Origin of the sequence: Endozoicomonas acroporae, from assembly GCF_002864045.1 — a bacterium.
Lineage (GTDB): Bacteria > Pseudomonadota > Gammaproteobacteria > Pseudomonadales > Endozoicomonadaceae > Endozoicomonas > Endozoicomonas acroporae.
The window spans coordinates 1-46,625 of sequence record NZ_PJPV01000057.1; the positions used below are offsets into that span (position 1 = coordinate 1).

The window sequence follows — 46,625 nt, forward strand, 5'->3', positions numbered from 1 at the left end:
CCACTCAAAATACTGATATAAACGATAAATAAGACTTCTGGAAGCGGGTACGTAACGTGTATATCGCTACGAGGCTCAGTTAGCGTTTGAATTCTGACGACCATTGGTGTGTAGTTGGCCATTGCCGTGCCTCTGGTTATACCGGAGGTATCTTAATAGTACATATGTACGCTTCGTGCTACCGCCCTGACCTTCCCCTTCCCTGAAACAGGAAGCATTCATGCGGGAAGGCAAAAGGCTCCTAGCCCAGAGATGGCACTCTCCAGATCAGGGAGGCCATCCTTCCCGACGCATTTCCATCGCGACGGTAAGAATAGAAAAGATCAGACTGGTCATAACTACAGAACTCACCACCGTACACCTTGTTAATGCCAAGTCTGCTCAGCCGCCTGCGCGCCAGCAAATAAAGATCGGCAAACCAGCGATCACCACGGCCGGGAATAAATGCTTCAGAGCAGCCAGCATCTTCCGCCAGAAACTGCTCTCTGACTTCCGGTCCAACCTCAAAATTATGCTGACCGATGGCAGGCCCCAGCCAGGCCATAACGGTTTGGGGGGGCACTGCCATGGAATGAACCGTCGCTTCAAGAACCCCGGCCACTAACCCTTTCCAGCCAGCATGAGCTGCCGCGACCACCGTTCCTTCCAGGTTACAGAACAGAACCGGTAAACAGTCTGCCGTCAGCACAGCACAGGCGGCTCCCGGTTGGCGGGAAACCGAAGCATCTGCTTCCGTTTCCTGGTGATCAGCATTGGCATCGGCAACGGCAACACCATGTACCTGTTTTAACCACAGCGGGGATGTTGTCAGGTCAAGATCCTGTTCAAGTAGCTGCCGGTTTGCCCGGACTGTGTCCTGGTCATCACCACAGTAGAGCCCGAGGTTGAAGCTGGAAAAACCAGCGTCACTCAGCCCACCCTTTCGTGTAGTAACTAACGCTTTAACACCCTCCGGCGCAGGCCAGTCGGCCCACAGGAAGCGCTCACTGCTCACTCACATTCTCCTCTGTGTCAATCCGAGAGGGGCTCATTGGCAGCCAGACTGTCCAATAACATCTGGAAATCAGCGGTCAGGGGCACCTCCCATTCCATATACTCTCCCGTCGCCGGATGTATCAGACCAAGCTGACGGGCATGAAGGGCCTGTCGTCTGAATGCTCTCAGCACGGTTTCCAGCGCAGCCGGGCATGACTTTGGCAACTTAAGCCCCCCACCGTAGAGGTCATCACCCACCAGGGGGAAGTGCTGGTGACTCATATGCACACGGATCTGATGAGTTCTGCCCGTTTGCAGGTTAAGCCGGATATGAGTGTGCGCCTTAAAACGTTTCACTACCCGGTAATGGGTAACAGACGGTTTGCCACCGCGCACAACGGCCATCTTCAAGCGGTTTTGCGGGTGTCTGCCGATCGGCGCATCAACTATACCCCCTCCCGTCATTACGCCACGTACAACGGCCTCATATTCACGATGAACCGTACGATCCTGCAACTGTGCAACAAGGTCGGTGTGCGCCGCCAGGGAACGGGCAACCACCATCAGGCCGGTGGTATCCTTATCCAGCCGATGCACAATGCCAGCCCGAGGCAACGCTGCATTATCCGGATAGTGATACAACAGGGCGTTGAGCAGCGTCCCGGTATAGTTTCCCGCAGCGGGATGAACCACCAGACCAGCAGGCTTATTGATCACCATGATATGGTTATCCTGATAAACAATGTCCAACGGGATATTTTCCGCGACCCATTGCCCTTCGGGCTGAACCTCAACGGACAGAGATAACTGTTCCCCGCCATAGAGCTTCTCTTTTGGTTTTCGGGCATCGCCATCCACCACCAGAAAGCCCTCACGAATCCACTCCTGAAGTCGGGCCCTGGAAAACTCCGGAAAACAGGCCGCCGCTATCTGATCAAATCGACGACCACCCTGATCATCAGGCACCGTGACACTCTCTTTGATGACATGTTTAGTAACTTCGCCCATTCAGCAATACTCAGTTCATAAATCTACTTTCAGTACCGACAACGCAAACCGCACATGGCTATAACCAGAACGCCGTAAAATCTTGTCTTTTCGTTTTCCGGCAGACTATGTTTAAATGCAGGTTTAGTAAGTCTTTTTATCGGTTTGAAGAGTTTATCACAAGAAGACTCTCAAGCCTGAGCGGTTGTCGAAAGCGACAGAAAGTGATGTGTAAAGAGCACGGGACAAGTACGGAAACCAATCAACACCATGACCATCTTGACTGCAAAATTGCCCAGGGTACTGCCCCCGTTTCTCACCAGATCCATTTTGATGGTGTTTGCCACTATTCTTCTGGCGGGTTGTGCATCCACCAAAAATAAAGAGCAACTCCCGGAAGCCCTGTCTGAGCCCGAGCTTTACCAACTGTCCAGCAAAGCGCTTGAGGACGGTCGCTATTCCGAAGCCATTAAATCTCTGAGAACCCTGGAGTCCCGCTATCCTTTTGGTGCATTCGCTGAACAGGCACAACTGGATATCATTTACGCCTATTTCAAAAATGCCGAGCCGGAAGCCTCCAGGGCTGCCGCTGACCGTTTTATCCGCCTGCACCCGCAACACCCTGATGCAGACTACGCCTATTACATCAAAGGGCTGGCGTCCAACACTGCGTCCATGGGTCTGCTGGAGCGATACCTGCCAATGGATCTGACCCGCCGTGACCCTGGCCAGGCCCGGGTATCATTTAACGAGTTTTCTGAATTGCTGAGCCGTTACCCCGAGAGCAAATACGTGCCGGATGCCCGCCAGCGCATGGTTGCCCTCCGTAACCGGTTGGCCGAGTATGAAATTCATGCCGCTAACTATTATCTGAAACGTAAGGCCTATGTTGCTGCGGTCAACCGTGGGCGCTATGTTGTCGAGAATATGCAACAGACACCTGCTGTTCCCGAAGCCCTGGCCATTATGGTCGAAGGCTATCAACATCTGGAACTGCCAGAACCCGCCGGTGAGGCCCTGGAGGTGTTGAGGCTGAACTACCCGAACCACCCGGCACTGGACAAGAATGGCAATTTTGTAGGATACAAGGTGTTTGAAGACGTGGATCCATCCATCTGGAGCACGCTAACCTTCGGCCTGATTGGCAGCTCCAAACCCAAAATTCAGGACGCACCTCCGCCACAGCCACCTGTGGTGAATTGAGGTGATATACCTTTTCCAAGTCTATCTGGCCAGGGCCTGTTGAGGTTTTGTTGCGAGCTCAGCGGGACGCGCAGTCTGGCTCAGAAAAGCGTCATATGCGCGAAAGACTTGTGCAGCGCGTAGTTATTCTACGTCAAGCAAGTCTGACAAAGCAGATGGCGCTTTTCTGAGCCACCCTTCGGGCGTACCAGGGCACCCCTATGACTTCGTTGCGGCATTTTGAAAGGCAACCAGCCTTCCTGCAATGCCGTGCCTCGTCATAGGAGCGCCCTGATACGCTGAGCACGCAACAAAACCTCAACAGGCCCTGGCAATGACCAAAACCGTTAAATGCCCACAGTGCGGAAAAGCCGTGAAGTGGATTCCCGAAAGCAAGTACCGTCCCTTTTGCTCAGAACGCTGCAAGCTGATTGACTTTGGTGCCTGGGCAAAAGAAGAACATACCATCCCGGGTGATCCGGCCTTTGATGACCTGATGTCCCAGGAACTTGATGAGGTGCCCACCCGGCATTAAGTAGTCATGTTCAGGGCCTGTTGACGCTCAAGACGACATGCAAGCCAATAAAAAAACCGGGGATATCCCCGGTTTATGGCACTACTTTTCAAGCCTCGCTGCCATGGGCAAACTATGGCTTGAGATCAGGTGAGTCTCGAAGATTTATTCCCCCTCTCCACCATTATTAGCCTTCACAGATTCCGAATCTTGCTTATCAACAGAAACCTCTGCGTCAGGTTGGTTTCCAGTGGCATTTTGACCCGGCGGAGGCAAGAGACTCTCAGCAGATTGTTCCTGTTGCAAAGACGGGTCATAACCATCAAACGACAAAGGCTGATCACCATCAACGCTACCATGAACACTTACAGCTTCATCTGCATTATAATCGCCGAAGCCTCTAGAACCCAAGTCATAATCTGATGCTTCAGCATGCGTCTTCAGAGCGTAAATGCCAGTACGAACACGTGCACCAAAATCCATCAATTCATCATCAAATTGCTCCATGCGATTCAACAAAGTGTTCAACTGAATTAAATTGATACTAACAACTCTTTTAACAGCCCCTGGCGCTATAACGGTAAGGTTAAAGATTGGTTGCTTCCCATCATCATTCATTTCAACCTTAACAACAGAGTTTTCATCTAAATTATCCAACTCTTCACAACTTACCAAATTTTCCTCAGCCAGCAAAACTTTCAAATCTTGCTTAACACTGAAATCTTTAAAAAGGTCATTCAGATATTTCTCTTGCCAGGTTTTTTGCCTTTCCTTCACCAACTCTTCTGCCATAAAACAGGTTGCTTGCTTTTCCTTTTCCAACTTCATTCCCGTAGAAATAGACTTTGTTGTTGCCCTGCAAGCATTTAGTAAATTATCAGCTGCGACTTTCTTGAAACTTTCAGCTTTATTCTTGTGATGAATAGCAACAGCCTTGAAGTTTTCCAGATCCGTCTCCAGTGCTGCCTGGTTCTGATCCCGAACTTTCAGTTTCCATTCCTGAAATTTCAGTTTTATTGCCTGCTTTTCTAATTCCGCGTCCTTGGTTTTAAGTTCACCATGCTGCCTGCGGATACAACGAACTTTAGATTCGCGCTCTTTATTGAACTTATTCTGTGCATTCTTTAAGAGCTCTTGCTTTTCTTCATGAGCAATACGAACCAGAGCGTCAGCTTGACTTTCAGCACGAGCATTAAGGTCCTCATTTTCAAGCTTTGCTCGCCTGGCATCCGCTTCTGCCGCAGAAACCCTCTTAAGCAGAGCTTCTTTATCCGTTTTCAGGGCTTCTTTTTCCGCTTTCAGGGCTTCTTTTTCCGCTTTCAGAGCCGCAAATTCCTCCATGGTCGGAATTTTCTTTTCAACTGCCTGTGTGGTTTCAACACGCCTGTCAGAAAGGTCTTTACCTCTAATACCGTGGATGGCATCACCAACCAGGGAAGGCAAGATTCCAAAAGGCACAAAGACTGCAGCAACTGCACGTCCAAGCCATTTACCGAGTGTGCTTCCTGCATCAAATTTACTGGAAACACTATCGGCAACTTTGTGGCACCATCTCACGATGGTCCAATCTCTTTTGTGGGGTTCCACAACGGTTACTTGAGGTGCAGGTGCACCGACTGAACTAGGCATAATAACTTCCTCTATTGGTTGTTTGTGATTTTTTTAAGTGATACTGGTGTTTTAGAGAGGAAAATTATGAGTTGGTTCAATAGTCAATTATAATTTTTAGGAATTAAATAATTTCTATTTATTTAAAAATAATAATAAAAGCGAAACTGGCCAATAATTGACAGGCTAAGTGGCTTTGAGCAGGCGTTCCGAAGCCAGAGAAAATCAGTCCCGAAAAGCCCGAATGGCGGCAATTCCCCTGGCACCCCGCTGTCGGGCAAGATGCGTATCTTCTGGATTCATCCCCCCAAGCCAGAACACAGGTACTTTTGCTATGCCAGTCAGTATTTCCGCCCGCTCCAACCCCAGAGGGCTGGCCTCAGGATGGGAAGCGGTTGCCTTGACCGGTGACAGGGTAATAAAGTCCACCGCCATTGCCTCGGCCGCTTTGATCTGCGCCTTATCGTGACATGAGGCGACCAGGAGCTGACCGCTATGGCGCTTCTCAGGTTTAACCGGCAAACCCAGCTGACGGGAGGTCAAATGCAGCCCATGGCACCATGACTCTGACAAAAGGGAGAAATCCCCTTTGATGATCAGCGTCCCACCAGCGGCCTGAACGAAACTCGACAGTTCCCGTGCCAGCCGCAGATAGTCACCCCCCTCAAGCCAATGAGCCCGAAATTGAATCAGGCGAATACCGTTATCCAGCGCTGCCAAAACGCTGTTGAAGAGTGCTTCTTTTTCCGCAAAATGCCCGGTAATCATATAAAGGTCGGGGAGTTGCAGCGCCCGGAGAATCACCTTATTGGCTTCAGGAAACTCATAGTCATTTAGACAATCCTTCTCAACCCACTGAATCAACTGACCTTCATTGCCTTTCGGCTCGCCCTGAATACCACTGACCACCCAGGTATCCAGCAATACAGACTTATCAGGGTAGTCATGGCGAATTTTGATTAATGGTGAAAAAGTGGCAACGCCGATAGCCAGCTCTTCGCGAAGTTCCCGGCTCAGGGCGACCCTGATATCTTCCCCGGGCTCGACTTTACCGCCGGGAAACTCCCATAATCCGCCCATGTGTTTATCTTCAGGACGTTTGGCCAGTAAAACCCAGCCATCGTCCCCAAGAATCACAGCAACTGCCACATGAACCACGTTTCTATTGTCAATAATCATTGGGGCAATGGATTCAGGTGCGATACTCGGCATTGATCTTTACATACTCATGGGATAAATCGGTCGTCCAGATCTCTTCGGCGCAATGGCCTGCGCCCAGGGAAATCCTGATCAGGATGTCCTCCTGATCCATCACTTTCTGGCCGGCTTCTTCGGTATAACCCACTGCGGGCTGGCCACAGTCAACAATAGCAGTATCCCCCAGCCAGATGGATACACGGTCAATCTCAAGCGTAGGAATATCGGCCCGGCCCACCGCTGCCAGAATTCGCCCCCAGTTTGGGTCACTGGCAAACAGGGCGGTTTTAACCAGTGGCGAATGGGCGACGGTATAAGCCACTTCCAGGGCGTCCTGATGGGAGGCCGCCTCTGCCACTTTTACAGTGACAAATTTGGTGGCTCCCTCGCCATCCCTGACAATTGCCTGGGCAAGCTCAACAGCCACCTCGCGAAGGCTCGCCGCTAACTTCCCGGCCAACCCGGAATCTCGGGAAGTGATTGCATCATTACCAGCCGCCCCTGTGGCAACCACCATAAAGCTGTCATTGGTCGATGTATCACCATCGATGGTGATCCGGTTAAAGGATTGGTTGGTAATGTCCAACAGCAGGTTTTGCAAAAACGTTTGTTCAACCGCCGCATCCGTTGCGATATAAGCCAGCATGGTGCCCATATTGGGCTTGATCATTCCGGCACCCTTACTGATTCCGGAGACTGTATAGGTGGTTCCCTCATGTTGAAATTGACGGCTGCTGCCTTTAGGTCGCGTATCGGTGGTCATGATGCCTTCAGCGGCATGTAACCAGTTATCTTCTTGCAGATCAGACAGCGCCGCTGGTAGCGCTGCACAGAGCGTATTGACCGGAAGCTGCTCACCAATCACGCCGGTTGAAAACGGCAGGACCTGACACTCATTAACGCCAGACAACGTCGCCAGCTCGGATGACGTCTGCCTGGCTGCCGCCATTCCCTGTTCACCGGTGCCTGCATTGGCATTGCCGGTGTTAATCAGAAAATAACGGGGATCACTGGTTAAGCGCTCCCGGCTTAAATGAACCGGAGCTGCACAGAAACGGTTAAGGGTAAAAACCCCGGCCACGGAGCTGCCCTTATCCCAGTTCATAACCACAAGATCCCGGCGGCCGGGTTTTCTGATACCCGCCATAGCCGTTCCCAGGCGAAAGCCCCTGACCGGTTTCACTACAGCCCATTCCCCAGAACCCGTTGCCATGATTGACTCCATTGGTGATATCGTTGCTTATTCTTGACTGATTTTGTTGTTACGCCTTGAGCAGATGCTGATGCACCAACAAAAACGGGTCAGCCTGTTAAGACCGACCCGCAGTTTAAGTTACCTGCCCTGATCAGGCAATTTTACCGTGGCACTGTTTGAACTTCTTACCGGATCCACATGGACACGGATCGTTCCGCCCCACTTTACGCCCTTCCCGGACAAATGGCTGGTGAGTTTCCTCTTCAGGTGCTTCCTGCCTGGCTGCTTCTGCTTCTACACCCTGGGCTCTGGCATGCTCAAACTGCATTCTCCGGGCCATTTCCTCACGACGCTGATGTTCCATCTCAGCGGTTCGATCATCTTCCTGCACCTGCACATGGGAGATAATACGAATCGTGTCGTACTTGATATCCTCAAGCATCTGCTGGAATAGCTCAAACGCCTCACGCTTGTATTCCTGCTTGGGGTTCTTCTGGGCATAACCACGAAGATGAATACCCTGTCTCAGGTGGTCCATGGTGGCCAGATGCTCTTTCCACTTGTCATCCAGAATCCGCAGCAGTATATGCTTTTCAAAGTTGCGCAGAACTTCAGCACCGGCCAACTCTTCCTTCTTGCGGTAGGAATCGATTACCCCCTGGAGAATACGCTCACGAAGCGCCTCTTCATCCAGACGATCATCTTCATCCAGCCACTGCTGAACCGGCATACGCTCATTGAGCTCGCTGGCCAGTTTCTCTTCCAGACCTTTCACATCCCACTGCTCTTCCAGGCTCTGGGGTGGAATGTGCTGACTGATCAGACCACTGACCACGTCTTCACGGAGTGCTTCAATACTGGAAGAAACATCCTCTGCACTGAGCAATTCATCCCGTTGATGATAAATGACCTTACGCTGGTCATTGGCAACATCATCATATTCCAGCAGCTGCTTACGAATATCAAAGTTGCGACCTTCCACTTTACGCTGGGCTTTTTCGATGGCATTGGTCACCATGCGGTGTTCAATGGCTTCACCTTTTTCCATGCCCAGGGCTTTCATAAAGTTCTTGACCCGCTCGGAAGCGAAAATCCGCATCAGGCTGTCTTCCAGAGACAGATAAAAACGGGAAGAACCCGGGTCGCCCTGACGACCGGAACGGCCTCTTAACTGGTTATCAATACGTCGTGACTCATGACGCTCGGTACCGATAATATGCAGACCACCGGCTTCAAGCACCGCCATGTGGCGTTTCTGCCAATCCGCTTTGATCTGATCAATTTGCTCCTGGGCCGGGCTATCCAGCTCGGCAACTTCTGCCTTCCAGTTACCGCCCAGCATGATATCGGTACCACGGCCCGCCATATTGGTGGCGATGGTGACCGCACCGGGGCGACCAGCCTGGGCGATGATATCCGCTTCTTTCTCATGGAATTTGGCATTCAGAACTTGGTGAGCAATACCCGCTTTATCAAGAGCTTTGGACAGATGCTCAGAAGAGTCGATAGACGCCGTACCCACCAGAACCGGACGCTCGGCTTTCACCGTTTCCTTGATATCTTCAATAATGGCGTCGTATTTTTCCGCGATCGTCAGATAGACGAGATCATTACCATCCTGACGAACCATCTCTTTGTGGGTAGGAATAACAATGACGTCCAGGCCATAAATCTGACGAAACTCGAACGCTTCGGTATCGGCAGTCCCGGTCATGCCAGACAGCTTGTCATAATTCCGGAAATAATTCTGGAACGTTGTGGAAGCCAGAGTCTGGCTCTCCGCCTGAATACGCAGCCCCTCTTTCGCTTCAATCGCCTGATGCAGACCTTCCGAGAGACGACGGCCCGGCATGGTCCGGCCGGTATGCTCATCCACCAGCAGAACTTCATTATTCTGCACAATGTATTCCACATTGCGGTTAAACAGCACATGGGCTTTCAGGGCTGAGTTCGCATGGTGCAGCAGGTTCAGGTTGTTGGAGGCGTAAAGGCTTTCCCCTTCCGGCAACAAACCTTCCTGTTGCAGCAGCTCTTCAATAAACTGATGGCCCAGTTCATTCAACTCAACCTGGCGGGTCTTCTCATCGACTGAGTAATGGCCGGTAAGCTCAACGGTATTGGGATCCTGGTCTTCAGGAATGGGTTCCTGCCGTTGCAGCCTGGGAACCAGTTGATTCATCTTTTTATAAAGTTCAGAGGAGTCTTCAGCCGGACCGGAAATGATCAGCGGCGTTCTGGCCTCATCAATCAGAATCGAGTCAACTTCATCGACAATAGAGAAGAAGAGATCACGCTGGAAGCGATCTTCCTTCCGGAAGGCCATGTTGTCACGAAGGTAGTCAAAACCAAACTCGTTGTTGGTTCCGTAAGTGATATCCGCCTGGTAAGCCTGACGCTTCTCTTCCGGATCCTGCTGCGGGACAACTATGCCCACGCTCATCCCCAGAAACTCATAGAGCGGGCGCATCCAGTTCGCATCACGACGGGCCAGGTAATCATTCACGGTAACTACATGAACGCCCTGACCGGGAATCGCATTCAAATAAGCAGGCAGGGTGGCCACCAGTGTCTTACCTTCACCAGTGCGCATCTCGGCAATGCGCCCTTCATGGAGGGTCATACCACCAATAAGCTGGACATCAAAATGACGCATGCCCATCACCCGCTTGCCCGCCTCACGAACCACAGCAAACGCCTCAGGCAACAGGTCATCAAGGGTTTCGCCTTTGTTGAAGCGCTCGCGAAACTCTCCGGTTTTAGCCTTCAGCTCATCGTCGCTCAAAGCCGCCAGGCTTTCTTCCAGGGCATTGATTGATTTGACAATCTTGCCCATCCGTTTCAGCTGGCGGTCATTCCGGCTACCAATAACTTTCTTAATTAACGAAGCAAACATAAGTTGTTAACAGTCTCACACTCTGTTTCCGGAGCTGTCCTCCTACCAACAAATCCGGGCCGGAGCAGACAAGCGCACAATAGTCCAACATTCTATGACAATCACGGCAAAGTCTCACCTATATTAGCTGTATTTCTGTGCTGTCCATTAAGCTGAGTCGGTAAAAAATATTCAATGCTTTCAAGCTGGTTTAGATTTTTGCACTGGTATTGAACTGTCGGCATACTGGTGTGCCTGACAATCTGATCACCCCTTTGGCAACAGAGCTCAGAAAAATATCAACCGGGGCGGCAGCAAGAGACATACCCATATGATTTACAATTCAATTTTAGAAACGATCGGCCAGACTCCCATCGTTAAAATCAATCGCCTGGCACCGGCACACGTCAACTTCTACGTGAAGGCCGAGTACTTTAACCCTATGGCTTCCGTCAAGGACCGATTGGCATTTGCCATCATCAACGACGCCCGGCAAAAAGGTGAACTTGAAGAAGGCCAAACCGTCGTAGAAGCGACCTCCGGTAATACAGGTATCGCCATGGCCATGGTGTGTGCGGCATTGAACCATCCTTTTGTGGCGGTTATGACCGAAACGTTCTCTGTTGAGCGACGCAAAATCATGCGGGCCCTGGGTGCCAAAGTTGTACTGACGCCGGCTGCCGAACGTGGTACCGGTATGGTGCGGATTGCCAAAGAGTTGTCCGAGAAAAACGGCTGGTTCCTGGCTCGACAGTTTGAAAACGAAGCCAATCCTGAATATCACCGGAACACCACCGCCCCTGAAATTTTGCAGGATTTTGCCGGCAAGCGGCTGGATTATTTTGTCAGTGGTTACGGCACTGGCGGTACCATCACCGGTGTCGGTGAAGTACTGAAGGCTGCCCGTCCAAACATTAAAATCATCTGCACCGAACCTGCCGGTGCGGCATTGCTCAGTGGCAAAGAGTGGGCACCGCACAAGATTCAGGGTTGGACGCCGGATTTTATCGCCTCGGTCCTTAACCGCGACGTCATTGATGAAGTATTGCCGGTTGACGATGTGGTTGCCCGTGATACCGCGCTTGAACTGGCCCGCAAAGAAGGCATCTTCTGTGGTATCTCTGCCGGTGCAACGGTTGCGACAGCTCTTGAAGTGGCTGAAACTGCACCTGAAGGCTCTACCATTCTGGCCATGTTGCCGGATACCGGTGAACGTTACATGTCTACCTTCCTGTTTGATGATATAGCCGAAGGCTCAGACGACGAAGTACTGGAAACCTTAAAGTAATACTGTCTTGAGTTATTCGATACAGCACCTCGAAGACGGCTCCAGCCTGTTTACAAGTACAGAGCCGTTCACCCTAGCCAATGGCCGGGTATTGGAACACTGGCAGTTGTGTTACGAAACGTTCGGCCATGTGAATAAGCAAAGGGATAATGTTGTTCTGATTCATCATGCCTTGAGTGTCGGCCCCCATGTCGCTGCCACTGAAGCCAATCCAAAAAAGGGTTGGTGGCAGGCCATGGTGGGGCCGGGCAAAGCGATTGATACCGACAGATATCATGTTATTTGCATCAACAATTTGGGCAGTTGTTTTGGTTCAACCAGTCCGGTGACCATTAATCAGGTGACCGGCAAGCCCTGGAGAGGGGACTTTCCGGAGGTGGTGATGGAAGACATGGTGCACAGTCAGAAGTTATTGCTGGACCACCTCGGCATTGAGAGTCTGTATGCCATGATCGGTAACTCAATGGGCGCTATGGTTTCACTGACCTGGGCAATTGCTTATCCCGATTCGGTGCAAAGGTTACTGTTGACCAGTTCGTCCTATAAGGCATATCCGGCCAATATCGCCAACCGTCGGATCCAGCAGGAATCGATTCGGCTGGATCCAGCTTTTCAAGATGGCAATTATGAACCGGATGCCCTGCTGAACGGGTTTCGATTGGCACGAAAGCTTGGGCTTTATACTTATCGTAACGCCGCCGAATGGAACCGACGCTTCAATAGTTTCGATAAAATTGGTATGCGTGATGATGAAATCAACAGCTATATGGATTATAACGCCGATCTGTTTTGCCGCAGCTTCGATGCCAATTGCTATTTGGTACTGACCGCCGCAATGGACCGATATGATGTGACGCAACCATACGGATCGCTCGCAACCACTTTCGGCAGAATTACCGCTAAAACCACAGTGATTTCGGTAGAGAGTGATATTCTGTTCACTCCGCAACAACAGCAAGAGCTGTACCAGGGTCTGCTAAAGGGACGGGTGGACTGTCACTATATCAATCACCCCTCCCAATATGGCCATGATGCCTTCCTGGTAGAAACCGAAGCCTTCGATCGCTACCTGCGGGCATTTCTCTACTGAAAGCTGAAGTTAAAAAATACCCGCTCTGAGGAAGAAAAAAATCAGCCCTTAAATCCTACTTACTTGCTCTGTAGATATATCTCGAAGGGTCCTGAGGCTTACCATTTTTCAAAACCTCAAAGTGGACATGTGGTCCGGTTGACCGCCCCGAACTGCCCATTTTGGCAATGGCCTGCCCTCTGGTGACAATATCACCGACCTTGACCAGACTTTCATCATTATGGGCATAACGTGTCAGATAGCCATTGCCATGATTGACCTCCACCAGAAGCCCAAAGCCTGAGCGGGTGCCAGACCAGACCACAACACCTGCCGCCACGGAAATAATATCCGAGCCGCGCTTACCGGCAAAATCCACACCATTATGCCAGGCACCCTTACCGGTAAACGGGTCGGTACGGCGACCATAACGGGAAGAGAGCCAGCCTTTTCTGACGGGCAACCCCGCTAGAAATGCATCGTCGTGAAGGGTTCTGTTGGCAATAAGATTATCCAGAAGGTCCAGCTGTTCTTCACGGTTATCGATCTGATCCGCCAATTGATCAATAGCCTCAATCAGACTTACCTTGCTGTAGGCTGCTTCTGCTTCAGCAAACTCCTGAGGGCCACCCAGCGCAGGCGCTTCACTGAAGTCAAACTCACCGTCATCCAGTTTTGCCTTGCTGGTAAGGCGTTCGCCAAGGGCATCAAGTCGGGTCATACGCCCTTGAAGTTCAGACAGCCTGAGCATCAGGGCATCCAGCTGGTTTTGTGCCTGCTGACGAACCAGACCAAGATCCTGTTGCTGTGTATCCAAAACCTGTTTCCAGTTTTTTACGCCTTCACTGGTTAACATGAGCTCCTGGTTATTGGTCAACCAGGCATACATTGCGCCACCACCAACGGCCATGGAGAGCAAAAAAGCACAGCAAAACAGAACCCCTACCCGTTTTCCACTTCCGGAATAAGTTCGGGTTCGAGAATGATCCTGGTTAACAACAATAATTTTCATCAGCAGCCCTTAATGCCAAACCCGCAGCATATCTCCACTATTGTATTTCAGGAGCATGCAAAATACAGAACCAGAGGACGGATTTCCCCACTTCTACAGCTACGCTCGTCTACATCCCACCCTGCCTAGGAGCCACCTGATACTGATGTTATCGTTGTAAAACGGTATTTTTTAATGCGGTCAACGACAGTTCAAGGTCAAAAAAACAGTACTATTGAACAACATGCACTTATCAGAACCCGGTTCGGGGCAGTTTATGAAATATCCGGGCTAGAAAAAAGGCCACTATCATTGTGGCCTGATTCAAAACTAAAATTTTCCAGCCTCGCAAAAAATCACGTAACAGATCAGCATTAACTCAAAAGCACTCATCAAGCCGTTACAGCAACGGGCTTCTGATAGGAGATCGGAGAAACCTCAGCCTCTTCGAAAGTCACTATCTCCCATAATTTCTCATTGGCAAGCAACGTTCTAACCAGTTTATTGTTAAGTTCATGGCCAGATTTATGACCAATAAACTGACCGATCAAACTATGCCCCAGCAAATAAAGGTCGCCGATCGCGTCCAGCATCTTGTGCTTGACAAACTCGTCGTGATAGCGGAGACCATCTTCATTGAGAATTCGATACTCATCGACAACAACCACATTATCCACGCTGCCGCCAAGGGCCAGATTCTGGGAACGCAGGTACTCGACATCACGCATAAAACCGAAAGTACGGGCCCTGCTGACTTCCTTCACAAAAGAGGTACTGGAGAAGTCAATCGACGCTGTCTGGGAGCGGCTTTTGAAAACAGGATGATCAAAGTCAATGGTGAAACTTACTTTGAAACCGTCGTATGGTTTGAAGGTTGCCGTTTTATCCCCATCCGTCACCGTCACATCTTCTTTGATGCGAATGAACTTCTTGGGCGCATTCTGCTCCTGAATACCTGCGGACTGGAGCAAGAATACGAATGGACCAGCGCTGCCGTCCATAATGGGAACTTCGTGGGCACTGACCTCTACGTAGGCGTTATCAATACCCAGCCCGGCCAGGGCGGAGAGAAGGTGTTCAACAGTGTCAATTCGGGTGCCGTCTTTATGCAAAGACGTGCACAGTGTCGTCTGCCCGACATTCAGGGCATGTGCCGGAATTTCAATGACCGGGTCAAGGTCTGTACGACAGAAAATGATGCCGGTATCTACGGGAGCAGGCTTAAGAGTAAGGTAAACCTTTTCACCGGAGTGAAGGCCCACGCCCGTAGCACGAATAATATTTTTCAGTGTACGCTGTCTGATCATGATAACGCTGTTCCGCGACCTGAAAGGTCCCTGTTATTTGGATGCAACGTCACATTGTAACAAAAGTAACAATTGAGACAAGTTCGCATTTATACGCCCTGATTAATCCGCCTGACGCCTCAGAAATGCCGGTATATCGAGGTAATCGACACTATCTCCGGTCGCCACCGCTGCCCGTTTACCTTCTTCCCGCGGACCCACTTCCTCTTCCTCCTTCTTTTTGTCACGCAACAGAGGAGAAATGTCCAGCCTGCCATAGTCAGGTGTGCCGTCTTTGTTTTTTGGCGGTGCTTTATCAACCACTTTCAACTGTTCCCTGGCAACGCCGCCAGCACCGATACCGGTTGCCACAACAGTTACCCGCAGCTCGTCCGTTAATTCCGAGTCAATAACAGTACCGATAACAACGGTTGCATCGTTAGACGCAAACTGACTTACAACGTCGCCTACCTGGTTGTACTCACCAACGGTAAAGTCAAGGCCGGCAGTAATGTTAACCAGAACACCTTTGGCTCCCTGGAGATCCACATCTTCCAGCAGCGGACTGCGGATGGCTTTCTCAGCTGCTTCTGCTGCACGGCCGCTACCCGTGGCAACTCCGGTACCCATCATCGCCATACCCATTTCTGACATCACTGTGCGAACATCGGCAAAGTCAACGTTGATGAGACCATCACGGGTAATCAGTTCAGAAATACCCTGCACCGCACCCAGCAGAACATCATTGGCAGCACCAAAGGCATTGAGCAGACTGACATCACTGCCAAGCACTGGCAGTAACTTTTCATTGGGAATGGTAATCAGCGAATCCACATGTTCCTGAAGCTCTTTCAGACCTTCTTCGGCAACCGCCATTCTGCGCTTGCCTTCAAAACCGAATGGCTTCGTGACCACGGCCACGGTCAGTGCGCCAAGCTCCCGGGCTATCTCGGCAACCACCGGAGCTGCGCCGGTCCCTGTACCACCGCCCATGCCAGCGGCAATAAAGACCATATCCGCACCTTTGAGGAGCTCGGCGATACGCTCCCGGTCTTCCATCGCCGCCTCGCGACCGACATTCGGGTTCGCGCCTGCACCAAGCCCTCGCGTGATCGAGGCTCCCAGCTGCAGGTGAGTATGGGCCTGCAAATGCTGCTTTTTCAGCGCCTGGGCGTCGGTGTTTGCACAGGCAAACTCAACACCTTCGAGCTGACTATTCAGCATGTGGCAGACTGCATTACCACCACCACCACCGACACCGATAACTTTTATGACCGCTTCCTGCGGTACGTTATCCACCAATTCAAACATGGTCATCTCCTTTTTATCACCCTTAATCTAACAAATACTTACCAATACCGTTACTGAAAACCTGCGCTGCTACACACTTAAAAGTTCTGAAACCAGCGCTTCATCTTATCCATCAGCCCAGCATCCTGAGGTTTGCTGGCGATCGACTTTTTCAAACCGTCTTTCTGCATTTTCTGGCCATAGTGCAACAGCCCGACACCCGTTGAATAAATGGGATTACTGACCACATCACTCAGCCCTTTCACTAACTGCGGCACACCCAGCCGGACCGGCATGTGGAAAATCTCTTCTGCCAGCTCAATAGCCCCCTCAATCTTGGAAGTACCACCGGTCAGAACGATGCCTGCGGGGATCAGGTCTTCGAAACCACTGCGCCTGATCTCTGCATTAATTAACGTAAACAGCTCGTCGTAACGAGGTTCTACCACCTCTGCCAGTGCCTGCCGGGAAAGCTCCCTGGACGGTCGCTCACCGACACTGGGAACTTTAATGGTTTCATCGGCTCCAGCCAGCTGGGCCAGGGCACAGGCATATTTAATCTTTATGTCTTCGGCATTTTGCGTCGGTGTCCGCAAGGCCATGGCAATGTCATTGGTCACCTGATCACCGGCAATGGGAATCACTGCCGTATGCCGAATGGCACCGTCGGTAAAGATGGCAATATCTGTCGTGCCACCACCGATATCCACCATACAGACGCCCAGCTCTTTCTCATCTTCTGAAAGCACCGAATAACTTGAAGCCAGCTGCTCCAAAATAATATCGTCCACTTCCAGACCACAGCGACGGATGCAGTTCTCAATATTCTGGGCCGCATTAACAGCGCAGGTCACCAGATGAACCTTGGCTTCCAGCCGGACACCGGACATCCCGTGAGGCTCCTTGATCCCCTCCTGGTTATCAATGGCATACTCCTGTGGAAGAATATGCAGAATCCGCTGATCCGCCGGGATCGCCACCGCCTGGGCGGCGTCAATCACCCGGTCAATATCGGCACCATTCACTTCACGCTCACGTATCGCAACGATACCATGGGAGTTAAGACTCTTGATGTGATTGCCGGCAATACCGGCATAGACCGAGTGTATCTGACACCCGGCCATCAGCTCAGCTTCTTCAACGGCTCTCTTAATGGCATGGACCGTAGAGTCAATATTAACCACAACGCCACGCTTAAGCCCGCGGGAAATATGCGAGCCGATGCCGATGACTTCAATGTCACCCTCAGCGTTGAGCTCTCCGACAATAGCCACGACTTTCGAGGTGCCTATATCCAACCCAACGATCAATCTTCCATTATCTGCCGCTGTCATGGCATCAATCTTCCCAAACTTCTCTAACGATCATAAATCTGAGCCTGGCTGATTTATTTTGACCCCGTTTTAACCAGCGTCTCACTCCAGGCAACCGAAGCACCGTTCAAATATCGCAAATCTACCCGCTTTACCTGATCCCAGCGAGGCTCCAGCCTGGCATGATAAAGACGGACAAAACGCTGCAGTCTTTCCATCCTTCGGTCACGACCAATATTGACCTCAACATGTCCTATGGTAAATCGCCATGAGCCACTATTGCTACGTTTCAGCATGGTCAGCCTGAGCCCCATAGGCCGGAGCAACTGGCTGATGGCCAGATATTGCTGCATCACCTCCACCGCCAGCTCTTCCGGGCCATCGAGAACCGGCATGGCAGAAAAACCGGCAATATCCTCTGGTGCAAACACCTCACCTTCATTGCTGATCAGGGCGCTGTTGCCCCACCTCGCCACCGGCTGCTGTTCGGTCAGGCTCACCTGGACACTGTCAGGCCACTGTCGTCGAACCGAGGCAGTCTTAATCCAGGGCATTGCCATCAGAACCTGCTGCATCTGCCGCAAATCAAGGGCAAAAAAACGGTCCTGTAAGTGAGGCTGCAAAACACCCTCGACCTGCTCTCTGGATAAATACTCAAAGCCTGCATGCACTTCCACCCGTGCTATCGGCTGATTCAACCAGTTCACCAACCATGGCATTGAGCCCAGCAAGCCTGCCAGCAGAACAAGAGACACCAGAACCTGAAGCACTCTTTTCCACGGCAGTGTTTTTTTCCCTCTGCCAGCAACCTGTTGACCGTCCCTTCGGGATGCACCCCGTACTTCCCCCGACCAGTCGGCTGAAACAGACCAACCTGCTCGATCAGACATCCGCTGTTTTCAATATTTCAATCACCAGTTCATCGAAAGATAAACCGGCATCCGCTGCGGCCATCGGCAGCAGACTATGATCTGTCATCCCCGGAATAGTATTGACCTCAAGCAACCAGAATCGTCCCTGCTGATCCTGCATAAAGTCAACACGCCCCCAGCCTGAACACCCAAGGGCTTCAAATGCCGTCAGGGCAACCGCCTGCAGCTCCTGCTCCTTAACAGAAGTCAGGCCACAGGGAATGGTGTAGCGGGTATTATCCGACAGATACTTGGCCTGGTAATCATAAAATTCACCCTCTGCCTCAATTCTGATAACAGGCAGCGGCTGACCATTAAGAATACCCACCGTAAACTCAGGCCCATCGATAAACGACTCCACCAGAACAGCCCCTTTGTGCTCCGCTGCATGCTCGCAGGCAGCTTCAAGGTCTTCCCTTCGATCAACCCGTGCCACACCAACACTGGAGCCCTCCATGCTGGGTTTGACAAAGGCGGGCAACAGCGACTCGGCATGGCCAAGATTGTCAACTCCCATGACCAGGGCAAATTCCGGTGTTGGCAGCCCAATGGATTGCCAGAGCAACTTACAGCGGTATTTATCCATCGCCAGGGCCGATGCCATAACACCACTGCCGGGATAGGGAATACCCATGGTTTCCAGCATTCCCTGTATCGTTCCATCTTCTCCCCCACCGCCATGCAAGGCAATGAAGGCGTAGTCAGGTGCATATTGCTGAAGCTGCTCAACAACATTCTCACAGGTATCAATCAGCTGGCATGTCACACCCCGGCGATGCAACGCGGCATAAATACGCTCACCACTGGTCAGGCTCACGTCCCTTTCTGCGGAGTTTCCACCGAAAAGTACAGCAACCTTGCCAAAAGCTTTTGGATCGAAGTGATCACAACTCCGGTCGTACTTCATGCACTGTTTTCCTTTACTATTCAATTCGTAGCTTTACTGTTCTGTCTTCGGCAGAGCCAACTCAGCACTGGCCAGCCTGAGAGCCAGTGCACCAATATCCCCGGCTCCCTGAGCCAACAGCAAGTCACCATCCTGAAGTACATCAGCCAATACTGACTCAACGTCTTCAGGACGGGCAATAAATATCGGATCAACCAGTCCACGCTGGCGAATACTCCGGCATAGTGAGCGGCTGTCCGCCCCTGCAATCGGTTCTTCTCCGGCAGGGTACACTTCCATTAACAGAAGAACATCAACCCTGGACAGCACATCGACAAAATCCTCATACAGGTCACGGGTACGAGAGAAACGATGAGGCTGGTAAATCATCACCAGTCGTTTGTCATCCCAGCCATCACGAACCGCTTTAATGGTCGCATCCACTTCCGTCGGGTGGTGGCCATAATCATCCACCAGCATCACGTCGCCAACCCGGGTAGTAAACTCTCCCAGCACCTGGAAACGTCGACCAACACCATCAAAACGACTCAACCCTTCAGCAATCACCTGATCCGGAAGGCCTTCATCAGCCGCCGTGGCAAACGTGGCCAGAGCATTCAACACGTTATGGCGTCCGGGAATACCCAGTTCAATGGTCACAGGGGCTTCTTCTTCGACATCACTGCGACGAACCAGGTCAAACGAGGTTCTCATGCCCTGCTGGCGAACATTCACTGCCCGGTAATCCGCGTCTTCACTGAAACCATAGGTAATCACCTGTCGTTTGATTTCCAACAACAGTTCCCGAACAACCGGACAGTCGATACAGACAATCGCCACACCGTAAAAAGGCAGATTGTGCAAGAAATCAATAAATGCCTTTTTCAGTTTGCCAAAGTCACCGTCGTAGGTAGACATATGGTCAGCATCAATATTGGTGATAATGGACACCATCGGCTGCAAATGCAGAAAAGAGGCATCAGACTCATCCGCCTCGGCCACCAGGTAACGACTGCCGCCCAGTTTTGCATTGGTACCGGCCGAGTTGAGCCTGCCCCCAATCACAAAAGTCGGGTCCATACCACTGAACCCGAGAACCGAAGCCAGCAGACTGGTGGTAGTGGTCTTGCCATGGGTACCCGCTACCGCAATGCCGTGGCGATAACGCATTAATTCCGCCAGCATCTGAGCCCGGGGAACAATGGGCAGCCGACGTCTTTTCCCCTCAACCACTTCCGGATTATCTCCGGCAACCGCGGTTGAGGTGACAATCACATCTGCGTTGATCACATTGTCGGCACGGTGGCCAATAAACACCTCAATCCCGAGCCCTTCAAGGCGCTCAGTCACTGATGATGCACGAATATCCGAGCCAGAGATTTCATACCCCTGATTCAGCAGGACCTCGGCAATGCCACACATGCCGGAACCACCAATACCGACAAAATGGATTTTGCGGATACGCCTCATCTCTGGCACCGCCACAACGGGAATCCGACTTTTTACATCAGGCATAAGAGACCTCCTTACCAGCCGCTTCAAGACAGAGCCTGACCACGTCATCAGTCGCCTGTGGCAAACTGGCCGTTCTTGCTGATGAGGCCATTCGTTCAAGCTGTTCAGGATTATCTGCCAGCTTCAAAATCATGTTTGTCAAACTGTCCACATGCAAATCTTTTTGCTGAACCATCAGGGCTGCACCTCGATCGACCAGGTAACGCCCATTCACTGTCTGATGATCATCCACCGCAAACGGGAAAGGCACCAGAATTCCGGGTTTTCCTGCCGCTGCCAGTTCTGCGATGGTTAATGCGCCAGAGCGGCAGATGACCAGATCCGCCCACTCATAAGCCTGAGCCATATCATCAATAAACGGCTCTACCCGACCGGAAACGCCGAGCTGCTGATAATCTGCCAGGCACTGCTCAAAGGTTCCCTTACCGGTCTGGTGCCAGACGTCAATCTGAGCACCACAGTTTTGTAAAACCCGGGGAATCATCTGGTTGATTGCCAGGGCTCCCCGACTTCCCCCAACGACCAGCAGCCTTAAGGGAGTGCGTGGTAAATGGGCAGGAACGGCGACAATCTCCGAACGCACCGGATTCCCGGTCAGCATAACTTTCCGGGCAATGCGTGAAGAGAGCCCCGCAAAGGTTCCCGGAAACGCTTCAAGCACCCGGGTAGCGATCCTGGCCAGCAGTTTATTGGTCAGGCCTGCCACGGCATTTTGTTCATGAACCACCAGGGGAATTCCCAACAACCGCGCAGCCACACCACCGGGCCCTGTGACATAGCCCCCCATACCAACAACACAAACCGGCCGGTGTTCTCTCAGAACCCGAACGGCTTTAAATAATGAAACAGCCAGACGCCAGGGAGCTTTCAACAGAAAACTCAACCCTTTGCCCCGCAGGCCAGTGACCGGAATAAAACTGATATCAATACCATGCCCGGGCACAAGCTCGGCTTCCATGCTTCCGGGAGTCCCCAGCCAATGCACCCGGTATCCCTGATTAATCAGCTCCCTGGCTGTAGCCAGCCCCGGGAAAATATGTCCTCCGGTACCCCCTGCCATGATAATCACTTTGGGTGCTTCCGGAGGCGTTTGAGAAACTGCCTGCTCAGCCATTTGTATTACCTCCAGCGGCTTCACTCGTCTTTCGCTCCTGAGCCTTCCGCCCCGCAACCGGCTTAACCTCTGTGGCTTTAGTCAGACGACGTTCAAAATCGATGCGTAACAAAATACCAAATGCCAGACAGTTGACAATTAAACTGCTGCCTCCATAGCTGATCATGGGTAAGGCCAGCCCTTTGGTGGGCAGCAGTCCGGTATTCACAGAAATGTTAATCAACGCCTGACAGGCAAAAAGCAGGGCAATACCATAAGCGACGAAGCCATGGAATAACATCCCCCCGGCTTCCGCTCTTGAGCCCAGCTGCAATGACCGCCAGGCAACAAACAGAAACAGCCCAAGCAGCAGCAACGAACCAATCAGGCCAAATTCTTCTGCCAATACAGCAAAAACAAAATCCGTGTGCGCCTCCGGCAGGTAAAACAGTTTCTGGATGCTATTGCCCAGCCCTTCACCCAGCCAGGCACCCCGACCAAACGCGATCAGAGCCTGGGTTAACTGATAACCACTGCCAAAAGCATGGGCCCACGGATCCATGTAGGAGGTGATACGAGCCATACGATAAGGCTCCATCCAGATCAACAGGACAATCAGGATAATCACGCCGGCAATCATGACCAGAAACTGGTGGAACCGTGCGCCCGCCATAAAGATCATCCCCATCACCGCCACGGTCAGCACCACCAGCGCGCCAAGATCCGGCTCCGCAAGCAGCAGCAAAGCCAACCCGGAGAGCACCAGCATGGGTTTGATAAAGCCACTCCAGCGCGTACGCACTTCATCAAGATGTCGCACCAGATAGCCTGCCAGATAAATCACCACACACAGCTTGGCAACCTCTGAGGCTTGCAGGTTAAAAAAGCCAAGGGGAATCCAGCGGACACTACCATTAATTTCCCGACCCACAATCAGCACCAGCACCAGCAGAAAGAACGCAACCAGCAAGCCAACCCAGCTCAACTGCTGAATCCGGCTGACAGGCACCAGCATCATGACGCCCATGGCACCCAGCCCCACCACCATAAACAGAAACTGCTTAAAGACGACTCTGAATGGATCACCAAAGGTCGCACTGGAAACATCCATGGAGGCAGAACCCACCATCACCAGACCAATGGCCAGCAAGGCAAGCACAGCCCCGAACAGGGTCATGTCAACATTCGTGGACCTTGCCCCTGCCTGTTCTATGGACTCTTTCTCCGTGAGAAAGCTGTGTCGAACCCGCTTCAGCATACAATCAAACCATTGACCAGCTCTGCAAATCGGTCACCCCGATGCTCAAAGCTGTTGAACATATCAAAACTGGCGCATGCCGGTGCCAACAGCACGGCATCACCGGGTTTGGCCAACTGTGCAGCAAGACTGACGGCATCATCCAGACTGGCAACCTTATGAATCTCGGCACTGCCCTGCACGGCCTGCTCAATGGCGGGCCCGTCACGCCCAATCAGGATCAGATGACTGACATAACGCGCAACCGCTGGCTGCAAATCGGAGAAATCCGCACCTTTACCATCACCACCGGCAATCAGAATAATCTGGCCTGCCAGCCCTTCGCCCAGGCCTTCAATAGCCGCGACGGAGGCTCCGACATTGGTGGCTTTGGAGTCGTTAAACCAGGCAACGCCATCCTGCTCACCCAACCATTGGCAACGATGCTTCAACCCGGGAAAGGCCATCAGCGCTTCGAACATGGCATTGGCATCAAGACCTATCGCCTCGCCCAGGGCCAAAGCAGCAAGGGCATTCAAATAATTGTGACGGCCTTTGAGTTTCATCTGGCGGGTATTGATCTGCTTTTCCAGCCCCTTGCTCAGCCAGATGCCGTCATCGTCAGCAAGAAGCCCCATCTGGCCAAGATCCGGAGCCCCGCTGGTAAAGGTCACCGCTCCCGCAGTCACTGGAAGCAATGGGGAAGTAAGAGGATCGTCCCGGTTAAATACAGCGGTTTTGCACCCTTTGTAAATGCGCTGCTTGGCCTGGTGGTATTCAACCAGCGTCGGGTAACGATCCATATGGTCCGGACTGATGTTCAGAACCGTCGCTGCCGTTGCACGGAGGCTATGGGTGGTCTCCAGCTGAAAACTGGAAAGCTCCAGAACGTAAACATCAATATTGTCATCATCCAGCAAATCAAGCACCGGAGTTCCGATATTGCCCCCTACGCCGGGCTTAAGCCCTGAACAGCTGACCATTTCACCAACCAGCGTGGTCACCGTGCTTTTGCCATTGGAGCCGGTAATGGCGACGAGCGGCTTCTTTGTTGAAACAGCCGAGGCAGCATTGACCGCTCGACAAAACAGCTCAATATCACCAATGGCAATAGCGCCATTGTCCATCGCCCGGGCAATGGCCGGTTCCGACAGAGCGATACCCGGACTAACCACCAACTCATCAGCAGCCATTAACCACTGCTCGTTGAAACCACCGGTATGCAGGGGTACATCAGGAAATAGCTGACGACATTCCGCTTCACCCGGAGGCGTTTCCCGGGTATCAATAATTTTGAATGGCAACCCCTGGCTATGAAGATAACGGGCACAGGACAACCCGGTCTTGCCAAGACCGACAATCACACGATGACAGCTCGAGCCAATCAGCCCTGATGGCTCGTTATCTGCTGCTGTTTTCTTAACAAGAGTACTTCTTGTCACAATCCCGTTACCCTTAAACCCGTTAGCGAATTTTCAACGATGCCAGTCCAATCAGAACCAGCACAATAGTAATAATCCAAAAGCGCACGATGACCCGGGGTTCAGGCCACCCTTTCAACTCAAAGTGGTGGTGCAGCGGTGCCATGCGAAATATACGACGACCGGTTAACTTGTAGGAGCCCACCTGCAAAATGACAGAGACCGTCTCCATAACAAAAACACCGCCCATAATAATCAGCACGATTTCCTGGCGGACGATAACCGCAACAACCCCGAGGGCAGCACCCAGCGCAAGAGCACCCACATCACCCATAAAGACCTGGGCCGGGTAGGTGTTAAACCAGAGAAAACCAAGGCCTGCCCCGGCGATGGCTGCACAAAATACCATCAGCTCTCCAGCTCCCGGCACCGCAGGAATCAGCAGGTACTGGGCAAAGGTTGCATGTCCACTCAGATAGGCAAATACCGCCAGAGCTGAAGCCACCATCACAGTGGGCAAAATGGCCAGACCATCCAGGCCATCCGTCAGGTTGACGGCATTACTGGAACCGACAATGGTCAGGTAGGCCAGCACCACAAAAAATGGCCCCAGCTGCAACGTGGCATTTTTGAAAAAGGGAATAATCAGGGTTGTTTCTGTCGCAGATGGCGCGGTAAAAAACAGGAACAAAGCGGCACCCAGGCCAGCAACCGATTGCCAGAACATCTTCCAGCGCGCCGGCAAACCACGGGAGTTCTTTTCAACCACTTTGCGGTAATCATCCACCCAGCCAACCGCACCGAAAATACCGGTAACGAACAGCACAACCCAGACGTAGCGGTTACTCAGATCGGCCCATAGCAAGGTGCTGATGGCAATACAGATAAGAATCAGGGCACCACCCATGGTCGGGGTGCCAGCCTTGCTTAAATGGCTTTGTGGACCATCATCACGGACCGCCTGGCCAATCTGGTAAAAACTCAGTTTGCGAATAAAGTGAGGCCCAAGCCATAAGCTCATGGCCAGAGCCGTGAGGACCCCGAAAATACCTCGCAACGTGAGGTACTTGAACACCAGAAATCCATGGTAATACTGGGCTAAATAATCTGCCAGCCAGACCAGCATCAGGCATCTCCCTTGTAATCAGACCCAATCAGAGCCTGGATAATGTCCAACATCTTCATCCCTTTTGATCCTTTCACCATGACAGCCATACTGTCGCTGTTAGTAATGCTCTGAAGCTGTGCTTTCAGAAAGGCAATCAACTCGCTTTTATCGTCGAAGTGCTGTCCGCTGCCAAAGGCTTCACTGGCCAGGCGCGCAGAAGGCCCGAAACTCAAAAACTGCTGAATACCCAGTTTTTGCGCATAGCGGCCAATGTCCCGATGGCGTTCATCGGATATCTCACCCAGGTCCAGCATGTCGCCCAGAACCATAATGGTCCGGCCACCACAGTCCGCCAGCTGTTCCAGTGCCGCCAGCGTCGCTTTCGGGTTGGCATTGTAAGTTTCATCAATCAGGACTGCACCGGACGAGTGAACAAAGCGTTGTCCACGCCGCTGATAAGGTCGGGCATTTTCCAGTCCACGGGCAATAATGTCCAGCGACAACCCACAGGCAAGTGCAACCGCCGCCGCGCAACAGGCATTGGTCACCTGGTAACGACCCCAGAAGGAAAGCTGCAGCGTTTGTTGCTCTGGCTGCTGCCCCTTTCGGCGAATATGCAACGTGAATCGGGTGCCTTCCTGATTGGGCGTGATATCACTGGCAAAACAGTTCGCCTCAGGACTCTGGGCACTGAAACTGATCATGTGTCGACCCGGCTTTTGCAGAACCCGGTCACACCACTGACCGTAGAACCGGTCATCCATATTCAGAACTGCTGTACCATCGTCCGGCAGAGCATCCAGAATAAACCCTTTTTCCCAGGCAACCCCTTCAACACTCTTCAAATCCGCCAGATGGGTTTCAGCGGCATTGACGATCACGGATACGTCAGGGCTGCCCATATTGGCAATGTATGCAATTTCACCGGGAGCACTGGTGCCCATCTCAACCACGGCAAACTGATGGGCTTCGTTGATTCTTAACAACGTTAAGGGTGTGCCCAGCGCATTATTGAGGTTGCCTTGCGTTGCCAGCGTTGGGCCAGCTTCAGAGAACATCGCCAGCAACATCTCTTTGACCGATGTTTTGCCGCAGGAGCCGGTAACACCCACCAGACACCCGGCAAAGCGATTGCGATTGGCAGCACCCAACAGCCCAAGTGCCTGTTCACAATTGGCCACCACAATCTGTGGCAAAGTGGCACCAGTGACATAGTGTTCGGTCAGGGCAGCAACAGCGCCTGCCGCCTGCGCCTGGTCCAGGTAATCGTGGCCATCAAAGCGGGGACCTTTAATAGCAATAAAAAGATCACCCGGTTGCAATGTTCGGGTATCAATACTGACACCGGTAACTGACAGCTCATCATTTGGCAGATCATGCAACTGACCGTTAACAATCCCGGCAACTTCGACAAGGCGCATCGATTCAATCATGCCTGCACATCCTCTTGAACATTTCGCGATCGGGCGCCTGTGCATTGCGATTGCAATACCCGCTGCACCTGCTCTGCATCATCGAAGTGATGTCGAACACCATCAATTTCCTGATAGTTTTCATGCCCCTTGCCCGCGATCACGATAATGTCACCGGCACTGGCGGAAGTAATTGTGGCACGGATGGCTTCAGAGCGATCAGCAATCACCTGAATGCGCTGACGGTCATGCTCTGTAATACCGTCCAGCGCATCAGTGATGATCTGGCGTGGATCTTCAGTTCTGGGATTATCACTGGTCAGCACTGCTTTATCCGCACCGTTCAAAGCGGCGAACGTCATCAAAGGTCGCTTACCTCTGTCCCGGTCACCACCACACCCATATATACAGACAATTTTCCCGGCGTCTTGTTCGCAATCTTTTGTGGAAGGCGTCATTCTCTCTATTTGTGCACGGTGCTCACGCAATGAAGAAAGCACACTGTCAATGGCATCCGGCGTATGGGCATAATCAACCAGCACCAGCGGCTGAGTGCCACCACCAAACTGCTGCATCCTGCCGGGAGGGGCAGAAATCGCCGGAATAGCCGCCAGAAGGCGATCAAGTGCATACCCCTGGACACCCAACGCAGCGATAACCGCCAACAGATTTTCCAGGTTAAAACGTCCCAGTAATGAAGTCGCCAATGTACCCACACCCCAGGGCGTATGAAGGGTTGCCCTGAAACCTTGTGGTAACGTCTCAATGTTACTGAGATACACATCTGCCGAAGCATCTTCCAGGGACCAAGTGGTGATATTGGCACTCTGTGGGCAGGAGGAAAGCATCAGCGGTGCAAACTCATCGTCCTTGCCAATAACCGCATACCGGTATGTACACTCGGAAAACAGCCGGGCCTTGGCCGCTGCGTAGTTCTCCAGGGAACCGTGATAATCCAGATGATCACGACTGATATGGGTAAACAGCGCCACCTCAAAAGAGACCCCGGACACCCGTCCCTGATCAAGCCCGTGGGATGACACCTCCATGGCCAGCGCCTCTACGCCATCCGCTACCAGTTGCCCCAGGTACTGCTGCAGGGAAATCACATCACTGGTGGTATTTAAGGAAGCCTCCATCTGCCCCGGCAACCCGCGCCCCACTGTGCCCATTAATGCACAGGGCTTGCCCAGCTGCCCGAGGATTTCAGAGATAAACCAGCAACAGGAGGTTTTGCCATTGGTGCCGGTAACACCAATAACGCTCAACTGTTCAGAAGGTTGCCGATAAAAACGATCAGCCAGCAATCCAACCTTGCCACTGAGGTCCGGAACAAAAAAAACGGACTCATTGCCTGCCGCAGCAGACAGATCAAACCCTTCGCTATCATCCACCAGCACCGCTGCGGCACCTTTTTCCAGGGCATCAGCAATGTAATTGCGGCCATCGGACTGAATACCGGGAATCGCAATAAACAACTCACCCCCGGTAATCTTGCGACTATCGAGGGTCATATGATTCAGCTTCCTGTCTACCGCTACCACCGGTAGCTGCAGTTCGGCAAGCACGCCATTGAGAGTATTCTCTTGCTCAGCTGTCATTGCTTTTCGCTTTAACCTTCTTCCAATGGTGTAGAAATTTGCTCATCCCGATCATGGGGATTAAATGCCATACGCCGATCTGCCCCCGGATTACCCAACTCACCAGGCTCAACCCCCAGCATTCGCAGCGCCCCGGCTGCCACCTTGGAGAATACCGGCGCGGCAATCAGGCCACCGTAATAGTTCTTGCCAGAGGGATCATCAATAATGACCACCATGGCAAACCGGGGATTATCAATAGGTGCCAAACCGGCAAACATACCTATGTAGCGATCCTTGATATAACCGTTTGGCCCCACCTTTCTGGCTGTTCCGGTTTTCCCGCCAACCTCAAAGGCATCGATCATCGCCCGGCCACCGGTTCCGCCATGAACCACCTCACGAAGCATTTTCCTCAGATCATCCGCCACCTGCTGATCCATTACCCGAACACCGTCGGGCACCACATCTCTCTTGATCAGCGAGACAGGGCGCATCATGCCACCGGAGCCAAGTACGGTATAGGCCTGAGCCAGTTGTAACGGTGTCACGGTCAAACCGTAGCCAAAGGATAAGGTGGCAATCTCGATATCACTCCAGCGATCCCGATAGGGCAAATAGCCCGGATTTTCACCGGGAAAACCGGTGCCGGTGCTTTGACCAAGGCCAACCCTCTGGAGCAAATCCAGCATCTTATCCGGACCAATGGCCAGCACCATTTTTGACACCCCGACGTTACTGGACTGTCTCAGCACAGTGGTCACATCAATAGCACCGTGATTCCGGTTATCCTTTACCTGATCCCTGCCCAGTCGCAGGTAACCGGGTGCGGTATTAATCACTGAGTCTTTGTGAAACTGACCAGACTCCAGGGCAGCCGCTACCGCAAAAGGTTTCATTGTTGACCCCGGCTCGACCATATCGGTCACCACCCGGTTGCGCATCTTATGGGCCTGCATATCCGCCCGGTTATTCGGGTTGTAGGCAGGCTGGTTGACCATTGCCAGGACTTCCCCGGTCTTGACATCCAGCATGATCAAAGAACCCGCCTTGGCTTTGTGCTGCTCAACCGCCTTTTTCAACTCCCGGTAAGCCATATACTGAAGCCTCAGATCAATACTGAGCATCAGTTCCTTGCCGGGGCTGGCACTTTTCATCAGCTCAGCCTGTCGGGCAAGCTGGCCTTTACGGTCTTTCAGCACCCTTCGCTGACCAGGCTCACCGGACAGCCAATCATTGTAGGCTAACTCCAGACCTTCCTGACCAGACTCATCGATATTGGTAAAACCCACCAGATGGGCGGTCACCTCGGCAGCCGGGTAGTAGCGCCGGTGCTCATTGATCGCCCCGACACCCGGCACTCTCAAGGCCATGACCGTTGCCCCCTGCTCCGGAGTCAGCTGCCGTTTGAGGTAGATAAAATCCCGGGTTTTAGCCGCCTGCACACGATCCGACAACCACTTATGGGAAACGCCCAAGGCCTTTGCCAGGTCCTGCCAGCGGTCACTGGCCTGGTACAGCACTTCAGGGTCAGCCCAGATCGTGACAACCGGCGTACTGACCGCCAGCGGGTCACCATTGCGGTCAAAAATTACGCCTCTGTGCGCAGCCACTGACTCATAGCGAACAGAACGTTTATCACCTTCATTTTGCAGAAAGTGCCGATCCAGCAATTGCAAATCGACAATTCGGTAACCAATGGCCAGCCCTGCCACCAACAGGACCGATTGCAGCATTTTCAGCCGCCACTTTCGGGTCAGGCTATTCACCACACGGCCAATCCAGGCAGTCCCCTTGCCAGCTTTGCTCTCGGCCGCTGACCGGTTTCGCGGTGATACTTTCTGTCCCTGAGCTCGCCCCTGAGTCATGGCAGAACCATCTCTATCTGGCTGCTCTTTGGCACATCCATGTCCAGTTTCTCCCTGGCAACCTGTTCAATTTTTCCCGGTGATGTCAGTGTGCTGTGCTCCAGCAACAACTTACCCCACTCAACCTGTGCACTGTTCCGGTTCTCAAGCTCCTGCTGAATCCGGTTATTCAGAAGACGGTTCTCGTAGGAAACGTAACCCACAGACAATCCCGACAATATCACCAGCAACAACAGCAAAAGCGCAGCACCATAAGATCGAAGAAGATGCAGACACGCCAGAAGACCACTATCCATCATCAGGCCCATCGTCAAGACAGCTTTTCTGCCACACGCATAACCGCACTTCGTGCCCTGGGATTTTCCTGCACTTCCTGCCGGGAAGGTTTGATCGCCTTGCCCAGACTTTTCATCCGTCGATTCAACTGATCTTCTGTCACCGGCAGCCAGCTTGGCAGCTCATCCCCCTTTTGATGCTTGCGGATAAAGCGTTTGACAATCCTGTCTTCCAATGAGTGAAAGCTGATAACCACCAGTCGGCCACCGGGCTTCAATTTTTCCAGGGCCCGATCCAGACACAGCACCAGATCCTCCAGCTCCCGGTTGATATGGATCCTGATGGCCTGAAACGCACGGGTCGCCGGATGCTTACCCTTCTCCCTGGTGGGGCAGGCCGCAGCAATGATATCGGCAAGCCGTCGTGTGGTCAGAATCGGTTCAATATCCCTTTCCCTGACAATGGCCCTGGCCATCCTGCGGGAAAAACGGTCTTCGCCATATTCCCAGATTACCCGGCTTATCTCCTGTTCTTCTGCCCGAGCCAGCCAGCCTGCAGCAGTCTCGCCATCCTGGTGATTCATCCGCATATCCAGAGGTCCCTCCTGCATAAAGCTGAAACCTCTTTCCGGATCATCCAGCTGGGGCGAAGAAACCCCAAGATCCAGCAAAATCCCATCCACCAACTGGTCACTGTGCACGGAATCCACATCGGTAAAAGAACCGTGATGAATTGCAAAGCGTGGGTCCTCACTGGCCAGCTGGACACCGGTGGCAATAGCCAATGGATCTTTATCAATACCCACCAGCCGTCCCTGCTCTGACAGGGTGCTCAAAATCAAACGACTGTGCCCGCCTCGGCCAAAAGTACCGTCGACATAGATTCCGGCAGGATCCGTCAGCAACGCATCGACAGCCTCATTCAGCAGCACTGTTTTATGCACATGGTCAGCCACCTCATTTTGGGTCGCTACCATTTCCTTGCCACCTTTGCTGACATCTGCCTGACTACCAACACGATTTAACGATTTCATAAACTTTTCACAAAGCTTTCTTAACTCAAAAACAGCAAAAAAGTGATTTACAAAGAGAGCGACTGCAATTCCATCGGAATCTCTTCTGATTCACTGGCTTCTTTCAGGTATTGGTCGCGGCGCTCATTCCAGCAACGTTCATCCCAAAGCTCGAATTTCTTGCCCTGACCCAGCAAAATACTGCGCTTTTCAAGACCTGCGTAGTCACGCAACAGTGGAGGGATAAGAATACGCCCATTGCCGTCCAGCTCTACATCGGTGGCGTGCCCAATCAAGAGCCTCTGAATCCGGCGAGTCATTGGATGAAAACTGGGAAGTGCTTCAATTTTCTGCTGAATAAGCTCCCACTCATCCAATGGATAAATCAGCAAGCAAGGTTCGTCGGTGTCAATCGTTGCCACCAGGGCACCACCGCAGCGATCCCGCAACACCTGCCGATAACGGGCTGGTATGGCAAGACGCCCTTTGGCATCCAGATTAATGGCATTTACACCGCGAAACACATTACCTTCTCCCTGGTCCCCGAACCCCTGAAAACCTTAAAGTGACCATCACTTATAAAAAGCACTAATGAGAGCCAACTCCATTCGGCCACCCATTTCGCTCCACCTGTTTCGTTCCACCAATTGGCCCCGCCAATTCGCCCCACAATAATCCACTTTACACCACTAAAGCACACTATAGGAATCTGAAAAACCCACGTCAAGCAGGGGTTCTACCTCTTCCCCGTCATTATTGGACAACCCAATAAAAGAACAGTTTGAAAAATGAATAGCGAAAGCCTTTAAACAAAGGGCAAAACAGAATCTATGGAGGAATTAAAGAACTATGGTTCTATTTTTTTAAAGACAGCAACAGCGGGTACAAAACACTTTTATTGCGATAAAGACTTTGGATTTAAAGACAGTGAGACAAAGGCAGAGTCGCGTCCGAGGCAACAGACACCCTGAAAACGATCAGGAAAAGCAAACTTGAAGCGGAAAAAAGAGTCGCGAGCCGGCCTGTAAGCCGGGTTCTGTCCAGCCTGCCAAAGCAGGCCTGGGCAATCATTCATCTGGGATGTCTGTCACCAGACACCTCAAGCAACCTACCCGAATCCAGTGCGGGTCACACCTATAGGATTCCTATTTGGTCTTGCTCCAGGCGGGGTTTACCGTGCCATGGACTGTTACCAGCCATGCGGTGCGCTCTTACCGCACCCTTTCACCCTTACCGGCCAACTTCTTTACAACAAACGTTGAAAAGAACACTGGCTTAGGCGGTCTACTCTCTGCTGCACTTTCCGTAGGCTTTCGCCCCCCAGGCATTACCTGGCGCCCTACCCTCTGGAGCCCGGACTTTCCTCCCTTCACTCTGATCAAACAACCAGAATAAACAGCGACTGCCCGGCCAGCTCGCGGCGGCGAATATTACTTGTGAAATCTGCAATAATCAACAGTAACAACAAACCACCCGATTTCGGGGTTGGCAAAAACCGTCATTCATATCCCCACTTGCAGCAAAAACCCGTTTATGATTTGTCCCGGAATACCTTCATCACTTTACCTGGTCTGTTAAAAAGCGCTGCCCACAAAAGCACATTTCGGGTAGCGGGAAGCGTCTATTTCAGGACAACTCCCGTGATCAGCAGCTACTCCCCCTTCTTCATGTCCAAACCCAATTCATAAAGGTCTTTCTTTCTCAACCCGGTCAGATCAGCGACCACGGCAGCCGCTTTTTTAATAGGCAAATCCTGTAACAGACGTTGCAGCATTTTTGCAATATCGGGGCTGATTTCAGAATCTTCTTCCTCTTTATAGCCCTCGATCAACACCACAAACTCGCCACGCTGCTGATTGGCATCGGATTGCAAAACGGCCTGAATCTCCGATACCGTTCCGGTCATCACGGTTTCAAAGGTTTTGGTGATTTCCCGGGCAAGAGCAATGTACCGGTCACCACCGAGCACCGTTGCCAGATCTTCCAGAAGTTCCATAATACGGTGTGGCGACTCATAAACCCCCCAGGTACTGGCAAAAGCCGCCAACGATTCTATTCGCTTGCGACGCCCCGCCCCTTTCGCGGGCAGAAAACCTGCAAAATAAAAACGATCAGTAGGCAAACCACTGACTGACAGCGCGGCGATAAATGCGCAGGCCCCGGGAATGGGAACCACCCGAAATCCAGCCTCTCTCACCGACCGGACCAGGTAAAAGCCAGGGTCAGAAATTAACGGCGTACCGGCATCACTGATCAGGGCAATAGTCTCCCCCGCCTGCATACGTCGCACAATCATCCCGGCCTGATGTCGTTCATTGTGGTCATGACAGGGAATCAGCGGAGTATCAATACCGAAGTGATTCATCAAACGCTTACTGTGCCGGGTATCCTCTGCGGCAATAACGTCAACCTGACGAAGCACCTCTATGGCCCTGGGCGTCATATCACCCAGATTACCCATTGGCGTAGAAACTATATAAAGAAGCGGGTCAGACATGACAATAAAGAACCGATATGAATTTTCAGGCAATAGCTTACCATTTTGATCACTTCACATCCGAAAAAAATCCAGACAGGATCAAAACCCTGACTGCCATTGCGGCAGAAGACTTTAGCCCCGGCAAAGAACATGACCACCCGCAATACGTCACCAGACGCCATTGTGAACTCACGACCCCAGGTTAGTGTACTGAACTTTTTTTTAATCAATAGGTCAATGAATGGTGAATACTTTTTTTCCACACAATGTGTTTTTCCTGCAATTACAGAGATAATCTATGATCACTGGCACTTCTACTTCCACCTGTTTAAATACTGATGCTCCCCCCACTTACCAGGAAGCCATCGATGACAGTCTTTATTCAATTGATCAGCTGGCAGGAAAATTTATTGTCAACGCCGAAGCAATCCGTAAATCCAACCAAGGGGACATTAACCAATGCAAAAAATCACTGTTTGCCAGAATGATCAAGCAATTAAATGAGCGCATCCCCAGACCTTTTATACTCCCGGCTGAACTGAGCGCACTAACCAACCCAAAGGATTTTAGCCATTGCGATTGGAAAAAGTGGCAAGACAACGTCGACCAGAAGGATTTTGATAAGGGATATGGTGCCATCGAGGAAATAGGAGACAGGATCGGATCGGAGGACACAGAAAAACTTCTGTTTGAATTTTTACCACCATTGGACCCGGAGTATTATGACTTTTTTTCTGTAACTTCTATTTTAAACAAAGAGAAGCCTTTTCAGCAGGTGGCCTGGCTAATGCGAGGCCGATGTATACCCGCAAAAGACTTTATTACGAAAGCCATCTCAATGGGACTCGTGGACGAAGAACTGGTTAACAAGATATACGCTCGGGGTTCCATGGATCAAGGCAGCTCAGTAAACGATGAAACACCTGATAGCAAGCTGCCGGATTACAAAACTTCATGCAACCAACTTGAGGTCGCCTCAGCCTGTGATCTGGCTGGAGAATTCATAACAACCGCTATTACCTGCGGGAGAGATACTGATGCCGATAAAATTGAACTAATGCATCAGTTTACTTCCATTCTGAATGAAACTCACAGGTGTGGTGTCAGTGTCATAGGCGTTAATCCAGGGCAGTTCGGCAACAATCCGACCACAGTGATTAAGTCAGATTGGTCAAACTGGCAAAAGGCAGTTTATAAAAAAATTAAAAAAAGCAATACCTGGGTGCCACGGAACGAAAAAACTATTGAAAAGATTGAAGGTATATTATTAAAAAGTAACCTCAACCCTGACATGCTGCACACTGTTTTTAGGTCAAACCCGGATATCCGTGATTTAAACTTCAACCCTGGAAAAAAAGTACCCCATAGTGAAGATTTGCTTAAGTCAGCGTTCATGTTTTGTAAAGGCTCCTGTCAACCAATAACTAACATCATCACTGGTTTGATTGAGTCAGGCTGTTTAACTCAAAAAACCATTAATAAAATTTATTCACTGGGCATCAGCTCTTAAAAATTCAGATTACCAAGGTTGAACAGGATGAGCACTTCAGTTTAATTAAAAAACTACTGACGTGCATCACTCTCAGTTGCCCAATATCGCTGAGCAGCCTGGTTTTACTATACGAAAGAGAATATTCTGCCTCTGGATTTTATCCTCTCAATGATTGCAGCCTTGGCTGGAGTTGGAAACTTTGTTAGCCGGGTTGTTTGTTCGTTTTTTGAGCTGCTGGGCCAAATTAAGCAGCACACTGTTTTGGGTCGCTTCTGCCACAACCATATGAAACAGTTCATCCCCCTTGCCCGTATTCCCCCCCTTGGCTCAGCTCTTTCTTATCCAGCTCAAGGGCAGCGTGCGCTTTTATATTATCTTTCCAGTCTTTTACCGGTCAGCAATGCAGACTGAATATAAGTAGTTAACCAACATTTTTTTCACGCTACCTGGCATACAATCACCAACCGGATCAAAACGGAAAAAAGAGACACTGCTTTAACGAGATTTAAAATTTGGAGTCTGATCACTATCATGAAAAAAATTGTATTACTTACATGTCTTTTATTTTCGTCATTGCTACGCGCAAATGCATTCGATCCCGGTCAGTACAGCGTTGCACCACTGTTGCCCGAAAAGTTGGTTGTGGTGCGTAGCCAGGTGTCCGGTGTTGTCGATGCCTACAACTTTGAAAATGGGGATCCGGTCAAAAAGGGCAACGCTCTGTTAGCCATCTCCGCCAGGGATTACACGCTCAATCTCAATCTGGCCAGATATGAGCTGGATGTGAGCAAAAGTGAGCTGGCAACCCAGCAGAAACAGTTGGCACGCTTTCAGTCCCTGTACAAGACCAAAGGTATCTCCGCCAGTGATCTGGATAACCAGACCCGGTTGACCAATATCAGCCAGGCACAGCATAATGCCAGCAATGTCCGATACGACATTGCCCGGGAAACCCTGAACAAGTCTGCTCCCAAGGCACCGTTTTCCGGTGTGATTGTTGAGCGTACTGTCGAGCTTGGGCAGTTTATCTCTGTCGGTGATCCTCTCTATACCATCGTTGATACCCAGCAGCTCAAAGCACGTTTTCATCTTCTGGAAGCGGACTTTACTCGCCTGAAAAAAGGCGACCAACTGAAGGTGGTTGTACCATCCATCGGGCAGTCATTGACCGGTCATGTGACTGTACTCTCTCCTGCTATTCAGGCAGATGCCCCCGGATTTCTGGTGGAGGTCACCGTTAATAACCGTGCCGGCAAACTGAGTGCCGGTATGGAGTCTCGCGTTTATCTGGACGTCACTGGTCGTACAACCGCAGGGGAAGCACGATGAACACGTTGCTGGAACTGTTATCACTGCGCAAGTTTGCTGCCAAGACGCTGACCTTTCTGATCATCGCTACCGGGGTGTTTATCGCCATCGGCCTGCCGATGGCAGAAAAGCCCCGTTACGACATGATGAGCGGCAATATCACCACAAGTTATCCCGGTGCCACGGCACTGGATATCGAGAGCAATATCACCAGCAAGATCGAGAAAGAACTACTATTGAAGGTATCGGTGATATTCATACCACAGACCTTCGTGATCCCGAGTTTCTGATCGCCCTGGAACCCATATCCCTGAAGCGCTACGGTCTGACCGTCGATGAAGTGGCCGCACTGGTTGCCCAGCGTAATGCTCTGATCAGCGGTGGTCGTCTGGATCAGCTGAAAAACAGCCCTGAGCTGATTACCGCTGCCGAGCTGAAAAGTGCCGAACAGTTGCGGGAGATGATGATCGGTTTTGCCCCTCGTCTGAAGCTCAAGGATGTGGCCGGAGATATTCGGGAGAGTTTTGCCAAGGGCGAGGTCTACGGTTCGATCAATGGCAACAAGAGTATTGTTTTCGACCTGCGCACCAATGAGAGTGGCGATGTACTGAGTACGGCTGAAAGCGTCCGCAATCTGCTGGCGAAAGAGCAGGAGCTGCTGGGCAAGAACTATACGCTGGGTGTCGGCTTTGATCTCTCTAACGAGATTCAGGAGAAAGCCTCGATTGTACAGAGTAATGGTCTGGTTGGCCTCGGTCTGGTGCTGGTAACTCTGGCACTGTTCCTGAGAAAGCGGATCGCCCTGTGGGTGGCAATATCTATCCCGGTCTGTATTTTCGGTACCCTGGCAGTGTTGCCGGCCTTTGGTCAGATTCTCGATGTCTTTACCCTGTCTGCACTGATCCTGATTATCGGCATTATTGTCGATGACGCGGTCGTGGTCAGTGATCGTATAGTGGCACTGGTGGAAGAGGGCTACGAGCTGGAACGTGCCGTCACCGAAGGTATAAAAAACGTGTTTCCAGCGGTGCTGGCCAGCGTGCTTTCCACCATGATTGCCTTTGTGCCGCTGCTGTTCCTGCCCGGTAACAGTGGCAAGATGATGTATGTGATTCCGCTCACCGTCATTATCGCCCTCTGTTTCTCGTTTATTGATGCACTGTTGTTTATCCCGGCACACCTGAAAGGCGTATTCAAGCAGGGAGAGGCGGTTGCCAAAAAAGGTTCCAGCCAGCTTAAGTGGCTGAATACCATCGTTGCCAGCCTGATTCGCAAGCGTGCTGTTTTCCTGCCGGTTATGGTGGCCACCATTATTGGTCTGGGGGTGGTTTCGTACCAGAGTCTGACCTATCTGTTCTTCCCGGTCGATGGTGCTTACCTTATCGAGATGGAAGCGGAGGCGGATACTGAACTTTCCCTGGATGAAGTCTGGAAAGAGACCCAGGCACTGGAAAAGATCATCAAGAATACCCCGGAAGTGGCGGCCTGGTACGGTCAGGTCGGAACACCGGTCAGCACCTGGGGTGTCTCCCTGATACCGGCCAACCAGCGCGATCGCAATGCCGAGCAGATCGTCGCCGACTGGGAGAAGCAGGCCGAGAGCATTACCGGTCTTGCCCAGATCGAGTTTGATGTCGATGGCGGTGGTCCGCCGGCTGGTCGTCCGGTAGACCTGCGGGTTGTCGGCGGCAGTGACGAAGGCCGGGAGAAGCTGGCCAATGACCTGGTAGCATTTTTGCAGGAGATACCCGGCAGTCATCGGGTACGGCGAGATCTCAATGCACCATCACCACAGGCGCAGGCAGTGTTGCAGTACGACTGGCTCAACTATTACGGTATCAGCGCTATGCAGGTCGGAGATATTATCAAGTACGCTATTGATGGCCAGCGCGTGACGCGGGTCTTCAACGGTGAGGAAGAGGTTCACTTTCGTGTGGCACTTGACGACAATGATCGTCTACCAACTGAGTTGGATGAATTGCTGGTGCGCGGCAAGAATAACCAGCTGATACCGTTACGCAAGCTGGTACGCTGGGAATTTACCGATGCTCTGGCTGGTATCGACCATTACAACGGCAAGCGGGTAATTCGGGTTTCGGCGGGGCTGGATACCACCATAACCGATCCGGTGGCGGTCTTTGATCAGGTGCAGACCCGGTTCGCTACCGCTAACATGAGCACCGATTATCAGGGTGCGAGTATTATCGTTACCGGCCAGATTCTGGAAACCCTGGAGGCGGAGCGAGGATTTTCTGTTGCTATCGGTTTTGCCCTGTTTGGCATCCTGCTACTGCTGTTGCTGCTGTTTGACCGTGTCTTCGAAACATTGATCGTACTGTCTGTTATTCCTTTGGGTATCTGCGGTGCGCTGTTTATCCTGTTCATCCATGGTCAGGTACTGAGCTTCTTCGCCATTATCGGTATGATCGCCCTGATCGGTATTATGGTAAACAACAGCCTGGTGCTGGTATGGCACCTGATGGAGACCGAGCAAGCGTGCACCAGGGCGAATATGGTGGAGTTTGTCATCAAGGGTACCCAGAGCCGTGTACGTCCTATTTTGCTGACAACGGTGACCACTGTTGCCGGTCTGACCCCCTTAGCCTATGGCCTCGGGGGCTACGATAACTACATGTCGCCCATGGCGCTGGTCGTTGGCTGGGGCTGCGTGATCTCGATGATGGTAACATTGACTGTGATTCCTTCCCTCTACCTGCTGGTTAAACAGCGGCAGTTTGGTAAGGCCTGATCGTTGATCTTTATGCGGGGACTCAATAGTTGAGTCCCTTTTTTTATGTAGTGGTCAAGTAAAAATGGACACCTGATTAACCCGCTTTCCTGAATTCCTGTTGCTCAAAGTCCACAGGGCTCACGCAATCAAGATAGGAATGAAATCTGCGGTTGTTGTAGAACAAAATGTAATCAACAACCGCTGCTGCAACATCTGCTCTTGTTTCGAAAATATAATGGTCAGTCCTTTCCCTTTTCAGACTTCCAAAGAAACGCTCGGTCACCGCATTAAATAAGTAATATCTGTCGTATAGTCCTTATTCGCCTTCGTGACTGCAAACTCCCTGTTCAGGAGATTTTCTGCAACTGGAAACTTGTGCCTGCTATTCGTCGTCACCATGAATTTTTTCGCATACTTCACGACCAGCCCCAACCGTTTCATCAGTGTTGTTGCCTGATGGCGACCTATGCTGTAAACCTTGCTTTGCAGTGCTTTTGCCATTCTTCAGCTGCCAAATGCCCAGTGGCTCAGATAATTTCTGTTTCCTCACCGGGCAAGCCAGTCCGGGGGGGTTCTGTACTCTGTTATTTTGAAGAAGGTTTTTTTGAAGAAGGTTCGTTTGAAGAAGGGTGCTTATCAACGGCAGCAGAAGCCTCAGGCTGACTGGCAGATACTGCGTCTGCATTACCCGGTGTGACCTGCTGGTCACCCGACGGCTGGTCAGTCAGGCGATCCACTGTGAGGTGCTCCAGCTCCTCCAGTGAGGCTTTGGCTGCCTGATAATCCTGAATCATTTTATCTGGTATCATCTGCTGGTCACCCGGCGGCTGACTGGTCAGGAGATCTGCAAATCTGAGGCACTTTTGCTCCAGCGTGGCTCTGACTGCCTGATAATCCCGAATCACTTCATCCCGTGTCACCTGTTGGCCATTCAACGTCATCCCTCTCAGGTAACATTCCTCTTTATGGCGCACTAACGACAATGGGAGTAGGTCTTACTTGCAACGATGGTCATTGGCTGCCAGCAAATCCTGCTTCATCTCATCGGGTGTCACCTGCATGCCAGCCGACATGAGCTCCCTCCTAACATTACATTCCAAATTGGATATCACTAATTTTTCTCTGAAATCCCTTATCGCTGATTTGCACAAATTATCTTGATCTGGCAACCGGTTGAATTCTTGAATAACGTCATAGGGATTTACTTTTCGGTTGTTGTGTAGAATGTTTTGTAAGCAAAGTTTTTCCAGGAAGAGGCCACTCCTGAGAGACGTTTTATCTTTTCCATAAGCACCAAGCACATCAGCCGAGGTGATGTGACGCCCATCTAATGGTTTTTTTTCCCAAAAGGCATCCTCAATACCCTGGTCTTCCATCAGGCTGGTGGCTGTGTCTTCAAGAGACTGATGGCTTGAGATTTTTTTACCACTGAATATACCTGTGGCGTGGTCAGTCGTCCCGCTTGAGTCGGTTGGCAGGTCACTGGCAGGCTCCGGGTGGGAGTAGATGGATGGTGTTACTGTTGCTTGCATAATAAAGTCCTGGTGTTGAATATCAGCATCTGTTTGACCTCAAACTGTCCATTTGGTTCACACTCAGATGTGTCAATTTGCTCCATGGAGTGAAATTACACTTCTGCAACCGGAGTACAACGGTTTTTTCTTGCACCCGGTAACTGTCAGCATTAATGTTCAAAAAAAGTTCAAAAAGGAGGACTTTCGCTTTTAGGAGATGCGTTTATTACTGCCCCGGCTATCTTGAGGTCAGGTTCAGAACCAGAACCAGAACCAGAACCAAAAGAGTCTCTTCGTGAAATAACTGTCCCACTTCCAAACTCATCATCTAAAAACTGAATGACCCTGGCTGGCAATGTACTCATCACTCTGTCGGCCTTGAAACCATGGGCCAGCGATAGAAAGTCATGTAGTAGATTGAGCATATTCCTGTTGGTGAGTGATGACGTGGTACTTTCATAGTCAGCTGGCCTGACTGAGCCTTGTTCCATCCAATATTTTTCCTCAACCTGTTCAATACAGACAGAAAAGGCGATGATTAAGTCTTCCTCTTTTTCAGGGTCTGTTTGAACGGTACCCCGTAGATTTTCAGGTTTTAGGTAATCACCTAATATTTGCTTGACCAGCAGTTGAGGATTTCCTGCTCCATTTTCAACTGGCGATTTTCAGCTTACAGCTCTTTTATTCGCTGTTGATCAGGCGTCAGAGCTTGCTGCCCTTTGCCAGGAAAAGACATTTCCTTTTTTTCATTCTGCTCACGTACCCAACGTCTTAGGTTAACATCATGGATACCAAGACTTCTGGCCGTAGCAGCCTGCCCCTGTTCAACTACCATAGCAATGGCTTTACGCTTAAATTCCGGGGAATAATTCTTACGCTGCTTTGTCACTTTCTACCTCGTCATCAATGGCACTATTGTGCTTAACGAGGTGTCCTAAGCCATTAAACCACTTCATGGCTTGAAATTTCTAAGCTGCCTGTGCGGCAGTGAACTATTGGTCAGTCTGACAGTTCCACCGCCTGCGTTTCTAAGCTGCCTGTGCGGCAGTGAACGTTTGTATGCACGAATGGACAGGACAAGCAACTTTCTAAGCTGCCTGTGCGGCAGTGAACATCACCATCAATATTCTATAACCCGGCAAAAATTTCTAAGCTGCCTGTGCGGCAGTGAACGGAGAGTTGCTAACAGTCCAGATCGGTAAAGCATTTCTAAGCTGCCTGTGCGGCAGTGAACTCTTCAGTAATAGCTGAAAAGCTATACAGAGATTTCTAAGCTGCCTGTGCGGCAGTGAACGGAAAAGGCCCTGGCCGCTGTCTCGGAGCGGCTTTTCTAAGCTGCCTGTGCGGCAGTGAACCTCGGCAAAGATCTCGCCGATGGCTCCCCTTTTCTAAGCTGCCTGTGCGGCAGTGAACTTCAATGGTTCTCTGATCAGCCATGTTTAACATTTCTAAGCTGCCTGTGCGGCAGTGAACTGACGGTATCGAGCAAGAGATACCTATCGACCATTTCTAAGCTGCCTGTGCGGCAGTGAACGGCAGCAATCTGTCGATATTCAGCAATACCATTTTCTAAGCTGCCTGTGCGGCAGTGAACTCCCCCTTGGCAAAAATCACCAGCTGATTGTCTTTCTAAGCTGCCTGTGCGGCAGTGAACACAATTAAAATTTATAAATGCTCGTGTTCTATTTTCTAAGCTGCCTGTGCGGCAGTGAACCATAACATCATTTTTTATCAACTGAGCGTAATTTTCTAAGCTGCCTGTGCGGCAGTGAACCGATGGCACCTCCTGAATATCGGCGCTGATCATTTCTAAGCTGCCTGTGCGGCAGTGAACTTAACCACTGCCGGAGCCGTTCCCGCGTGACGTTTCTAAGCTGCCTGTGCGGCAGTGAACACGAAACAGCACAGGGCTACAAACTAAATTTTTTTCTAAGCTGCCTGTGCGGCAGTGAACCGGAGGCTCATCAGGGAGCAACCAGCTTGTTTTTTCTAAGCTGCCTGTGCGGCAGTGAACTTCGGGGTAACGTGTGCTCAGCATGCCAGCAATTTCTAAGCTGCCTGTGCGGCAGTGAACCCAGAAGGGGGCACAGTGGTCAGGCTGGCGCTTTTCTAAGCTGCCTGTGCGGCAGTGAACGTAGATACCCTCGGATTCCGCAGGCTATTGCGTTTCTAAGCTGCCTGTGCGGCAGTGAACACTGTTTGCTGCAAGACGGACAGGACAAGCAATTTCTAAGCTGCCTGTGCGGCAGTGAACACACGCTGCAAAATATGCTGAATCACTTCATCTTTCTAAGCTGCCTGTGCGGCAGTGAACATACCCCGGAGACAACAGGGCATGAAATTTTATTTCTAAGCTGCCTGTGCGGCAGTGAACCTGTTGGTTAACACTGTCGCTGGCTTACAGTGTTTCTAAGCTGCCTGTGCGGCAGTGAACTGTCGTTTTATCATCGGCGCGGCTGAGGAAGTTTTCTAAGCTGCCTGTGCGGCAGTGAACGCGCTCTCTGTGTATTTGTTGTGCAGCAAACATTTCTAAGCTGCCTGTGCGGCAGTGAACCTGTTTACGCAAAAAAAGGCAATGCAAGAGCATTTCTAAGCTGCCTGTGCGGCAGTGAACAGTTCCATTTTTCTCTGGAGTTCTGCGGGGATTTTCTAAGCTGCCTGTGCGGCAGTGAACCCTGCCTGCAGGGCTTCTACTTTTTTCTTGCTTTTCTAAGCTGCCTGTGCGGCAGTGAACGTCGTAATTCAGTCTGGGATTACAGTGATGAATTTCTAAGCTGCCTGTGCGGCAGTGAACCCGAAGTTGAACATAAGCCCGTGCGTCACTCTTTTCTAAGCTGCCTGTGCGGCAGTGAACGGGGCACTGCAACAGGCGGGAGTCTCACGGGTTTTCTAAGCTGCCTGTGCGGCAGTGAACCATAACCGTCCACCTCATCACAGAAGATCTTGTTTCTAAGCTGCCTGTGCGGCAGTGAACTTGGAATGGGTATGTGAATTTTTTTCCCAAGATTTCTAAGCTGCCTGTGCGGCAGTGAACTGTGTTTTGTTTCTTTTTGGTGACGTGTCCTTTTTCTAAGCTGCCTGTGCGGCAGTGAACGGCATCATGGTCTTTTGCCATCCGGCTCAGCATTTCTAAGCTGCCTGTGCGGCAGTGAACAACCCAAAAACCCCCGAACCATCAGGTTCTCATTTCTAAGCTGCCTGTGCGGCAGTGAACCTGGCATGACTATGGGTGGGCGTTGTGTGATCTTTCTAAGCTGCCTGTGCGGCAGTGAACTGAAACTCATAGATAGACTGATTCCGCCAGTTTTTCTAAGCTGCCTGTGCGGCAGTGAACTTGGCCTGATGGTGAAGCAGTCGCGCCCGTTCTTTCTAAGCTGCCTGTGCGGCAGTGAACAATGGCTGGCAGGATCGACGAGTTGCAGAGGATTTCTAAGCTGCCTGTGCGGCAGTGAACGGGGTCTGGTATGGCGCTCACCAGTGCGCAAATTTCTAAGCTGCCTGTGCGGCAGTGAACCTGATCTGAGCCTTTTCAACCGTGACCCGCTGTTTCTAAGCTGCCTGTGCGGCAGTGAACCAAGCCAGGCTATTCATGAAGCGTTTGCTCTGTTTCTAAGCTGCCTGTGCGGCAGTGAACACCTTTTGAGCTGCCTTTGCATTCCCCCGCAATTTCTAAGCTGCCTGTGCGGCAGTGAACAATGAACAGATTGATATTGCCAGTCTGCTACTTTTCTAAGCTGCCTGTGCGGCAGTGAACGTGACCATATTCATGATGCCAGGTCTGTTCCATTTCTAAGCTGCCTGTGCGGCAGTGAACACAGCTGATGAATGATCTGGTAACCGGCCTTGTTTCTAAGCTGCCTGTGCGGCAGTGAACTAACCGTCATTTTATATTTGCCTTTTTCAAAATTTCTAAGCTGCCTGTGCGGCAGTGAACGAAACCTCTCTATTTTTCCTCCATCCCTTGCGTTTCTAAGCTGCCTGTGCGGCAGTGAACTGGTTGAAGCGTAAAACGTTCAATTCTGGTCATTTCTAAGCTGCCTGTGCGGCAGTGAACAAGGAACAGGGGTCTTACCGACTAAAGCAAATTTTCTAAGCTGCCTGTGCGGCAGTGAACCCTGTCGGATCGCTTACCTGCGTTATCTTCGTTTTCTAAGCTGCCTGTGCGGCAGTGAACACAGCCAGGATGAGATAGACCGGTTGCTGACATTTCTAAGCTGCCTGTGCGGCAGTGAACTTGAGCGCCTTCGACACTTTCAAGGGCTTTCTTTTCTAAGCTGCCTGTGCGGCAGTGAACACTTGCTGAGTGAATCTAACCCCCGCTTGTGCTTTCTAAGCTGCCTGTGCGGCAGTGAACAAAATTCAAAGCAGAGTACAGCAACGAAGTAATTTCTAAGCTGCCTGTGCGGCAGTGAACTCTTGTACTTCTGAAAAATGAAGAGTATTCCATTTCTAAGCTGCCTGTGCGGCAGTGAACAACGACCACTACTACAGAATTCCCTGTTTCCCATTTCTAAGCTGCCTGTGCGGCAGTGAACAAACATCACCGCAGCACTGAACATTTCCAAAATTTCTAAGCTGCCTGTGCGGCAGTGAACTACTTAACATCTTGGAATCCAACTTTACCGTTTTTCTAAGCTGCCTGTGCGGCAGTGAACCAGGAGCAGGGCGCTTACAGGCTGAAGCAAATTTTCTAAGCTGCCTGTGCGGCAGTGAACTCCAAGATGCAAGATAAAATTACTCTTAAGATTTTCTAAGCTGCCTGTGCGGCAGTGAACTTCCGGTTAATAACAGATCAAGAAATTTCAGCTTTCTAAGCTGCCTGTGCGGCAGTGAACGTTAACCCATGATTCTAGCTCAGAATCAGTAATTTCTAAGCTGCCTGTGCGGCAGTGAACGTGATGATTGTAACTCTGCGCCTGCATGTGATTTTCTAAGCTGCCTGTGCGGCAGTGAACGGCAACTTTTAGCGGAAAGCCTAGCGGTGTTTGTCAACATAGTTGTCGCCTCAACTTAAG

39 protein-coding genes, 1 other RNA gene and 1 CRISPR repeat array are annotated in these 46,625 nt (G+C 51.2%); of the genes, 9 read left to right on the forward strand and 31 right to left on the reverse strand.

Annotated features, from left to right (window positions below; all coding sequences use genetic code 11):
- Positions 1–241: 241 nt before the first annotated feature.
- Together pgeF and rluD are read right to left on the reverse strand one after the other, a co-directional pair.
- Complete coding sequence (pgeF, locus tag CX664_RS10290; RefSeq protein WP_101746648.1) at positions 242–994, reverse strand: peptidoglycan editing factor PgeF; 753 nt, start codon at positions 992–994, stop codon at positions 242–244.
- A gap of 17 nt (positions 995–1,011) precedes the next feature.
- Positions 1,012–1,983: a 23S rRNA pseudouridine(1911/1915/1917) synthase RluD gene (gene rluD / locus CX664_RS10295; RefSeq protein ID WP_101746649.1), complete on the reverse strand. Its 972-nt coding sequence runs from the start codon at positions 1,981–1,983 to the stop codon at positions 1,012–1,014.
- 249 nt (positions 1,984–2,232) lie between these two features.
- Between rluD and CX664_RS10300 the strand changes: the two genes are divergently transcribed.
- Both CX664_RS10300 and yacG read left to right on the forward strand, forming a co-directional pair.
- Positions 2,233–3,165, forward strand: a complete 933-nt coding sequence (locus tag CX664_RS10300; RefSeq protein WP_101746650.1) for an outer membrane protein assembly factor BamD — start codon at positions 2,233–2,235, stop codon at positions 3,163–3,165.
- A 313-nt stretch (positions 3,166–3,478) separates the two neighbouring features.
- Positions 3,479–3,679: a DNA gyrase inhibitor YacG gene (gene yacG, locus CX664_RS10305; protein WP_101746651.1), complete on the forward strand. Its 201-nt coding sequence runs from the start codon at positions 3,479–3,481 to the stop codon at positions 3,677–3,679.
- 144 nt (positions 3,680–3,823) lie between these two features.
- Here yacG and CX664_RS10310 read toward each other — a convergent pair whose 3' ends face one another.
- The 4 genes from CX664_RS10310 to secA all read right to left on the reverse strand — a co-directional run bounded on the left by CX664_RS10310 (position 3,824) and on the right by secA (position 10,551).
- Positions 3,824–5,287, reverse strand: a complete 1,464-nt coding sequence (locus tag CX664_RS10310; protein ID WP_101746652.1) for an AAA family ATPase — start codon at positions 5,285–5,287, stop codon at positions 3,824–3,826.
- Between the two features lie 204 nt (positions 5,288–5,491).
- Positions 5,492–6,478, reverse strand: coding sequence for a Nudix family hydrolase (locus tag CX664_RS10315; RefSeq protein WP_219622158.1), 987 nt, complete (start codon positions 6,476–6,478; stop codon positions 5,492–5,494).
- Entirely contained in the window at positions 6,459–7,676 is a 1,218-nt protein-coding gene (gene argJ / locus CX664_RS10320) for a bifunctional glutamate N-acetyltransferase/amino-acid acetyltransferase ArgJ (RefSeq protein ID WP_101746653.1), read from the reverse strand. Before argJ ends, CX664_RS10315 begins: the two co-directional genes overlap by 20 nt.
- A 133-nt stretch (positions 7,677–7,809) precedes the next feature.
- Positions 7,810–10,551 carry a preprotein translocase subunit SecA gene (gene secA, locus CX664_RS10325; protein WP_101746654.1) on the reverse strand — a complete coding sequence of 914 codons (2,742 nt, stop codon included), beginning with the start codon at positions 10,549–10,551 and terminating at the stop codon, positions 7,810–7,812.
- 310 nt (positions 10,552–10,861) lie between these two features.
- Here secA and cysK point away from each other — a divergent pair, with 310 nt between their 5' ends.
- Positions 10,862–11,818, forward strand: a complete 957-nt coding sequence (gene cysK, locus CX664_RS10330; protein ID WP_101746655.1) for a cysteine synthase A — start codon at positions 10,862–10,864, stop codon at positions 11,816–11,818.
- Between the two features lie 7 nt (positions 11,819–11,825).
- On the forward strand, positions 11,826–12,908 hold the full coding sequence (gene metX / locus CX664_RS10335; RefSeq protein ID WP_101746656.1) for a homoserine O-acetyltransferase MetX: 1,083 nt from the start codon (positions 11,826–11,828) through the stop codon (positions 12,906–12,908).
- 55 nt (positions 12,909–12,963) lie between these two features.
- Here metX and CX664_RS10340 read toward each other — a convergent pair whose 3' ends face one another.
- The 19 genes from CX664_RS10340 to rsmI all read right to left on the reverse strand — a co-directional run bounded on the left by CX664_RS10340 (position 12,964) and on the right by rsmI (position 34,616).
- The gene (locus tag CX664_RS10340; protein ID WP_101746657.1) at positions 12,964–13,899 is read right to left on the reverse strand and encodes a M23 family metallopeptidase; all 936 of its coding nucleotides are present in this window, start codon (positions 13,897–13,899) and stop codon (positions 12,964–12,966) included.
- 371 nt (positions 13,900–14,270) lie between these two features.
- Entirely contained in the window at positions 14,271–15,185 is a 915-nt protein-coding gene (gene lpxC / locus CX664_RS10345) for a UDP-3-O-acyl-N-acetylglucosamine deacetylase (protein ID WP_101746658.1), read from the reverse strand.
- Between the two features lie 102 nt (positions 15,186–15,287).
- Positions 15,288–16,475, reverse strand: a complete 1,188-nt coding sequence (ftsZ, locus tag CX664_RS10350) for a cell division protein FtsZ (RefSeq protein WP_101746659.1) — start codon at positions 16,473–16,475, stop codon at positions 15,288–15,290.
- 77 nt (positions 16,476–16,552) lie between these two features.
- Entirely contained in the window at positions 16,553–17,788 is a 1,236-nt protein-coding gene (ftsA, locus tag CX664_RS10355; RefSeq protein WP_101746660.1) for a cell division protein FtsA, read from the reverse strand.
- A gap of 53 nt (positions 17,789–17,841) precedes the next feature.
- The gene (locus tag CX664_RS10360) at positions 17,842–18,657 is read right to left on the reverse strand and encodes a cell division protein FtsQ/DivIB (RefSeq protein WP_101746661.1); all 816 of its coding nucleotides are present in this window, start codon (positions 18,655–18,657) and stop codon (positions 17,842–17,844) included.
- Positions 18,650–19,585: a D-alanine--D-alanine ligase gene (locus tag CX664_RS10365; protein ID WP_101746662.1), complete on the reverse strand. Its 936-nt coding sequence runs from the start codon at positions 19,583–19,585 to the stop codon at positions 18,650–18,652. Before CX664_RS10365 ends, CX664_RS10360 begins: the two co-directional genes overlap by 8 nt.
- Before the next feature lie 33 nt (positions 19,586–19,618).
- A complete protein-coding gene (gene murC / locus CX664_RS10370) occupies positions 19,619–21,079 on the reverse strand; it encodes a UDP-N-acetylmuramate--L-alanine ligase (RefSeq protein WP_101746663.1) in 1,461 nt (486 codons plus the stop codon).
- Positions 21,072–22,193 (reverse strand): undecaprenyldiphospho-muramoylpentapeptide beta-N-acetylglucosaminyltransferase, encoded by a 1,122-nt coding sequence (gene murG, locus CX664_RS10375; RefSeq protein ID WP_101746664.1) that lies wholly within the window; start codon positions 22,191–22,193, stop codon positions 21,072–21,074. Before murG ends, murC begins: the two co-directional genes overlap by 8 nt.
- Positions 22,186–23,430 carry a putative lipid II flippase FtsW gene (gene ftsW, locus CX664_RS10380; RefSeq protein ID WP_101746665.1) on the reverse strand — a complete coding sequence of 415 codons (1,245 nt, stop codon included), beginning with the start codon at positions 23,428–23,430 and terminating at the stop codon, positions 22,186–22,188. Before ftsW ends, murG begins: the two co-directional genes overlap by 8 nt.
- Complete coding sequence (gene murD / locus CX664_RS10385) at positions 23,424–24,851, reverse strand: UDP-N-acetylmuramoyl-L-alanine--D-glutamate ligase (protein WP_180966446.1); 1,428 nt, start codon at positions 24,849–24,851, stop codon at positions 23,424–23,426. Before murD ends, ftsW begins: the two co-directional genes overlap by 7 nt.
- A 22-nt stretch (positions 24,852–24,873) precedes the next feature.
- The gene (mraY, locus tag CX664_RS10390) at positions 24,874–25,956 is read right to left on the reverse strand and encodes a phospho-N-acetylmuramoyl-pentapeptide-transferase (protein ID WP_101746667.1); all 1,083 of its coding nucleotides are present in this window, start codon (positions 25,954–25,956) and stop codon (positions 24,874–24,876) included.
- A complete protein-coding gene (locus CX664_RS10395) occupies positions 25,956–27,371 on the reverse strand; it encodes a UDP-N-acetylmuramoyl-tripeptide--D-alanyl-D-alanine ligase (RefSeq protein WP_180966447.1) in 1,416 nt (471 codons plus the stop codon). Before CX664_RS10395 ends, mraY begins: the two co-directional genes overlap by 1 nt.
- Positions 27,368–28,951 carry a UDP-N-acetylmuramoyl-L-alanyl-D-glutamate--2,6-diaminopimelate ligase gene (locus CX664_RS10400; RefSeq protein ID WP_101746669.1) on the reverse strand — a complete coding sequence of 528 codons (1,584 nt, stop codon included), beginning with the start codon at positions 28,949–28,951 and terminating at the stop codon, positions 27,368–27,370. Before CX664_RS10400 ends, CX664_RS10395 begins: the two co-directional genes overlap by 4 nt.
- Before the next feature lie 11 nt (positions 28,952–28,962).
- Positions 28,963–30,798: a peptidoglycan D,D-transpeptidase FtsI family protein gene (locus CX664_RS10405; RefSeq protein ID WP_101746670.1), complete on the reverse strand. Its 1,836-nt coding sequence runs from the start codon at positions 30,796–30,798 to the stop codon at positions 28,963–28,965.
- Positions 30,795–31,106, reverse strand: a complete 312-nt coding sequence (gene ftsL / locus CX664_RS10410) for a cell division protein FtsL (RefSeq protein WP_101746671.1) — start codon at positions 31,104–31,106, stop codon at positions 30,795–30,797. The genes CX664_RS10405 and ftsL overlap by 4 nt, the downstream gene beginning before the upstream one ends.
- A 2-nt stretch (positions 31,107–31,108) precedes the next feature.
- Entirely contained in the window at positions 31,109–32,050 is a 942-nt protein-coding gene (gene rsmH / locus CX664_RS10415) for a 16S rRNA (cytosine(1402)-N(4))-methyltransferase RsmH (protein ID WP_101746683.1), read from the reverse strand.
- 104 nt (positions 32,051–32,154) lie between these two features.
- The gene (gene mraZ / locus CX664_RS10420; protein WP_101746672.1) at positions 32,155–32,610 is read right to left on the reverse strand and encodes a division/cell wall cluster transcriptional repressor MraZ; all 456 of its coding nucleotides are present in this window, start codon (positions 32,608–32,610) and stop codon (positions 32,155–32,157) included.
- A gap of 485 nt (positions 32,611–33,095) precedes the next feature.
- An RNA gene (gene rnpB, locus CX664_RS10425) (RNase P RNA component class A) lies at positions 33,096–33,504 on the reverse strand.
- Positions 33,505–33,737: 233 nt separating this feature from the next.
- Positions 33,738–34,616 carry a 16S rRNA (cytidine(1402)-2'-O)-methyltransferase gene (rsmI, locus tag CX664_RS10430; protein WP_441080850.1) on the reverse strand — a complete coding sequence of 293 codons (879 nt, stop codon included), beginning with the start codon at positions 34,614–34,616 and terminating at the stop codon, positions 33,738–33,740.
- A gap of 247 nt (positions 34,617–34,863) precedes the next feature.
- On the opposite strand from rsmI, the gene CX664_RS10440 reads away from it, so the two are divergent.
- The 5 genes from CX664_RS10440 to CX664_RS10450 all read left to right on the forward strand — a co-directional run bounded on the left by CX664_RS10440 (position 34,864) and on the right by CX664_RS10450 (position 40,114).
- Positions 34,864–36,075 carry a hypothetical protein gene (locus tag CX664_RS10440; RefSeq protein WP_101746675.1) on the forward strand — a complete coding sequence of 404 codons (1,212 nt, stop codon included), beginning with the start codon at positions 34,864–34,866 and terminating at the stop codon, positions 36,073–36,075.
- A gap of 150 nt (positions 36,076–36,225) precedes the next feature.
- Positions 36,226–36,468, forward strand: coding sequence for a hypothetical protein (locus CX664_RS25645; protein WP_145999932.1), 243 nt, complete (start codon positions 36,226–36,228; stop codon positions 36,466–36,468).
- Positions 36,469–36,630: 162 nt separating this feature from the next.
- Complete coding sequence (locus CX664_RS10445) at positions 36,631–37,386, forward strand: efflux RND transporter periplasmic adaptor subunit (RefSeq protein WP_219622159.1); 756 nt, start codon at positions 36,631–36,633, stop codon at positions 37,384–37,386.
- Positions 37,383–37,655 carry an efflux RND transporter permease subunit gene (locus tag CX664_RS28110; RefSeq protein ID WP_206679342.1) on the forward strand — a complete coding sequence of 91 codons (273 nt, stop codon included), beginning with the start codon at positions 37,383–37,385 and terminating at the stop codon, positions 37,653–37,655. Before CX664_RS10445 ends, CX664_RS28110 begins: the two co-directional genes overlap by 4 nt.
- Positions 37,610–40,114, forward strand: coding sequence for an efflux RND transporter permease subunit (locus tag CX664_RS10450; protein WP_420810355.1), 2,505 nt, complete (start codon positions 37,610–37,612; stop codon positions 40,112–40,114). The genes CX664_RS28110 and CX664_RS10450 overlap by 46 nt, the downstream gene beginning before the upstream one ends.
- Before the next feature lie 76 nt (positions 40,115–40,190).
- On the opposite strand, the gene CX664_RS28115 is transcribed toward CX664_RS10450, so the two are convergent.
- From CX664_RS28115 to CX664_RS10475, 6 genes are all read right to left on the reverse strand, one after another.
- Positions 40,191–40,379, reverse strand: a complete 189-nt coding sequence (locus CX664_RS28115; protein ID WP_101746677.1) for an IS3 family transposase — start codon at positions 40,377–40,379, stop codon at positions 40,191–40,193.
- Positions 40,376–40,597, reverse strand: coding sequence for a hypothetical protein (locus tag CX664_RS10460; RefSeq protein ID WP_101746678.1), 222 nt, complete (start codon positions 40,595–40,597; stop codon positions 40,376–40,378). The genes CX664_RS28115 and CX664_RS10460 overlap by 4 nt, the downstream gene beginning before the upstream one ends.
- Positions 40,598–40,680: 83 nt before the next feature.
- Positions 40,681–41,079 (reverse strand): hypothetical protein, encoded by a 399-nt coding sequence (locus CX664_RS10465; RefSeq protein ID WP_145999933.1) that lies wholly within the window; start codon positions 41,077–41,079, stop codon positions 40,681–40,683.
- 12 nt (positions 41,080–41,091) lie between these two features.
- On the reverse strand, positions 41,092–41,628 hold the full coding sequence (locus CX664_RS10470) for a hypothetical protein (protein WP_101746680.1): 537 nt from the start codon (positions 41,626–41,628) through the stop codon (positions 41,092–41,094).
- Positions 41,629–41,798: 170 nt separating this feature from the next.
- Positions 41,799–42,101, reverse strand: coding sequence for a hypothetical protein (locus CX664_RS25650; protein WP_145999934.1), 303 nt, complete (start codon positions 42,099–42,101; stop codon positions 41,799–41,801).
- 179 nt (positions 42,102–42,280) lie between these two features.
- Entirely contained in the window at positions 42,281–42,499 is a 219-nt protein-coding gene (locus CX664_RS10475) for a transposase (protein WP_101746681.1), read from the reverse strand.
- A 76-nt stretch (positions 42,500–42,575) separates the two neighbouring features.
- Positions 42,576–46,565: a CRISPR direct-repeat array (repeat unit 28 nt; unit sequence TTTCTAAGCTGCCTGTGCGGCAGTGAAC).
- The last annotated feature ends 60 nt before the right edge of the window (positions 46,566–46,625 follow it).

Excerpts from the sequence above, each read along its gene's own strand:
- CX664_RS10460 (WP_101746678.1), bottom strand. The coding sequence starts at position 40,597 with ATGGCAAAAGCACTGCAAAGCAAGGTTTACAGCATAGGTCGCCATCAG.
- ftsA (WP_101746660.1), bottom strand. The coding sequence starts at position 17,788 with ATGACAGCGGCAGATAATGGAAGATTGATCGTTGGGTTGGATATAGGC.
- CX664_RS25645 (WP_145999932.1), top strand. The coding sequence starts at position 36,226 with ATGATTGCAGCCTTGGCTGGAGTTGGAAACTTTGTTAGCCGGGTTGTT.
- CX664_RS10365 (WP_101746662.1), bottom strand. The coding sequence starts at position 19,585 with ATGAAGTACGACCGGAGTTGTGATCACTTCGATCCAAAAGCTTTTGGC.
- rluD (WP_101746649.1), bottom strand. The coding sequence starts at position 1,983 with ATGGGCGAAGTTACTAAACATGTCATCAAAGAGAGTGTCACGGTGCCT.
- CX664_RS10360 (WP_101746661.1), bottom strand. The coding sequence starts at position 18,657 with ATGTCTGATCGAGCAGGTTGGTCTGTTTCAGCCGACTGGTCGGGGGAA.
- rsmH (WP_101746683.1), bottom strand. The coding sequence starts at position 32,050 with ATGGTAGCGACCCAAAATGAGGTGGCTGACCATGTGCATAAAACAGTG.
- CX664_RS10440 (WP_101746675.1), top strand. The coding sequence starts at position 34,864 with ATGATCACTGGCACTTCTACTTCCACCTGTTTAAATACTGATGCTCCC.
- CX664_RS10315 (WP_219622158.1), bottom strand. The coding sequence starts at position 6,478 with ATGCCGAGTATCGCACCTGAATCCATTGCCCCAATGATTATTGACAAT.
- argJ (WP_101746653.1), bottom strand. The coding sequence starts at position 7,676 with ATGGCAACGGGTTCTGGGGAATGGGCTGTAGTGAAACCGGTCAGGGGC.
- cysK (WP_101746655.1), top strand. The coding sequence starts at position 10,862 with ATGATTTACAATTCAATTTTAGAAACGATCGGCCAGACTCCCATCGTT.
- murC (WP_101746663.1), bottom strand. The coding sequence starts at position 21,079 with ATGCCTGATGTAAAAAGTCGGATTCCCGTTGTGGCGGTGCCAGAGATG.
- lpxC (WP_101746658.1), bottom strand. The coding sequence starts at position 15,185 with ATGATCAGACAGCGTACACTGAAAAATATTATTCGTGCTACGGGCGTG.
- ftsL (WP_101746671.1), bottom strand. The coding sequence starts at position 31,106 with ATGGGCCTGATGATGGATAGTGGTCTTCTGGCGTGTCTGCATCTTCTT.
- CX664_RS10470 (WP_101746680.1), bottom strand. The coding sequence starts at position 41,628 with ATGCAAGCAACAGTAACACCATCCATCTACTCCCACCCGGAGCCTGCC.
- CX664_RS10310 (WP_101746652.1), bottom strand. The coding sequence starts at position 5,287 with ATGCCTAGTTCAGTCGGTGCACCTGCACCTCAAGTAACCGTTGTGGAA.
- mraY (WP_101746667.1), bottom strand. The coding sequence starts at position 25,956 with ATGCTGGTCTGGCTGGCAGATTATTTAGCCCAGTATTACCATGGATTT.
- murG (WP_101746664.1), bottom strand. The coding sequence starts at position 22,193 with ATGGCTGAGCAGGCAGTTTCTCAAACGCCTCCGGAAGCACCCAAAGTG.
- CX664_RS25650 (WP_145999934.1), bottom strand. The coding sequence starts at position 42,101 with ATGGAACAAGGCTCAGTCAGGCCAGCTGACTATGAAAGTACCACGTCA.
- yacG (WP_101746651.1), top strand. The coding sequence starts at position 3,479 with ATGACCAAAACCGTTAAATGCCCACAGTGCGGAAAAGCCGTGAAGTGG.
- CX664_RS10300 (WP_101746650.1), top strand. The coding sequence starts at position 2,233 with ATGACCATCTTGACTGCAAAATTGCCCAGGGTACTGCCCCCGTTTCTC.
- secA (WP_101746654.1), bottom strand. The coding sequence starts at position 10,551 with ATGTTTGCTTCGTTAATTAAGAAAGTTATTGGTAGCCGGAATGACCGC.
- CX664_RS10400 (WP_101746669.1), bottom strand. The coding sequence starts at position 28,951 with ATGACAGCTGAGCAAGAGAATACTCTCAATGGCGTGCTTGCCGAACTG.
- ftsW (WP_101746665.1), bottom strand. The coding sequence starts at position 23,430 with ATGCTGAAGCGGGTTCGACACAGCTTTCTCACGGAGAAAGAGTCCATA.
- CX664_RS10405 (WP_101746670.1), bottom strand. The coding sequence starts at position 30,798 with ATGACTCAGGGGCGAGCTCAGGGACAGAAAGTATCACCGCGAAACCGG.
- ftsZ (WP_101746659.1), bottom strand. The coding sequence starts at position 16,475 with ATGTTTGAATTGGTGGATAACGTACCGCAGGAAGCGGTCATAAAAGTT.
- CX664_RS10340 (WP_101746657.1), bottom strand. The coding sequence starts at position 13,899 with ATGAAAATTATTGTTGTTAACCAGGATCATTCTCGAACCCGAACTTAT.
- CX664_RS28110 (WP_206679342.1), top strand. The coding sequence starts at position 37,383 with ATGAACACGTTGCTGGAACTGTTATCACTGCGCAAGTTTGCTGCCAAG.
- CX664_RS10395 (WP_180966447.1), bottom strand. The coding sequence starts at position 27,371 with ATGATTGAATCGATGCGCCTTGTCGAAGTTGCCGGGATTGTTAACGGT.